The 57,671-nt window shown below is 40.5% G+C and carries 51 protein-coding genes, 3 tRNA genes, 1 other RNA gene and 1 pseudogene (1 of these 56 running past the window's edge); 49 read left to right on the plus strand and 7 right to left on the minus strand.

The window, feature by feature from the left end:
* Positions 1–176 precede the first annotated feature (176 nt).
* From HT709_RS12185 to deoD, 3 genes and pseudogenes are all read left to right on the plus strand, one after another.
* Positions 177–1,991: pseudogene (locus tag HT709_RS12185) on the plus strand (discoidin domain-containing protein); the annotation flags it as partial.
* Positions 1,983–2,903, plus strand: a complete 921-nt coding sequence (locus tag HT709_RS12190) for a thiol-activated cytolysin C-terminal domain-containing protein (RefSeq protein ID WP_283225753.1) — start codon at positions 1,983–1,985, stop codon at positions 2,901–2,903. The pseudogene HT709_RS12185 and the gene HT709_RS12190, both read left to right, overlap by 9 nt.
* A gap of 760 nt (positions 2,904–3,663) precedes the next feature.
* Complete coding sequence (deoD, locus tag HT709_RS06345; RefSeq protein WP_000022091.1) at positions 3,664–4,374, plus strand: purine-nucleoside phosphorylase; 711 nt, start codon at positions 3,664–3,666, stop codon at positions 4,372–4,374.
* Positions 4,375–4,468: 94 nt separating this feature from the next.
* Here deoD and HT709_RS06350 read toward each other — a convergent pair whose 3' ends face one another.
* The 3 genes from HT709_RS06350 to coaA all read right to left on the minus strand — a co-directional run bounded on the left by HT709_RS06350 (position 4,469) and on the right by coaA (position 6,258).
* Positions 4,469–4,981 carry a DNA topology modulation protein gene (locus tag HT709_RS06350; RefSeq protein ID WP_000684198.1) on the minus strand — a complete coding sequence of 171 codons (513 nt, stop codon included), beginning with the start codon at positions 4,979–4,981 and terminating at the stop codon, positions 4,469–4,471.
* Positions 4,982–5,033: 52 nt separating this feature from the next.
* The gene (gene rpsT, locus HT709_RS06355; RefSeq protein WP_001274000.1) at positions 5,034–5,270 is read right to left on the minus strand and encodes a 30S ribosomal protein S20; all 237 of its coding nucleotides are present in this window, start codon (positions 5,268–5,270) and stop codon (positions 5,034–5,036) included.
* A 67-nt stretch (positions 5,271–5,337) separates the two neighbouring features.
* Positions 5,338–6,258 carry a type I pantothenate kinase gene (gene coaA / locus HT709_RS06360; protein WP_000180513.1) on the minus strand — a complete coding sequence of 307 codons (921 nt, stop codon included), beginning with the start codon at positions 6,256–6,258 and terminating at the stop codon, positions 5,338–5,340.
* A gap of 199 nt (positions 6,259–6,457) precedes the next feature.
* Between coaA and HT709_RS06365 the strand changes: the two genes are divergently transcribed.
* The 9 genes from HT709_RS06365 to HT709_RS06405 all read left to right on the plus strand — a co-directional run bounded on the left by HT709_RS06365 (position 6,458) and on the right by HT709_RS06405 (position 14,806).
* On the plus strand, positions 6,458–6,862 hold the full coding sequence (locus HT709_RS06365; protein WP_000698105.1) for a hypothetical protein: 405 nt from the start codon (positions 6,458–6,460) through the stop codon (positions 6,860–6,862).
* A 191-nt stretch (positions 6,863–7,053) separates the two neighbouring features.
* Complete coding sequence (locus HT709_RS06370) at positions 7,054–7,644, plus strand: class I SAM-dependent methyltransferase (protein WP_138700239.1); 591 nt, start codon at positions 7,054–7,056, stop codon at positions 7,642–7,644.
* Positions 7,641–8,918 (plus strand): pyrimidine-nucleoside phosphorylase, encoded by a 1,278-nt coding sequence (locus HT709_RS06375; protein ID WP_023936656.1) that lies wholly within the window; start codon positions 7,641–7,643, stop codon positions 8,916–8,918. The genes HT709_RS06370 and HT709_RS06375 overlap by 4 nt, the downstream gene beginning before the upstream one ends.
* Positions 8,919–8,937: 19 nt before the next feature.
* Positions 8,938–9,600 carry a deoxyribose-phosphate aldolase gene (gene deoC / locus HT709_RS06380; protein WP_023936658.1) on the plus strand — a complete coding sequence of 221 codons (663 nt, stop codon included), beginning with the start codon at positions 8,938–8,940 and terminating at the stop codon, positions 9,598–9,600.
* The gene (locus HT709_RS06385) at positions 9,587–9,976 is read left to right on the plus strand and encodes a cytidine deaminase (protein WP_000246089.1); all 390 of its coding nucleotides are present in this window, start codon (positions 9,587–9,589) and stop codon (positions 9,974–9,976) included. The genes deoC and HT709_RS06385 overlap by 14 nt, the downstream gene beginning before the upstream one ends.
* An 89-nt stretch (positions 9,977–10,065) precedes the next feature.
* On the plus strand, positions 10,066–11,118 hold the full coding sequence (locus HT709_RS06390; protein ID WP_023936660.1) for a BMP family protein: 1,053 nt from the start codon (positions 10,066–10,068) through the stop codon (positions 11,116–11,118).
* Positions 11,119–11,260: 142 nt separating this feature from the next.
* Positions 11,261–12,796 (plus strand): ABC transporter ATP-binding protein, encoded by a 1,536-nt coding sequence (locus tag HT709_RS06395; RefSeq protein ID WP_023936662.1) that lies wholly within the window; start codon positions 11,261–11,263, stop codon positions 12,794–12,796.
* Positions 12,789–13,847, plus strand: a complete 1,059-nt coding sequence (locus tag HT709_RS06400; protein ID WP_054388252.1) for an ABC transporter permease — start codon at positions 12,789–12,791, stop codon at positions 13,845–13,847. Before HT709_RS06395 ends, HT709_RS06400 begins: the two co-directional genes overlap by 8 nt.
* A 2-nt stretch (positions 13,848–13,849) precedes the next feature.
* Positions 13,850–14,806: an ABC transporter permease gene (locus tag HT709_RS06405; RefSeq protein WP_054388253.1), complete on the plus strand. Its 957-nt coding sequence runs from the start codon at positions 13,850–13,852 to the stop codon at positions 14,804–14,806.
* 38 nt (positions 14,807–14,844) lie between these two features.
* On the opposite strand, the gene plsY is transcribed toward HT709_RS06405, so the two are convergent.
* Complete coding sequence (gene plsY / locus HT709_RS06410; protein ID WP_138699558.1) at positions 14,845–15,486, minus strand: glycerol-3-phosphate 1-O-acyltransferase PlsY; 642 nt, start codon at positions 15,484–15,486, stop codon at positions 14,845–14,847.
* A 135-nt stretch (positions 15,487–15,621) separates the two neighbouring features.
* Between plsY and parE the strand changes: the two genes are divergently transcribed.
* The 25 genes from parE (at position 15,622) to sufB (ending at position 41,548) form a co-directional block, all read left to right on the plus strand.
* Positions 15,622–17,565, plus strand: coding sequence for a DNA topoisomerase IV subunit B (gene parE, locus HT709_RS06415; protein ID WP_138700241.1), 1,944 nt, complete (start codon positions 15,622–15,624; stop codon positions 17,563–17,565).
* Positions 17,566–17,579: 14 nt separating this feature from the next.
* Positions 17,580–19,607 carry an N-6 DNA methylase gene (locus HT709_RS06420; protein ID WP_042758490.1) on the plus strand — a complete coding sequence of 676 codons (2,028 nt, stop codon included), beginning with the start codon at positions 17,580–17,582 and terminating at the stop codon, positions 19,605–19,607.
* A gap of 17 nt (positions 19,608–19,624) precedes the next feature.
* Positions 19,625–20,746, plus strand: a complete 1,122-nt coding sequence (locus tag HT709_RS11840) for a restriction endonuclease subunit S (RefSeq protein ID WP_166731820.1) — start codon at positions 19,625–19,627, stop codon at positions 20,744–20,746.
* 149 nt (positions 20,747–20,895) lie between these two features.
* Positions 20,896–21,237 (plus strand): hypothetical protein, encoded by a 342-nt coding sequence (locus HT709_RS06430; protein WP_000428283.1) that lies wholly within the window; start codon positions 20,896–20,898, stop codon positions 21,235–21,237.
* A gap of 12 nt (positions 21,238–21,249) precedes the next feature.
* Positions 21,250–21,852 carry a Fic family protein gene (locus tag HT709_RS06435; protein ID WP_050261457.1) on the plus strand — a complete coding sequence of 201 codons (603 nt, stop codon included), beginning with the start codon at positions 21,250–21,252 and terminating at the stop codon, positions 21,850–21,852.
* Between the two features lie 64 nt (positions 21,853–21,916).
* Positions 21,917–22,744, plus strand: coding sequence for an aminoglycoside 6-adenylyltransferase (locus HT709_RS06440; protein WP_138700243.1), 828 nt, complete (start codon positions 21,917–21,919; stop codon positions 22,742–22,744).
* Positions 22,745–22,773: 29 nt separating this feature from the next.
* Positions 22,774–23,334 (plus strand): GTP pyrophosphokinase, encoded by a 561-nt coding sequence (locus tag HT709_RS06445; RefSeq protein WP_138700244.1) that lies wholly within the window; start codon positions 22,774–22,776, stop codon positions 23,332–23,334.
* Positions 23,335–23,817: 483 nt separating this feature from the next.
* Positions 23,818–26,289: a DNA topoisomerase IV subunit A gene (parC, locus tag HT709_RS06450; RefSeq protein WP_138700245.1), complete on the plus strand. Its 2,472-nt coding sequence runs from the start codon at positions 23,818–23,820 to the stop codon at positions 26,287–26,289.
* A gap of 134 nt (positions 26,290–26,423) precedes the next feature.
* Positions 26,424–27,446, plus strand: coding sequence for a branched-chain amino acid aminotransferase (locus tag HT709_RS06455; protein ID WP_119919817.1), 1,023 nt, complete (start codon positions 26,424–26,426; stop codon positions 27,444–27,446).
* 22 nt (positions 27,447–27,468) lie between these two features.
* Positions 27,469–29,436 (plus strand): peptide ABC transporter substrate-binding protein, encoded by a 1,968-nt coding sequence (locus HT709_RS06460; RefSeq protein ID WP_119919818.1) that lies wholly within the window; start codon positions 27,469–27,471, stop codon positions 29,434–29,436.
* A 64-nt stretch (positions 29,437–29,500) separates the two neighbouring features.
* Positions 29,501–30,190: a DUF969 domain-containing protein gene (locus tag HT709_RS06465; RefSeq protein ID WP_000454773.1), complete on the plus strand. Its 690-nt coding sequence runs from the start codon at positions 29,501–29,503 to the stop codon at positions 30,188–30,190.
* Positions 30,187–31,110 carry a DUF979 domain-containing protein gene (locus HT709_RS06470; protein WP_138699985.1) on the plus strand — a complete coding sequence of 308 codons (924 nt, stop codon included), beginning with the start codon at positions 30,187–30,189 and terminating at the stop codon, positions 31,108–31,110. The genes HT709_RS06465 and HT709_RS06470 overlap by 4 nt, the downstream gene beginning before the upstream one ends.
* 14 nt (positions 31,111–31,124) lie before the next feature.
* Entirely contained in the window at positions 31,125–31,769 is a 645-nt protein-coding gene (gene pcp, locus HT709_RS06475) for a pyroglutamyl-peptidase I (RefSeq protein WP_172925614.1), read from the plus strand.
* A 167-nt stretch (positions 31,770–31,936) separates the two neighbouring features.
* Positions 31,937–32,167, plus strand: coding sequence for a DUF2969 domain-containing protein (locus HT709_RS06480; protein ID WP_000037111.1), 231 nt, complete (start codon positions 31,937–31,939; stop codon positions 32,165–32,167).
* A gap of 49 nt (positions 32,168–32,216) precedes the next feature.
* Positions 32,217–32,297 (plus strand) — tRNA-Tyr (locus HT709_RS06485).
* A 9-nt stretch (positions 32,298–32,306) separates the two neighbouring features.
* Positions 32,307–32,378, plus strand: a tRNA-Gln gene (locus HT709_RS06490).
* A 162-nt stretch (positions 32,379–32,540) separates the two neighbouring features.
* Positions 32,541–33,743 carry a 30S ribosomal protein S1 gene (rpsA, locus tag HT709_RS06495; protein WP_172925615.1) on the plus strand — a complete coding sequence of 401 codons (1,203 nt, stop codon included), beginning with the start codon at positions 32,541–32,543 and terminating at the stop codon, positions 33,741–33,743.
* An 86-nt stretch (positions 33,744–33,829) separates the two neighbouring features.
* Positions 33,830–34,327: a GAF domain-containing protein gene (locus HT709_RS06500; protein ID WP_000920156.1), complete on the plus strand. Its 498-nt coding sequence runs from the start codon at positions 33,830–33,832 to the stop codon at positions 34,325–34,327.
* On the plus strand, positions 34,327–35,982 hold the full coding sequence (dnaX, locus tag HT709_RS06505; RefSeq protein ID WP_000283809.1) for a DNA polymerase III subunit gamma/tau: 1,656 nt from the start codon (positions 34,327–34,329) through the stop codon (positions 35,980–35,982). The genes HT709_RS06500 and dnaX overlap by 1 nt, the downstream gene beginning before the upstream one ends.
* A gap of 27 nt (positions 35,983–36,009) precedes the next feature.
* A complete protein-coding gene (locus HT709_RS06510; protein ID WP_001041547.1) occupies positions 36,010–36,204 on the plus strand; it encodes a DUF3272 domain-containing protein in 195 nt (64 codons plus the stop codon).
* A gap of 149 nt (positions 36,205–36,353) precedes the next feature.
* Positions 36,354–37,124 carry a Fe-S cluster assembly ATPase SufC gene (gene sufC, locus HT709_RS06515; RefSeq protein WP_000114489.1) on the plus strand — a complete coding sequence of 257 codons (771 nt, stop codon included), beginning with the start codon at positions 36,354–36,356 and terminating at the stop codon, positions 37,122–37,124.
* Positions 37,125–37,151: 27 nt separating this feature from the next.
* Positions 37,152–38,414 carry a Fe-S cluster assembly protein SufD gene (sufD, locus tag HT709_RS06520; protein ID WP_119946954.1) on the plus strand — a complete coding sequence of 421 codons (1,263 nt, stop codon included), beginning with the start codon at positions 37,152–37,154 and terminating at the stop codon, positions 38,412–38,414.
* A 10-nt stretch (positions 38,415–38,424) separates the two neighbouring features.
* On the plus strand, positions 38,425–39,651 hold the full coding sequence (locus HT709_RS06525; protein WP_172925616.1) for a cysteine desulfurase: 1,227 nt from the start codon (positions 38,425–38,427) through the stop codon (positions 39,649–39,651).
* The gene (gene sufU, locus HT709_RS06530; RefSeq protein ID WP_119948105.1) at positions 39,638–40,078 is read left to right on the plus strand and encodes a Fe-S cluster assembly sulfur transfer protein SufU; all 441 of its coding nucleotides are present in this window, start codon (positions 39,638–39,640) and stop codon (positions 40,076–40,078) included. The genes HT709_RS06525 and sufU overlap by 14 nt, the downstream gene beginning before the upstream one ends.
* A gap of 57 nt (positions 40,079–40,135) precedes the next feature.
* Positions 40,136–41,548: a Fe-S cluster assembly protein SufB gene (sufB, locus tag HT709_RS06535; RefSeq protein WP_000797052.1), complete on the plus strand. Its 1,413-nt coding sequence runs from the start codon at positions 40,136–40,138 to the stop codon at positions 41,546–41,548.
* A 226-nt stretch (positions 41,549–41,774) separates the two neighbouring features.
* On the opposite strand, the gene pbp3 is transcribed toward sufB, so the two are convergent.
* Positions 41,775–43,016: a D-alanyl-D-alanine carboxypeptidase PBP3 gene (gene pbp3, locus HT709_RS06540; RefSeq protein ID WP_172925617.1), complete on the minus strand. Its 1,242-nt coding sequence runs from the start codon at positions 43,014–43,016 to the stop codon at positions 41,775–41,777.
* A 102-nt stretch (positions 43,017–43,118) separates the two neighbouring features.
* Here pbp3 and cozE point away from each other — a divergent pair, with 102 nt between their 5' ends.
* Both cozE and ssrA read left to right on the plus strand, forming a co-directional pair.
* Complete coding sequence (gene cozE, locus HT709_RS06545; RefSeq protein ID WP_050276847.1) at positions 43,119–44,228, plus strand: cell elongation protein CozE; 1,110 nt, start codon at positions 43,119–43,121, stop codon at positions 44,226–44,228.
* 531 nt (positions 44,229–44,759) lie between these two features.
* Positions 44,760–45,107, plus strand: a transfer-messenger RNA (tmRNA) gene (ssrA, locus tag HT709_RS06550).
* 187 nt (positions 45,108–45,294) lie between these two features.
* On the opposite strand, the gene HT709_RS06555 is transcribed toward ssrA, so the two are convergent.
* Positions 45,295–45,382, minus strand: a tRNA-Ser gene (locus HT709_RS06555).
* Between the two features lie 161 nt (positions 45,383–45,543).
* On the opposite strand from HT709_RS06555, the gene HT709_RS06560 reads away from it, so the two are divergent.
* From HT709_RS06560 to HT709_RS06580, 5 genes are all read left to right on the plus strand, one after another.
* The gene (locus HT709_RS06560; RefSeq protein WP_050242460.1) at positions 45,544–46,284 is read left to right on the plus strand and encodes a DeoR/GlpR family DNA-binding transcription regulator; all 741 of its coding nucleotides are present in this window, start codon (positions 45,544–45,546) and stop codon (positions 46,282–46,284) included.
* Complete coding sequence (pfkB, locus tag HT709_RS06565) at positions 46,281–47,246, plus strand: 1-phosphofructokinase (RefSeq protein WP_172925618.1); 966 nt, start codon at positions 46,281–46,283, stop codon at positions 47,244–47,246. Before HT709_RS06560 ends, pfkB begins: the two co-directional genes overlap by 4 nt.
* Positions 47,188–49,140: a fructose-specific PTS transporter subunit EIIC gene (locus HT709_RS06570; protein WP_138704278.1), complete on the plus strand. Its 1,953-nt coding sequence runs from the start codon at positions 47,188–47,190 to the stop codon at positions 49,138–49,140. Before pfkB ends, HT709_RS06570 begins: the two co-directional genes overlap by 59 nt.
* Positions 49,141–49,271: 131 nt before the next feature.
* Positions 49,272–49,940: a hypothetical protein gene (locus tag HT709_RS06575; protein WP_240153262.1), complete on the plus strand. Its 669-nt coding sequence runs from the start codon at positions 49,272–49,274 to the stop codon at positions 49,938–49,940.
* Positions 49,941–50,188: 248 nt separating this feature from the next.
* On the plus strand, positions 50,189–52,492 hold the full coding sequence (locus HT709_RS06580; RefSeq protein WP_078138006.1) for a DNA translocase FtsK: 2,304 nt from the start codon (positions 50,189–50,191) through the stop codon (positions 52,490–52,492).
* A 197-nt stretch (positions 52,493–52,689) separates the two neighbouring features.
* On the opposite strand, the gene HT709_RS06585 is transcribed toward HT709_RS06580, so the two are convergent.
* The gene (locus HT709_RS06585; RefSeq protein WP_000073923.1) at positions 52,690–53,121 is read right to left on the minus strand and encodes a DUF6556 family protein; all 432 of its coding nucleotides are present in this window, start codon (positions 53,119–53,121) and stop codon (positions 52,690–52,692) included.
* Positions 53,122–53,260: 139 nt separating this feature from the next.
* On the opposite strand from HT709_RS06585, the gene HT709_RS06590 reads away from it, so the two are divergent.
* The 5 genes from HT709_RS06590 to HT709_RS06610 form a co-directional block, all read left to right on the plus strand.
* On the plus strand, positions 53,261–54,403 hold the full coding sequence (locus HT709_RS06590) for a cysteine desulfurase family protein (RefSeq protein WP_000638947.1): 1,143 nt from the start codon (positions 53,261–53,263) through the stop codon (positions 54,401–54,403).
* A gap of 8 nt (positions 54,404–54,411) precedes the next feature.
* The gene (thiI, locus tag HT709_RS06595) at positions 54,412–55,626 is read left to right on the plus strand and encodes a tRNA uracil 4-sulfurtransferase ThiI (protein ID WP_001200054.1); all 1,215 of its coding nucleotides are present in this window, start codon (positions 54,412–54,414) and stop codon (positions 55,624–55,626) included.
* A 136-nt stretch (positions 55,627–55,762) separates the two neighbouring features.
* The gene (locus tag HT709_RS06600) at positions 55,763–56,587 is read left to right on the plus strand and encodes an alpha/beta hydrolase (protein WP_001016822.1); all 825 of its coding nucleotides are present in this window, start codon (positions 55,763–55,765) and stop codon (positions 56,585–56,587) included.
* 20 nt (positions 56,588–56,607) lie between these two features.
* Entirely contained in the window at positions 56,608–57,348 is a 741-nt protein-coding gene (locus HT709_RS06605) for an esterase family protein (RefSeq protein ID WP_000546809.1), read from the plus strand.
* Positions 57,349–57,360: 12 nt separating this feature from the next.
* Positions 57,361–57,671 carry the beginning of an ATP-grasp domain-containing protein gene (locus HT709_RS06610; protein WP_001108623.1) on the plus strand. 856 nt of this gene lie beyond the right edge of the window, so the window shows 311 of its 1,167 coding nt (coding positions 1–311); the start codon lies at positions 57,361–57,363; its stop codon lies off the right edge, out of view.

Below are 57,671 nucleotides of genomic sequence, written 5' to 3' on the forward strand. Positions count from 1 at the left end.
CAGTGACCATATCTACGGTAAGGCGACGCTGACGTGGTTTGAAGAGATTTTCGAAGAGTATTACTTTCTGAATTTCTCAGTCTTGTCCTATATAGGGGACAAGGAGATTTCGCTTGAGTCTGCTTACAAATAAACGAAAAGAAAGATAAAGAATAATGAAAATTGGTCAACGAATGATGCGCTTTGGCATAAAAAAATTAAGTATCGGAGTTGTATCTGTTGCAGTCGGCTTTGCATTTCTAGCTCCAGCTGGAATTTCAGCCAATGAACTACAGCAAGATGTAACATCTGAAGTGGCAACAAGAGTGCTAGATCCTAAGGAGGAATTGAGAGAGCCGGAAAATGCTACTCCAAAACTAGAAACTCCTCTTAGAGAGGAGTCAAGACTAGCTCCTCAAACGCTTCCGGAAGCAAGTGAAGTTCTTGAAAACAAAAGGGAAGAGTCAAAAGTAGAGATAACCGAGCCAGCTCAATACTTACCTATTCTTGCTCCTGTAGAAGAAACTAAAGAAGAAGCTGTGACAGAAAAACCAACAAATACTCGTTCTCTAACAGCAGAAGATTTGGTGAAGATTTCCAAAGGGGAATTGCATTTAGAAAATGATTTGATTGATGAATCTCTCTACGGTGAAAAAGTTCTTGATTTGGAAGGGGATGATGACCAAGATGGCATCAAAAACAAAGATGAACTTTATGTGTACAACAAAGATGGTAAGGATTATCTAGGATATAACAGTCATCCCTTGCTAGCAGACAGTGATGGGGATGGTTTGGCAGATGGAGAAGATGACAATAAGAAAGAATGGTATGTCACAGACCGTGATTCTCTTCTCTTTATGGAGTTAGCCTATCGAGACGATGATTATATTGAGAAAATTTTAGATCATAAGAATCCTTTCCCTAGTCTCTATCTTGACCGTCAAGAATACAAACTCATGCACAATGAATTGGCTTCTTTCTGGAAGATGAAAAAAGCCTATCATACAGATAGTGGCTTGGATGCTTTCTTATTTGAGACCAAGAGCGACCTTCCTTATCTCAAAGATGGAACGGTGCACATGTTGGCTATACGTGGAACAAGACGGAATGATGCAAAAGATTTAAGTGCAGATTTTGTTTTGTTAGGAGGAAATAAACCAGCGCAAGCGGATGATATCCGCAAGGTTGTTGGGGAATTAGCCAAGGATACAAGTATTACCAAGTTGTATATGACAGGCCATTCTCTTGGAGGCTACCTAGCTCAGATTGCAGCGGTTGAAGCTTACCAAAAATATCCTGATTTTTATAACCATGTATTGCGAAAAGTGACGACTTTCAGTGCGCCTAAAGTGATTACTTCCAGAGCGGTTTGGAATGCTGAGAATGATTTCTGGGATGTTGGTTTGGAAAGCCGTAAATTAGCTGTTAGTGGAAAAATTAAGCATTATGTGGTTGATAATGATAATGTTGTGACTCCCTTGATTCATAACGATCGTGATATTGTTACATTTACAGGTAATTCACGCTTTAAACACCGTTCTCGTGGCTATTTTGAAAGTCGAATGAATGATATTCCTAACTTTAATATTGGTAAACGAACTACCTTGGATAAACATGGTTATCGTGATCCAAAATTGGATAAAGTGCGATTCTTTAAGAAACAGGCTCTGCCCCAATCTTCTAGTCAACCAAGCGCGGAACCAATGGAAAATATTACCTTAGGGAAACAGGTTACTCAAAGTTCGACAGCTTTCGAAGGAGATGCTAGAAGAGCTGTGGATGGCAAAGTTGATGGTAACTATGGTCACAATTCTGTCACTCATACCAACTTCCAATCTAAGCCTTGGTGGCAAGTAGATTTGGCTAAAGAAGAAACCATTCGCCAAATCAATATTTACAACCGAACAGACACTGCCCAGGATAGATTGGCAAACTTTGATGTCATTCTGTTAGACAGTTCTGGTAAAGAAATTGAGAGAAAACGAATAACATCTCTTAAAGATGTGTCAGCACAAATTGCGATTAACCATAAAAAAGCGCGCTATGTTCGGATTGAGCTAGAAGGCTATAATGCCCTCAGTCTTGCAGAAGTCCAAGTATATCGTGCTGAGAATATCGCTTGGAAAAAACAAGCTAAGCAAAGTTCTACTGATTTTGGTGGAGATGCTAGTCGTGCCTTGGATGGCAATACCAATAGTAGTTATAGCCAGCAATCAATTACCCATACAAAATTTGAAAACCAGCCTTGGTGGGAAGTTGATTTAGGTCGTACAGAACAGGTAGGACTTGTTCGCCTTCATAACCGTGGGGATGGAGAGCTTTCTAAACGTCTGTCAGACTTTGATGTGATTTTATATGATGAAAAAGGGAAAGAAGTTGCTAGACAGTATGTTGCTAAACTTGACGGAACGAGCTTGGATGTTCAATTAAATGGGAAATTGGGACGCCGTGTTCGTGTGCAACTACGTAAGAACAATCAAGCCCTCAGTCTTGCAGAAGTAGAAGTTTTCCGCTTTATCGCTACGAATGGTGAGACGGCGACACAAGTTTCTAAGCCAGTTCAACCAATCAGTCAAACGCCTGTGAAAGACAAAACATTGACAATTCAACATAGTGGAGCTTATATTGCCCGCTACTCTATAACTTGGGAAGAAGTTACAGTAGACAAAGATGGAAACCAAGTTGTTCGTAGTCGTTCTTGGGAAGGAAACGGTCGCAACCAGACTGCAGGTTTTGTCCTCAACCTCCCAATCAAAGGAAACATGAGAAATCTGCGAATTAAGATTGAGAAAAAGACAGGTCTACTATGGAATAGATGGCAAACAATCTATGAAAACAGACCAATTTTAGCTCAACCCCACCGTAAAATTACCCATTGGGGAACAACATTAAATTCTAAGATTTCTGATGACGATGTCTTGTAAAAAATCCTACTATTCAAGAATGAGATGATTTAGTTTATAAGAAAGTACTACCTGAGCTTGAATAGAACTCAGGTAGCTATCTGTGAGAGAACAAAATTAAACAGAAAGGTATAGTGAGGTGTTCTAATTTGAACATGAGCGGAAAAACTTTTCTAAAAACTTAGAAAGGAAGGGGAGTTCGGGTTTGAATTGAATCCGATCTACTCTTCTCAATATTATCAAAATTAAGAAAGAAAGGAATTGAACCCATCATAAAAGCAGTGGGAAAAAGATAGTTGGTCTAGCGAGCATCGCTCACTGCGCCCCACTCCTATTTTCCCTTTGGCTTTTTAACGGGTTTGGTATCTTTCTCAATATAAAATATAAAAAAGACAGGTAGAGCGCGTGTTTTGATTTGAACACGAGCGGAAAACTTTTCTAAAAACTCAGAAGAGAAGGGGAGTTCGGGTTTGAATTGAAGCCGTTCTAATCTTCTCAATATCATCAAAATTAAGAAAGGAATTGACCCCACCCTAAAAGCAGTGGGAAAAAGATAGTTGGTCTAGCGAGCATCGCTCACTGCACTCAACTCCTATTTTCCCTTTGCTTTTTGACGGGTTTGGTATCTTTCTCAATATAAAATAAAGAAAGGTAGAGCGTGTGTTCTGATTTGAACACGAGCGGAAAACTTGGAAAATAGATAATCTGACTGAAAAATCAGGATTTCTCGTCAGATTCCTAATTTTCAGTCGTTTTCTTGTCGCTCTTTGTATCATAAATTATGTCTATCCATATTGCTGCTCAGCAGGGTGAAATTGCTGATAAAATTCTTCTTCCTGGGGATCCTCTTCGTGCTAAGTTTATTGCGGAGAATTTCCTTGAAGATGCTGTTTGTTTTAACGAAGTGCGTAACATGTTTGGTTACACTGGTACTTACAAGGGCCACCGTGTATCTGTTATGGGAACTGGGATGGGAATGCCATCTATTTCGATTTATGCGCGTGAGTTGATTGTTGACTACGGTGTGAAGAAATTGATTCGTGTGGGAACTGCGGGTTCTTTGAATGAAGATGTTCACGTCCGTGAATTGGTTTTGGCGCAGGCAGCTGCAACCAACTCTAACATCATCCGCAATGACTGGCCACAGTACGATTTCCCACAAATCGCTAGCTTTGATTTGCTAGATAAGGCTTACCATATCGCCAAAGAACTCGGTATGACCACCCACGTTGGGAACGTTTTGTCTTCTGATGTCTTTTATTCAAACTACTTTGAAAAGAACATCGAGCTTGGTAAATGGGGAGTCAAGGCTGTGGAAATGGAAGCAGCAGCTCTTTACTATCTGGCTGCTCAGCACCATGTTGATGCGCTTGCTATCATGACCATATCTGATAGTTTGGTCAATCCAGACGAAGACACAACTGCAGAAGAACGCCAAAATACCTTCACAGATATGATGAAGGTTGGTCTAGAAACCTTGATTGCTGAATAAAAGAGAACACAAAAGGAAGACTTTCTGGATGAAAATCTTCCTTTTTTAGTCATTCAGTTCATACTGTGACCTTAATGAAATGTTGCTCTATCGTCTATTTTTTAAGAGATTGCAAGAAATAATCAATCTCTGCTTGAGAATGGAGAATACGCATCTTTTCTGGGTAAGTATTGTTTAAATATTGGTATCTATCCTTAGCATTTTTTGTTCGACCATCCCAGAGAATCCAACGAATAAATTCCCAGTTGAATTGCTCGGGGCATCCCTTAGCCATACTTTCTCTGACTTTTCCCCGGTATTTAAGATAACGCTTAAAAGCTCGAAAGAGACAGGTAAATGGTGAAAAATTGAGAAAGATGATTTGGTCAGCTTCCTGCATTCTTTCCTCATAAAAACACCAAGAATAATTACCATCGATGACCCAAGCTTCATGCTTGGTGAGAAAATTTTTCATCTCGGTTAACATCCAATCACGGTCACTGTCTTGCCAACCAGGTTGAAATTGGAGTGTGTCCATATGAAGTTTTGGGATGGAGTAGTAGAGAGATAACTTTTCAGCTAGCGTTGACTTACCAGCACCAGAATATCCGATAATTGCAATTTTCATTTTCTACCTTTTCCTATTTGGAGACAAAAAAACAGCCTCTATGGACTGTTTCTTATTTAGCAAGTTTAGCTGAAAGACGAGCTTTATCGCGGCTTGCTTTGTTTTTGTGAATCAAACCTTTAGTTTCTGCTTTATCGATAGCTGAGCTAGCAGCACGGAAAAGTTCTTCAGATGGGTTTGCTTCGAAAGCTTTGATAGCAGTACGCATAGCTGATTTTTGAGCTGAGTTCTTTTCGTTTTGTTTAACGTTCAATTCAGCGCGTTTGATAGCTGATTTAATGTTTGCCAATGTTCTTACCTCCATATTTACTAACTATACCATTATATCTGAAAACTTACGTTTTGACAAGGGAAAATTACTTTTTTAAGTAAATTTCATCGATTTCATGGTTCTTGCTTTTATGAAGAATCACTTCCGCACGATTTCTGGTTGGTTCAATATAATTTTGTAGATTTGTGAGATTGATACTGGTCCAGACCTGATGGGCAAAGGACTCCACTTCCCCAATCGGCATCTGAGTAAAACGATAATAGTAGCTATCAGGGTCGTTTTGGGCTAGGCTCAGCATTTTCAAGAAACGGTCCAGATACCAACTCTCAATATCATCCACTCCAGCATCAACATAGATGGAAAAGTCGAAGAAGTCAGTGATATAGAGACGTTCGTTTTGTGGATTTTGAAAGACATTGATTCCTTCAACAATCACAAAATCAGCAGCTTTGACACTTTGCTTTTCCTCAGGTACGATGTCGTAGACTTCATGAGAATAGACAGGAATATCCACATCTTGTCCATTTTTGATGCAGTCCAAGAAGTTGAGAAGAGCTTCCATATCATAGCTTTCAGGAAATCCCTTACGATTTAAAATCCCTTGTTCAATCAAGGTCTGGTTGGGATAGAGAAAGCCGTCAGTTGTTACCAACTCAACCGTAGCATCTGTAAGTGTACGGGACAGTAGGATTTGAAGTAGGCGACTGGTTGTGGATTTTCCAACGGCAACACTCCCAGAAACCCCAATGATAAAAGGCTGGGATTTGCTTTCACGTTGAAGGAAAATCCCTTTTGAAAAGGCCAAATCATCCTTGGTACGCTTGTAAATCTGGATGAGATGGGCTAGGGGGAGATAGACATCGGTAACATCCTGCAAGCTAATCTGGTCATTAAAACTCTTGATGGATTCTAATTCCTCTTCTGTCAAAGGAGGTGTCGTCTTTCGATGTAAAGATTGCCAAGTCTGGCGACTGATTTTTTCAAAATGTAAAAATTCGTTGGTCATTTGTTTTCCCCTAGATATTTTGTCTATCATACCATAAAAAGTTAAAAAAATAAAGCGGTTTCTTGAATGTGGTAAGTCAATAGTATATAATATAAGTAGATAGAGGATGAACAATTTATTGATGAAGTAGGAGCTGCTTTCTACTGACTTATCAGCTATAAAGGGGGCTTTGGGGTTTATAACTTATAGGAGGTGTACTATGAAAATCTTGAAACGTTACCTATTGGAACTCTGTTTTATTTTAAGTTTTGCCTTACCTTTTATAAAAGGAGTCAATGCGGATAATGGTAGACGCTTTGTGGAAATCTATTACGGTTTTACTTTTTTGATGGAACATGCCATTGTAACAGCTGTCTTTATCTGTTCGCTTTTGATTGCTTTCTTCCTAAAAAAACGGTGGACGAAATGGCTTGCTGCTGGTAGTTATTTCTTTTTAGTTCTATGGATTGCGACAGAGGGTTATTTCGCTAGAAGATCGCTAGAAGATTTGATACGACTTTGGACAAGTTTGGAAATCCTGACACAAACTTATCAGTTGGGCTTTTATCTAAACATCCTGTTGGGAATTTTGTTGATAATAAAGTATTTGAAGGTTAAGCAATAGTCATAAAAATGAGCCTAATTACAGACAATAGACTATGAGATATCTGCTCCTACATGATTTGTCATTCGTTTCCAATAATTGAAAGAGATTGAAGAAAAGGTCTTCTTGGCTAGCTTTCTTCAGTCTTTTTCGTTTTATTATCAGTTTGTAAACGATTTACAATTTAAGTCAAATTATGGTAAAATAGTTTCATGAGTAAAATGTATTATGCAGAAAATCCTGACGCTACTCACGACATTCATGAGTTAAGAGTGGACTTATTGGGAGAAAAAATGACCTTTTTGACAGATGCGGGTGTTTTTAGCAAGAAAATGATTGACTTTGGAAGTCAACTCTTGCTCAAGTGTCTTGAGGTCAACCAAGGAGAAACTGTCCTTGATGTAGGCTGTGGTTACGGACCTTTGGGCTTGTCTTTAGCTAAGGCTTATGGCGTTCAGGTTACCATGGTCGATATCAATAATCGTGCCTTGGATTTGGCGCGACAAAATGCTGAACGAAATAAAGTAGAAGCGACGATTTTCCAGTCCAACATCTATGAACAAGTTGAAGGCACATTTGACCATGTCATTTCCAATCCTCCTATCCGTGCGGGCAAGCAAGTAGTTCATGAAATCATTGAGAAAAGTAAAGATTTCTTGGAAACTGGTGGGGATTTAACAATTGTTATCCAGAAAAAACAAGGGGCTCCAAGCGCCAAGTCAAAGATGGAGGAAGTGTTTGGCAATTGTGAAATCGTCAAAAAAGATAAGGGATACTATATCCTTAGAAGTGTGAAAGAATGAGAGCAGTTGATTTAATCCAAAAGAAACGAGACGGTCAAGAACTGACTTCGAGTGAAATCGAATGGCTAGTTGAAAGCTATGTGTTAGGAACTGTTCCTGACTATCAGATGTCTGCTTTTGCTATGGCTGTTTATTTTAAAGGAATGACGACTCGTGAAATTTCTGATTTGACTATGAAGATGGTCAAGACTGGGCAAGAGTTTGACCTATCTGCCATTGATGGTGTGAAAGTTGACAAGCATTCTACTGGTGGTGTCGGCGATAAGGTAACCTTGATTTTAGCTCCTCTTGTTGCTAGCTTCGGTGTGCCTGTAGCAAAAATGAGTGGTCGTGGTCTCGGCCATACTGGTGGAACAATTGATAAATTGGAGTCTATCAAGGGCTATCAAGTGGAACGTAGTCAAGAGGATTTCATTCGTCAGGTACAGGACATTGGTGTATCTGTCATTGGGCAATCAGACCAGCTTGTTAAAGCAGATAAGCTTCTCTATGCCCTTCGTGATGTGACCGCAACTGTCGACACGATTCCTTTGATTGCGAGTTCGGTGATGAGCAAGAAAATTGCGGCAGGGGCGGATGCTATTTTGCTAGATGTGACTGTCGGTGAGGGTGCCTTCATGAAGACGGTTGATGAGGCGCGTGAACTGGCTCAAACCATGGTGGATTTAGGGAAAGCAGTAGGCCGTAAAACAGTTGCAGTCATTACGGATATGAGTCAGCCCTTGGGACGAGCGATTGGAAATCGCCTGGAAATCCTTGAAGCATTGGAGATTTTACAAGGTCAAGGCCGTCAGGATATTACCCACTTCATATGTGAGTTGGCTCAAATTATGCTTGGTTTGGCAAATGTTAACAAGACAGTTGAAGAAGTTCGCCAACATCTTGAGAATGGTCAAGCACTGACTAAGTTTGAGGAGATGGTCCAAGCCCAAGGTGGAGACTTGGAAGACCTCTATCGTCCTGTAAATGTAGCCCATGTGGTGGAAATCCCTGCTCAGGAAACGGGTGTCATTTCAGCTCTTCCAGCAATGGAATTTGGACTTTATGCTATGAGACTGGGTGCTGGTCGTGCAGTTAAGTCTGATGCCTTGGACTATGAAACAGGAATTGTTTTTGAAAAGAAAGTTGGAGATTCCGTTCAAAAGGGAGAAATTGTTGCAAAAGTATACACAAATGGAAAAATTTCTCCTCAGCTAGTTACAGATTTTCAAAAATATGTTAAAATAAATGATAGGGTGCAAAGTTTACGAGAAATTATAGAAATCATCTCATAAACCGCAGGAGAATCCGAATATGAAATTAAATAAATATATCGATCATACGCTTTTAAAACAAGATGCAACAGAAAATCAAATTGATTGTTTGTTGTCTGAGGCTAGGGAGTATGATTTTGCCAGTGTTTGCGTCAATCCGACCTGGGTTGAACATGCTAAAAAAGGGCTTGAAGACTCAAATGTCAAGGTCTGTACAGTAGTAGGTTTCCCTTTGGGAGCAACAACTTCAGCTGTGAAAGCTTTTGAAACCAAAGAAGCTATTCAAAATGGTGCAGACGAGATTGATATGGTGATCAATGTTGGGGCTCTCAAAACAGGTAATCTTGATTTGGTTGAGTCAGATATTCGCGCAGTCGTGGAAGCAAGTGGTGACAAGTTAGTGAAAGTCATTATTGAAGCTTGCCTGCTGACCGACCAAGAAAAAGTTGTGGCTTGCCAATTAGCTCAAAAAGCTGGAGCTGATTTTGTTAAAACATCTACTGGCTTTTCAACTGGTGGTGCGACGGTGGCAGATGTTCAATTAATGCGTGAAACAGTTGGTCCTGAAATGGGGGTCAAGGCCGCTGGTGGAGCTCGTTCTTATGCAGATGCTCTTGCCTTTGTGGAAGCAGGGGCGACCCGTATCGGAACGTCAGCTGGGGTAGCCATTTTAAAAGGAGAATTGGCAGATGGCGACTACTGAGTTGATTGAACTGGCAATTGAAACCAGCAAACATGCCTATGTCCCCTATTCTCACTTTCCTATCGGAGCAGTTTTAGTAGCCAAAGACGGAAGTGTTTACACGGGAGTGAATATCGAAAATGCTAGCTATCCTTTGACCAATTGCGGTGAGAGAACAGCCATTTTTAAGGCTGTATCTGAAGGGCAAAGAGAATTTTCAGAATTGATTGTCTATGGTCAAACTGAAAAACCGATTTCACCATGTGGTGCTTGTCGCCAAGTAATGGTCGAATTTTTTGAACAAGATCTAAAAGTGACCTTAGTCGCAAAAGATAAATCGACGGTCGAGATGACGGTCGGGGAGTTACTTCCATATTCTTTTACAGACTTAAACTAGTCTGAGTCGCTCTCTGAGTGGCACGGTCCTTGTGGCCAACCAATCCATACTTGCAACATCGTTGCACATCTTATTTAGGAGGTTCAGTAATGAACAAGAAACAATGGCTAGGCCTTGGTCTAGTTGCAGTGGCAGCAGTTGGACTTGCTGCATGTGGTAACCGCTCTTCTCGTAAGGCAGCTTCATCTTCTGATGTGAAGACAAAAGCAGCAATCGTCACTGATACTGGTGGTGTTGATGATAAATCATTCAACCAATCAGCTTGGGAAGGTTTGCAGGCTTGGGGTAAAGAACACAATCTTGCAAAAGATAAAGGTTTCACTTACTTCCAATCAACAAGTGAAGCTGACTATGCTAACAACTTGCAACAAGCTGCTGGAAGCTACAACCTAATCTTCGGTGTTGGTTTTGCCCTTCACAATGCAGTTAAAGATGCAGCAGAAGAGCACACTGATTTGAACTATGTTTTGATTGATGATGTGATTAAAGATAAAAAGAATGTTGCTAGTGTAACATTTGCTGATAATGAGTCAGGTTACCTCGCTGGTGTGGCCGCAGCCAAAACAACTAAAACAAAACAAGTTGGTTTTGTAGGTGGTATGGAATCAGAAGTTATCTCTCGTTTTGAAGCAGGATTCAAGGCTGGTGTTGCGTCAGTAGACCCATCTATCAAAGTACAAGTTGACTATGCTGGTTCATTTGGTGATGCCGCTAAAGGTAAAACAATTGCAGCGGCACAATACGCAGCTGGTGCAGATATTGTTTACCAAGTAGCTGGTGGTACAGGTGCAGGTGTCTTTGCAGAAGCAAAATCACTCAACGAAAGCCGTCCTGAAAATGAAAAAGTTTGGGTTATCGGTGTTGACCGTGACCAAGAAGCAGAAGGTAAATACACTTCTAAAGATGGCAAAGAATCAAACTTTGTTCTTGTATCTACTTTGAAACAAGTTGGTACAACTGTAAAAGATATTGCTAACAAGGCAGAAAAAGGTGAATTCCCTGGCGGTCAAGTGATCGTTTACTCATTGAAAGATAAAGGGGTTGACTTGGCAGTAACAAACCTTTCAGAAGAAGGTAAAAAAGCTGTCGAAGATGCTAAAGCTAAAATCCTTGATGGAAGCGTAAAAGTTCCTGAAAAATAATGGATGGAAGTTATTTCTTAGGAAGCGGCCATCGGCCGCTTTTTAAGAGTTGAGACAAAGTCATTTTGTCTCAGTAAAGCTTGCTACTATACAAACTAGCAAGTTTTATTGAAATAAAATAAGACTCTGAAAGGAAGAGCACATGGCACACGAAAATGTCATTGAGATGCGTGATATTACCAAGGTGTTTGGTGAATTTGTTGCCAACGACAAAATCAACCTGAACCTACGAAAAGGTGAAATTCATGCACTTTTAGGAGAAAATGGGGCTGGTAAGTCCACGCTCATGAACATGTTAGCAGGGCTTCTTGAACCAACTAGTGGTGAAATCGCGGTCAACGGTCAAGTTGTCAACCTCGACTCCCCATCTAAAGCAGCTGGCTTGGGAATCGGAATGGTTCACCAGCACTTTATGTTGGTAGAGGCTTTCACGGTGGCTGAAAACATCATTTTAGGTAGTGAATTGACTAAAAATGGTGTGCTAGATATCGCTGGAGCTAGCAAAGAAATCAAGGCTCTTTCTGAACGTTATGGCTTAGCTGTGGACCCTTCTGCCAAGGTGGCGGACATCTCGGTTGGAGCCCAACAACGTGTAGAAATTTTAAAAACCCTTTATCGGGGAGCTGATATTCTTATTTTTGACGAACCAACGGCTGTTTTGACTCCATCAGAAATTGAGGAGTTGATGGCTATTATGAAAAATCTTGTCAAAGAAGGAAAATCAATTATCTTGATCACCCACAAGTTGGACGAGATTCGCGCAGTTTCTGACCGCGTTACAGTTATCCGTCGTGGGAAATCAATTGAAACCGTCGAAATTGCAGGGGCTACCAATGCTGATTTGGCAGAAATGATGGTGGGACGTTCTGTTTCCTTTAAAACGGAGAAACAAGCCTCTCAACCAAAAGAAGTGGTCTTGTCTATTACAGACTTGGTGGTCAATGAAAACCGCGGTGTCCCAGCTGTGAAAAATCTGTCCTTGGATGTTCGTGCTGGAGAGATTGTTGGAATTGCGGGGATTGATGGAAATGGTCAGTCTGAACTGATTCAAGCCATCACAGGTCTTCGCAAGGTTGAATCTGGTAGCATTGAGCTAAAAGGAGATTCAATTGTAGGCTTGCATCCACGACAAATTACAGAGCTAAGTGTTGGGCACGTTCCAGAAGACCGTCACCGTGATGGTTTGATTTTAGAGATGATGATTTCTGAAAATATTGCCCTTCAAACCTACTACAAAGAACCACATAGTAAAAATGGAATTTTGAACTATTCAAATATTACTTCTTATGCTAAAAAGCTAATGGAAGAATTTGATGTTCGTGCTGCCAGTGAATTTGTTCCTGCAGCTGCACTTTCAGGAGGAAATCAACAAAAAGCAATTATTGCTCGTGAAATTGATCGTGATCCTGATCTCCTTATCGTCAGCCAGCCAACTCGTGGGTTGGATGTCGGTGCCATTGAATATATCCACAAGCGCTTGATTGAAGAGCGTGATAATGGTAAGGCTGTTCTAGTTGTCAGCTTTGAATTGGATGAGATTTTAAACGTCTCAGACCGTATTGCCGTTATTCATGATGGTAAGATTCAAGGTATTGTGTCACCAGAAACAACCAATAAACAAGAACTTGGTGTCTTGATGGCTGGTGGAAACTTGGGAAAGGAGAAGAGTGATGTCTAAAAAATTACAACAAATTTCGGTTCCCTTGATCTCTGTCTTCCTTGGAATTTTACTTGGAGCCATTGTCATGTGGATCTTCGGCTATGATGCTATTTGGGGCTACGAAGAATTGTTCTATACAGCCTTTGGTAGCCTGCGTGGGATTGGAGAAATCTTCCGTGCAATGGGGCCTTTGGTCTTGATTGGTCTTGGATTTGCTGTTGCCAGTCGTGCAGGTTTCTTTAACGTTGGGCTTCCTGGTCAGGCTTTGGCAGGTTGGATTTTAAGTGGTTGGTTTGCCCTGTCGCATCCAGATATGCCCCGTCCCTTGATGATTCTAGCAACCATCGTGATTGCCTTGATTGCTGGTGGGATTGTCGGAGCGATTCCGGGTATTCTGAGAGCTTATCTAGGGACGTCAGAGGTTATCGTCACCATCATGATGAACTACATTGTCTTGTATGTAGGGAATGCCTTTATCCATGCCTTTCCTAAAGAATTCATGCAAAGTACAGATTCGACCATTCGTGTCGGGGCTAATGCAACCTATCAGACACCTTGGTTATCTGAATTGACTGGTAACTCACGGATGAATATTGGTATTTTCTTTGCTCTCATTGCCGTTGCAGTCATTTGGTTTATGCTCAAGAAAACAACCCTTGGTTTTGAAATTCGTGCGGTTGGTCTTAATCCACATGCTTCAGAATATGCTGGTATTTCTGCAAAAAGAACGATTATCCTCTCAATGATTATTTCAGGTGCCTTGGCTGGTCTTGGTGGAGCTGTTGAAGGACTTGGAACCTTCCAGAATGTCTATGTTCAGGGGGCGTCATTGGCTGTTGGATTTAACGGGATGGCGGTTAGTCTGCTTGCGGCCAACTCACCAATTGGTATTCTCTTTGCAGCCTTTTTATTTGGTGTTCTCCAAGTTGGAGCTCCTGGTATGAATGCGGCACAGGTACCATCTGAGCTTGTCAGCATTGTAACAGCGTCTATTATCTTCTTTGTCAGTGTTCATTACCTTATCGAACGCTTTGTCAAACCAAAAAAACAAGTTAAAGGAGGTAAGTAAAGATGTCTATTACAACCTTGCTCACCCTCTTGGTGTCTTCTATGCTGATTTACTCAGCACCCCTCATCTTTACAAGTATTGGCGGTGTTTTCTCTGAACGTGGTGGTGTGGTAAACGTCGGCCTTGAAGGAATTATGGTTATGGGTGCCTTTTCTGGAGTTGTCTTTAACCTTGAATTTGCAGAACAATTTGGAGCAGCAACTCCATGGCTATCTTTGCTAGTTGCAGGATTGGTTGGAGGCCTTTTCTCTATCATCCACGCAGCAGCGACGGTTCATTTCCGTGCAGACCATGTTGTCAGCGGTACGGTATTGAACTTGATGGCGCCTGCCTTGGCTGTTTTCTTGGTGAAAGTTCTTTATAACAAAGGACAAACCGACAACCTAAGTCAGACTTTTGGACGCTTTGATTTCCCAGTCTTGGCAAATATCCCAGTGATTGGTGATATCTTCTTCAAGTCAACTAGTCTTCTTGGTTATCTGGCCATTGCCTTCTCATTCCTTGCTTGGTTTATCCTCTTCAAGACTCGATTTGGTCTTCGTCTCCGCTCTGTCGGTGAACATCCTCAAGCATCGGATACCTTGGGAATCAATGTCTACAAGATGAGATATTTAGGGGTTATTATTTCAGGTTTCCTAGGTGGAATTGGCGGAGCGATTTATGCTCAATCAATCTCAGTTAACTTCTCAGTGACAACTATTGTTGGACCTGGATTTATCGCCCTTGCTGCGATGATTTTCGGAAAATGGAATCCAATCGGAGCCATGCTTTCTAGTCTTTTCTTTGGACTTTCACAAAGTTTGGCTGTTATCGGTTCTCAATTGCCATTCCTACAAGGAGTGCCTGCGGTTTACCTTCAAATCGCACCTTATGTTTTGACCATTCTTGTCTTGGCAGCCTTCTTTGGAAAAGCAGTTGCACCAAAAGCAGATGGTATCAACTATATCAAATCAAAGTAAGCATACAAAAAAACGTCAGTTCTGTTTAAACTGGCGTTTTATTTTTTAGGATGTTGATGGGTTAAGTTTAATCCCCAAGGAACAAGATTTTCAGTCTTATTCTGGATACGTGTGATATTATCCTTATGCCGAATGATAATCAAACTAGCCAGTGCTAGGATAATAGTGATGAATAGAGGATCATAATTGCTCAGGATAAAACCAAAAAGTGGAAAGAGTAGAACTCCGATGACAGCCGCGATAGATGCTGTGACACTAGATAGCGAAATCATACTACCAAGATAGAGGGTTCCAAAGAAAACAACTGCAAGGTAGAGACAGAAGACAGGTGCAAATCCGAAAATCACACCAGCACTGGTTGCAACAGCCTTGCCACCCTTAAATCCTGCAAAGATAGGGAAGGTATGTCCAATGACAGCCAAAAGTCCAAAGATAAGAGGCGAAACACCTTGCAGATGAAACATAATCGGAAGCAGTGTTGCTAGGGTTCCTTTGAAAAAGTCAATCACAAAGGTTGCCATTCCCGCTTTCTTTCCTAAAATGCGGAAAGTATTGGTCGTTCCTGTGTTACCAGAACCATGTTCACGCAGATTGATTTGAAAGAATACTTGTCCAATCCAGAGACCAGACGGAATCGAACCCAGCAGATAGGCTAGGATTAATAAAACTATTGTAATCATACTCCTATTATATCATGAAATGGAAAAGAAAGGCAGAGAATCTCTTCTGAAATTGTCACAGCGGAGAAAGAAAAGTTTTGCAAAATCCTTGGAAAACCTGTAGAATAGTAAAGATGAACGAATAGGAGGTTCCTTGTGTCAAAAAAGGAAATCAATATTAACAATTATAATGATGATGCCATTCAGGTGCTAGAAGGGTTGGATGCGGTCCGAAAACGTCCAGGGATGTATATCGGATCGACCGATGGTGCTGGTCTCCACCACCTCGTCTGGGAAATCGTCGACAATGCTGTCGATGAGGCCTTGTCTGGATTTGGTGACCGTATTGATGTCACCATCAATAAAGATGGCAGTTTAACGGTTCAAGACCACGGACGTGGGATGCCGACAGGTATGCATGCTATGGGAATTCCAACTGTTGAGGTTATCTTTACCATCCTTCATGCCGGAGGAAAATTCGGTCAAGGTGGTTATAAGACATCAGGTGGACTTCACGGGGTGGGTTCTTCCGTTGTTAATGCCCTATCTAGTTGGCTGGAGGTTGAAATCACCCGTGATGGTGCAATCTACAAGCAACGTTTTGAAAATGGTGGCAAACCTGTCACGACCTTGAAGAAAATTGGTACAGCACCAAAGTCTAAGACAGGTACCAAGGTTACCTTCATGCCAGATGCCGGTATCTTTTCTACGACAGATTTCAAGTACAATACCATTTCAGAACGTCTCAATGAGTCAGCCTTTCTCTTGAAAAATGTGACCTTGTCCTTGACGGACAAGCGAACAGATGAAGCGATTGAGTTCCACTATGAGAACGGGGTACAGGACTTTGTTTCTTATCTAAACGAAGACAAGGAAACCTTGACACCGGTTCTGTACTTTGAGGGGGAAGATAATGGTTTCCAAGTGGAAGTAGCTCTTCAGTACAATGATGGATTTTCAGATAACATCTTGTCCTTTGTCAATAACGTTCGTACCAAGGACGGCGGAACGCATGAGACAGGACTCAAATCTGCTATCACTAAGGTTATGAATGACTATGCGCGTAAGACGGGGCTTCTCAAGGAAAAAGATAAAAACCTTGAAGGGTCAGATTACCGTGAAGGGTTAGCAGCTGTTCTTTCTATCTTGGTTCCTGAAGAACACCTCCAGTTTGAAGGTCAGACCAAGGACAAGCTAGGAAGCCCTCTTGCCCGTCCGGTTGTGGATGGCATTGTGGCGGATAAGTTGACCTTCTTCCTCATGGAAAATGGAGAATTGGCTTCTAACCTCATTCGCAAGGCTATTAAGGCCCGTGATGCTCGTGAAGCGGCTCGTAAGGCGCGTGATGAGAGCCGAAATGGCAAGAAAAATAAAAAAGACAAGGGCTTATTATCTGGGAAATTGACCCCAGCTCAGTCCAAGAATCCTGCAAAAAATGAACTCTATCTAGTCGAGGGTGACTCTGCCGGTGGTTCTGCCAAACAAGGCCGTGACCGCAAGTTTCAGGCAATCTTGCCCCTTCGTGGTAAGGTTATCAATACAGCTAAAGCCAAGATGGCGGATATTCTCAAAAATGAGGAAATCAACACTATGATTTATACCATCGGTGCTGGTGTGGGGGCTGACTTCTCTATTGAAGATGCCAACTATGACAAGATCATTATCATGACCGATGCGGATACAGACGGTGCCCATATCCAGACCTTGCTCTTGACATTTTTCTACCGTTACATGCGTCCGTTAGTTGAGGCAGGCCATGTCTATATTGCCCTCCCACCTCTTTACAAGATGTCCAAAGGCAAAGGCAAGAAAGAAGAAGTAGCCTACGTATGGACAGACGGAGAACTAGAAGAACTCCGCAAACAGTTCGGTAAAGGTGCTACCCTCCAACGCTACAAAGGTCTTGGTGAGATGAATGCAGACCAACTCTGGGAAACAACCATGAACCCAGAAACTCGTACCCTCATCCGTGTCACCATCGAAGACCTAGCCCGCGCCGAACGTCGCGTCAATGTTCTCATGGGAGACAAGGTCGAACCACGCCGTAAATGGATTGAGGATAATGTCAAGTTTACGCTGGAAGAAGCGACAGTGTTTTAATGAAAGAAAATAATATGTTAGTAAACTGGAAATTAGAGTCGGATGTGAATGACTATGTGAAAAAGCAGTTTGAAAATCTTGGTTTGAAAAAATTGCAGGATTATAATGAAGAATCTGCTATGAGTGCTTATCTCAAAGAGGCGCTTAAGGGAGCGGCTAAGACGCAAACTAAGACTAATTTTGGAAAACCAGATTTTCATATTGAAAAATACAAACAAGTTCCTATCTTGATTGAAAACAAACTCAAATTATCTAAGCTAGTTGCTCAAACAAAGGACGGTATTAAGTTTGATGATAAATCAATTAGTGATTTTGCGGTGAATGGGGTTTTGCATTATGCGAGGGCAGTTATTGATAGTGGTAAATATCATGAAGCCGTCGCAGTTGGTGTTGCAGGTGATAACGAAGAAAATGTGACTATCAAAGTTTATTATGTCTTTGGTTCTGCTCCTAATGCCTATAAAGAGCTATCAAAGGTAACGACTTTTGATTTTTTGGAAAATGAGTCCACCTTTGAGATATTCTACAAAGATGCTGTTTTGAGCGAAGAAGAAAAACACCAAATTCTGATTGATAGTCAAGCGACCTTGCAAGGCTATGCTAAAAAGCTCAATAAATTGATGCACAACCATAATATCACAGCTCCTCAACGGGTGCTTTATGTGTCTGGTATGCTATTATCTATGCAGGATATCGTAGATTGTAAGGGCAAAAAGGTTGATGAGGGCTTAATACCTGACGATTTAAAAGGTGTGCAGTCTGAAACCAAGCGTGATGGTAAGAAAGTTGTTGATCAAATCAAGGCTTTCCTAGATGAACGTGAAATCAATGAAGATAAGAAAACTCTCATGTTGGCTTCTTTTGGAGAAATTTCCAAAGATAGCCAGCGTGACGAGTTGATTACCAATGACAAAGAAGTAGCACAACTTCTCCCTCAAAAGGAAAATTCTGTTACCAAGCAAATCTTCACTTTTATCTATGAGAATATTTTCAAGTCCATTGATGGTTTGGGTGGACATATCGATATTATGGGGGAGATGTACTCCGAATTTCTAAAGTATGCTTTGGGAGATGGAAAAGAAATTGGTATTGTTCTGACCCCTCCTTATGTTACCAAAATGATGGCGCAAATTCTGGGGATAACAAGTGAGAGCAAGGTTATGGATTTGGCGACTGGTTCAGCTGGTTTCCTCATTTCAGCGATGGAGTTGATGATAGATCATGCAAATATCAGTTTTGGGAAGGGGACTTCTCGAGCCAACGAGGAGATTGCGAAGCTCAAGAAAGATAACCTGCTAGGAATAGAACTTAATGCAGAGATGTATACCTTAGCGACAACCAATATGATTCTTCGTGGAGATGGATCTAGTCGAATTGAAAAAGGTTCTGCATTCAATCGTCCTGAGAGTCTGTTTACGGATTTTAAAGCTAATCGTGTCTTGCTGAATCCCCCTTTCTCTTATGAAGAAAATGGTCTTCCTTTTATAGCCTATGGTTTGGATAAGATGGAGCGTGGTGGCCTAGGTGCCATTATCATTCAAGATAGTGCTGGTTCTGGTAAGGCAACAAAGACAGCTAAAGCTATTTTGAAAAAGCATACCCTACTTGCTTCTATCAAAATGCCTGTTGACCTTTTTGTTCCCATGGCAGGAGTCCAGACTTCTATCTACATTTTTAAGGCTCATGAGGCACACGATTACGACCAGACGGTTAAATTTATTGACTTTAGAAATGACGGTTTTAAACGTGCTAAGCGAGGTATTTCAGAGGTTGATAATCCTATCCAGCGTTACCAAGATGTGATTAAAATTTATAAGGCTGGAAAGAGAGCGGAAGTGAGTAAAGAACTTTGGGATTTAGATGCTATCTTTATTGAGGACTTTATCACTGACAAGGGTAATGATTGGAATTTCGAACAGCACCAGATCATTGATACAAAACCAACCTTGGATGATTTTAAAAAGACTGTTACTGACTACTTAGCTTGGGAAGTGGAACAACTCCTGAAAAACAAGGGGGAAGATAGCTCAAAAAAAGCCTAAGCCCTCGCCTTCAAAAATTGGAAGAGGAATTTGAAGCAAGTGGGGGCGAGTGGAGAGAGTATCGGATAGGAGATTTATTTGGTAATATTGTTCAGGGTTCCCGTCTAACGAAAGCAGATCAGATAGATGGCCTTTTACCATTTGTGATGGCAGGAGTGACTAATACGGGTGTCGTTAGACATATTGGGAATAAGATGACTATTTTTCCAAAAAATTCTCTGACTATTGATATTTTTGGAAATGTTTTTTATCGAAATTATGAATTTAGCGCATCAGATGATGTGGGTGTCTACTGGAATGACGAAGAGTATAGTGAACACTCCATGTTATTTTTATCATCTTCAATTCAAAAATCTTTAGTTGGTAAATTTGATTTTGGAAATAAGCTACGCTCTTCTAAATCTCATGACCTCCTAGTTAAACTTCCAACTCTCAATAACAAATTAGCATTTTCATACATGGAAAGCTACATCAAAGCGCTCGAGTCTGAACGCATCGAGACGCTCGAGTCTTATCTAACTGTAACAAATCTTAGGGATTATCATCTTACAAAAAATGATGAAAAAGTACTTGACAAGTTTGCAAAACTTTCCGATACTAAGAGTAGAGTAGAGGAGTCGGAGGTATTCCAACTTTCTCAGGTCTTTAACTTATCCAGTAGTAAAAAGAAATTCAATGCAAATATGATTGAGTTTGGAGGAAAGTTTCCTTATGTAGCTCGTGGAGATAGTAACAATGGGATTCGAGGTTATATTACAGAGAGTGAAGAATTTCTCAATCCTGCCAACACAATTAGTTTTGGTCAAGATACGGCAACGATGTTTTATCAAAAAGAACCCTATTTCACAGGAGATAAAATTAAGGTATTGCGCACTAAAGAAGTAGAATTGGATAGGTATAAAGCTCTTTATTTAATTACTTCATTAAGAAAGAGTTTCTCTACATTTAGTTGGGGAAGTAGCTCTTTTAATGAAAAAGTATTAAAAGAGACAGATGTTAAGCTTCCTATCAAAAATAATCAAATCGACTATACATTTATGTCTGACTTTGTTCGAGCAGTGGAGAAATTAGTTATCAAGGATTTAGTCATCTGGGCTGACAAAAAAATTGCTGCGACTAAGGAAGTAGTAGCAAGATAGTTCAGTATATCTGTCCTTTTTAGGGAGTAGCTGTCCTAATTTTTAGGCAGTTTTTCCCTAAAAAGGACAAGTTGAGTTTTGATAATAGCTATTTATTTACACCTTACAAAAAGTTTACATTGAAAAAAGTAAGAAGGAGGATCCAGTAAATGGAGAATAAGAAACCTAAAGGAGCTGCAAAGATTAGATTGTTCAAAATAAGTCATGCAGAGTATGGGAAAGTACTTGATGTGTTGGATGCGAAAACATCTATTTTGGATGTAAGAAATATGATTTGTAATAGAGAGCCTGATTATGAGTATTTTATTCCAAAAGTGATATTTTCATTGGACAAAGAGGCTAAGGAAAATGGTTTCTATTTTAGCGGACTCAACGGAGATTTTGCTTACTTACCAAGGGTTACTACAGACATTGTAGAGTTTAAGTTGCCAGATGAACTGAAAGAACATATTGCTAAAGGGCACCCTGTTTTCTATACAAAATGGCGTTAATAAGGGGAAGATATGGTATTGGAAAATAAACTAGGCATTACAAACTCAGCCCAGCTGGCAGATGCAGAAGAAAAACTGACAAAAAAACAAGCCGCCCTGCTTTTTCAGACAGGAGACTTGTTCAAGATGGAAGTTGGGACATTTGCAGGGCTGTCAGCTATTCACCACTATCTTTTTTCAGGTATCTATGATTTCGCTGGAAAAATCCGTGATGTCAATATTGCAAAGGATAACTTTCAATTTGCCCCCCGTATTTTTTTAGAGCAATCCTTGCAGTATATTGACAAACTTCCTCATGATAATTTTGATCAAGTAGTTGATAAGTATGCGGATATGAATATTGCCCATCCTTTCCGTGAGGGGAATGGACGCGCAATGCGGATTTGGCTAGATTGTATGCTTCGTCAGAAACTGGGCAAAGTGGTAGACTGGAATGCTATAGATAAGGATGAATACCTGAATGCCATGAAGCGTAGTGCAGTATCGACTGGAGAACTCAAGTATTTGCTCCTCAATAACTTGACGGATGACCTTACTCAGACCAGTTTCTTTAAGAGAGTAGATGCTTCATACTACTACGAAGGATACAGTCTTTACAAGACAGGGGAATTATAGTATAAAAACTATCCAGTAAGAAGAATCAGACGCTTGGTAACCTATAAAATGAGAAGGTGCTGACATGAGAATTGAAACAGAAATGCTAGATCTGATTTTACAAACTGCCAAAACTTTACAAGTTAAAGCTATCGCCATGTCTGGTTCACGGACTGATACAAAAGCCTCAAAAGATGAATTGCAAGACTATGACGTGGTCTATATTGTGGATGATTTGGATAATCTGACGAGTGACCTTTCTTGGTTGGCCTATTTCGGAGAACGAATTATAGAGCAAGAGGTTGTTCTTGACCATCGTCGTCTTTATCTCATGCTCTTTGAAGATGGTAATCGTATTGATTTGACTCTCTGCCCCAAAAACCACATCCAAGAGTGGGTGGATAGTGAGGCAGGATTCACTGTTTTAGAAGATCCAGAACATTTATTTGAACCCTATTCTCAAAATCTAGAGCGTTACTGGACAAGCCCAGCTACTGAAACGAATTTTGTAAAATCCTGCAATGAATTTTGGTGGGTATCGGCCTACGTGGTTAAAGGAATCTGTCGTAAGCAAGTCATCTACGCGACTTACCATCTCTACGGTATTTGCCAACAAGCACTCTTGAAGGTAATGGCTTGGCAAGTGGTAAGTGATAGGGGAAAAGTTGACATCGGTAAGAACTACAAGTATCTCTTTAACTATTTACCTGCTGAGAAAGAAAAGAAGTTCTTAAATTTACTTGATTTCTCCAGTTTAGACAAAATCACTCATTCTTTGTTTGCCACGATGCAACTTTTCCACAAAGAAGCTCAATCTCTTGCTCAAAAGCTGGGCTTTTACTACGATAAGGAAGTGGCGGAGAAGATGATTGAGTATGCTGAAGAAAGAGTGAAGAAGTTTGGGAATAACTAGAAAAATGAAAAAGCGAGAGGAGAAGACTCATGATTGAAAAAGTGGAACGCCTCATTACAGAGATTAATCGTATTCATCGAGAATATTCTAAAGATTATTTTGAAACGGGTAAGGTGGAAAAAATCAATCTCAAGCATACCTTTTCAAAAGTTCCGACGAAAGCGATTTTGGCCTACCGTCTGAATTTACATGAGTCAATTAATGACTATCTGATGAAAGCGGATGTCCAAGATATTGCCTATGTTTATCGTGTCAAAACTTCTGAGTCTATTTTAGATAAAATTACACGTTTTTCCGAGCGTCAAGAGGGCTATCCTGTGAATTCCATTCTTAATGATATTTTTGGTGCTCGTATGATTTTAAGTTCCAAAGAGATAGCTCAAGTCATGGATAAATTAGATGATTGGCAAGAGCTGTACGGATTAAAAAACTGGTATTTACGTGATAAAGATGGCTATGTTGGCATTCATATCTATTTTAAAAATAAAAGTAATTTTTACTACCCATGGGAACTCCAACTTTGGGATAAGAAAGATGTAGATAGCAATATCACCAGTCATATCAAGTATAAACGAGGATTTGTGGAGTAGACATTTCAAGTGGAAATGACGATACAGGAATTGGATGAAATTCACTTACTCTATATTTTTTCTTTTTCCATAGTATTTACTCTACATTCTTCGAAAGGAGTTGAACACGCCCTAAATACTGTGTGAAAACTCCTTATTACTCACTGAAGCAACAAATTTTAAACACATTAAACTACAGAAAGGGTCGTTTGGTTATTTGTAGTAACTGAACACGGGACTAATTTTATTCGGAAAAAAGTCAAATCGTCTTGACTTCATCGAGCCTTACATCGATTTTCTATTTTTCTACAGACATTTTTGGTAATCCAAATCGTCCCTTTATATCTTAACTGAACATCTTTTCTGTAAAAACCTACTCTATATTCTTTGAAAGGAGTTGAACACGCCCTAAATGATGCGTGAAAAAGATAAATTCTCTGGTGAGCTTGCTTACTTCAAGAATCTTCTATTTTCACTTGATATTTTACGGGCTCTGTATCCTATATGAGTAACATTCAAAATATGTCCCTGGAGGACATCATGGGAGAGCGCTTTGGTCGCTACTCCAAGTACATTATTCAAGACCGGGCTTTGCCAGATATTCGTGATGGGTTGAAGCCGGTTCAGCGCCGTATTCTTTATTCTATGAATAAGGATAGCAATACTTTTGACAAGAGCTACCGTAAGTCGGCCAAGTCAGTCGGGAACATCATGGGGAATTTCCACCCACACGGGGATTCTTCTATCTATGATGCCATGGTTCGTATGTCACAGGACTGGAAAAACCGTGAGATTTTGGTCGAAATGCACGGTAACAACGGCTCAATGGACGGAGATCCACCTGCGGCTATGCGTTATACTGAGGCGCGTTTGTCTGAGATTGCTGGCTACCTTCTTCAAGACATCGAGAAAAAGACCGTTCCTTTTGCTTGGAACTTTGACGATACCGAGAAAGAACCAACTGTCCTGCCAGCTGCCTTTCCAAACCTCTTGGTAAATGGATCTACTGGTATTTCAGCTGGTTATGCCACAGACATTCCTCCCCATAATTTGGCTGAGGTTATTGATGCGGCGGTTTACATGATTGATCATCCAACTGCCAAGGTGGACAAACTCATGGAATTCTTGCCTGGACCAGACTTCCCGACTGGAGGGATTATCCAGGGTCGTGATGAAATCAAGAAGGCCTATGAAACTGGGAAAGGGCGCGTGGTTGTTCGTTCCAAGACTGAGATTGAAAAGCTAAAAGGTGGTAAGGAACAAATCGTTATCACTGAGATTCCTTATGAAATCAACAAGGCCAATCTGGTCAAGAAAATCGATGATGTTCGTGTCAATAATAAGGTGGCTGGGATTGCTGAGGTTCGTGATGAGTCTGACCGTGACGGTCTTCGTATCGCGATTGAGCTCAAAAAAGACGCCAATACGGAGCTTGTTCTCAATTATTTTTTTAAGTACACTGACCTACAAATCAACTACAACTTCAACATGGTGGCGATTGATAATTTTACACCTCGTCAGGTTGGGATTGTTCCAATCCTGTCTAGCTACATCGCCCACCGTCGTGAAGTGATTTTGGCGCGTTCCCGCTTTGACAAGGAAAAGGCTGAGAAACGTCTCCATATCGTCGAAGGTTTGATTCGCGTGATTTCGATTTTGGATGAAGTCATTGCCCTTATCCGTGCTTCTGAGAATAAGGCTGACGCCAAGGAAAACCTCAAAATCAGCTATGATTTTACAGAAGAACAGGCTGAGGCTATCGTAACCTTGCAACTGTACCGTTTGACCAATACCGATGTGGTTGTCTTACAGGAAGAAGAAGCAGAACTTCGTGAAAAGATTGCTATGCTTGCGGCGATTATCAGTGATGAACGTACCATGTACAATCTCATGAAGAAAGAACTCCGTGAGGTCAAAAAGAAATTTGCGACTCCACGTTTGAGTACTTTAGAAGACACTGCGAAAGCAATCGAGATTGATACAGCTAGTTTGATTGCTGAGGAGGATACCTATGTCAGCGTGACCAAGGCAGGTTATATCAAGCGTACCAGCCCACGTTCCTTTGCGGCTTCAACGCTGGAAGAAATTGGCAAACGTGATGATGACCGTTTGATTTTTATTCAATCTGCCAAGACCACCCAGCATCTTTTGATGTTCACGACCTTTGGAAATGTCATTTATCGACCAATCCATGAATTAGCAGATATTCGTTGGAAGGACATCGGAGAGCATCTGAGCCAGACCATTACAAACTTTGAAACGAATGAAGAAATCCTTTATGTGGAAGTCGTGGATCAGTTTGATGATGCGACAACTTATTTTGCAGCGACTCGTCTCGGTCAAATCAAGCGTGTAGAACGAAAAGAATTCACTCCGTGGCGGACCTACAAGTCTAAGTCAGTTAAGTATGCTAAGCTCAAAGACGAGACAGACCAGATTGTAGCAGTGGCTCCGATTAAACTGGATGATGTTGTCTTGATTAGTCAAAACGGTTATGCCCTGCGTTTCAATATCGAAGAGGTTCCGGTTGTCGGTGCCAAGGCTGCAGGTGTCAAAGCTATAAACCTGAAAGCAGATGATGCGCTTCAAGCTGCCTTTATCTGCAATATGTCTTCTTTCTACCTTTTGACCCAGCGTGGAAGTTTAAAACGTGTTTCTATTGACGAAATTCCAGCAACTAGCCGTGCCAAACGAGGTTTACAAGTCTTGCGTGAGTTGAAAAACAAACCGCACCGTGTCTTCTTGGCAGGAGCGGTTGCAGAGCAAGGTTTCGTTGGTGACCTCTTCAGTATAGAAGTGGACGGGAACGATCAAATTCTGCTTGTCCAATCCAATAAAGGAACAATCTATCAAAGTCGATTACAAGACTTGAACTTGTCAGAACGAACAAGTAACGGTAGCTTCATCTCTGACACGATTTCAGATGAAGAAGTTTTTGATGCTTATCTTCAGGAAGTATTTACTGAAGATAAATAAGTGAAATGAAGAATCAGTTCTAAGAGCTGTTTCTTTTTATTGAAGAAATTTTCTGAAAATTACAAAATATACTTGCTATTTTAGAAAAATAGTGTAGAATATAAGAAATAGGTTTTTAGAATAAGGAGTGGAATATGACAGTAACGATTGATTGGGAAAACCTTGGTTTCTCCTATATGAAATTACCTTATCGCTATATTGCTCATTTTAAAAATGGACAATGGAATCAAGGAGAGCTTACAGAGGATGCAACTTTGCATATTTCAGAGTCTTCTCCAAGTCTTCACTATGGTCAACAAGCATTTGAAGGTTTGAAAGCTTATCGTACTAAGGATGGCAGTATTCAACTGTTCCGTCCTGATGAAAATGCCAAACGCCTGCAACGGACATGTGACCGTCTCTTGATGCCACAAGTTCCAACAGACATGTTTGTAGAAGCTTGTAAAGCAGTTGTCCGCGCCAATGAAGAATACGTACCACCATACGGAACAGGTGGAACCCTCTATCTTCGCCCTCTTTTGATTGGTATCGGAGATATTATCGGGGTAAAACCGGCAGAAGAGTACATTTTCACCATCTTTGCTATGCCAGTTGGAAATTACTTTAAGGGTGGTTTGGTCCCAACCAACTTCTTGATTCAGGATGAATACGACCGTGCAGCTCCAAATGGTACAGGTGCGGCTAAGGTTGGTGGAAACTATGCTGCCAGTCTCTTGCCAGGGAAATTGGCTAAAACACGCCATTTCTCAGATGTTATCTATCTGGACCCATCAACTCATACAAAGATTGAAGAAGTCGGATCAGCTAACTTCTTTGGAATTACAGCTGATAATGAATTTGTAACACCATTGAGTCCATCTATCTTGCCATCTATTACCAAGTATTCCTTGCTTTATTTGGCAGAACACCGCTTGGGCTTAACTCCTATTGAAGGAGATGTCCCAATTGATAACCTGGATTGTTTTGTAGAGGCTGGTGCCTGTGGTACAGCAGCGGTTATTTCTCCAATTGGAGGTATTCAACACGGTAATGATTTCCATGTTTTCTATAGTGAAACAGAAGTTGGCCCTGTGACTCGTAAACTCTATGATGAATTGACTGGTATTCAGTTTGGTGATATTCCAGCGCCAGAAGGTTGGATTGTAAAAGTAGATTAAAAATATATTAAAGGATATTTTTATGAAATCGAAAAAGTGGATTTTAACAACAGGACTTATCCTAAGCACAACAGCTCTTTTAGCAGCCTGTGGAAAAGCTGATAAAGAAGCAGATGCTCCGACAACATTTTCTTATGTCTATGCAGTGGATCCAGCATCCTTGGACTACAGCATAGCAACGCGTACATCCACAACAGATATTATCGGGAATGTCGTTGATGGTTTGATGGAAAATGATAAATATGGTAATGTTATTCCTTCTTTGGCTGAGGATTGGTCTGTCTCAAAAGATGGATTGACTTATACCTATAAACTTCGTAAAGGAGTGAAATGGTACACATCAGAAGGCGAAGAATACGCAGAAGTAACAGCCCATGACTTTGTGACAGGACTAAAACACGTGGCTGATGGTAAGTCAGACGGTGTCTCTCTCATCCAAAATTCAATCAAAGGCTTGGACGCCTATATGACTGGTGAAACCAATGATTTCTCTACAGTTGGTGTTAAAGCTTTGGATGACTACACAGTTGAGTATACATTGAATGCGCCAGAAAGTTTCTGGAATTCAAAAGTTACAACAGCGACGATGTTGCCTGTAAATGAAGAGTTTTTAAAGGCATCTGGAAAGAATTACGGAGAGGTTAGCCCAGCAGGGATTCTCTACAATGGACCTTATTTCTTAAAAACATTGACTTCTAAATCTTTGATTGAATATGAAAAAAATCCAAATTACTGGGATAAAGAAAATGTTAAAATTGAGAAGATTAAATTGACCTACTACGATGGTTCAGATCAGGAGTCTTTGATCCGTAGCTTCTCCTCTGGTGCTTATACGACAGCCCGTCTCTTCCCAAGCAGCTCAAACTTTGCTTCAACTTTGGAACAATACGGAGATAAAATCACTTATAGCCCACAGGACTCAAGTAGTTATTACTTTACTTTTAACGTAAATCGTCAGTCATACAATAAAACTGCGAAAACAAGCGAAGAGCAAAAGACTTCTACAAAAGAAGCGATGCTCAATAAGGATTTCCGTCAGGCTATCAACTTTGCCTTCAACCGTCATTCGTATGCTGCCCAGCTAAACGGTGAAGATGGTGCGGACAAGATTATTCGTAACAGCCTTGTTCCATATAACTTCGTACAAGCAGGTGGTAAGAACTTTGGTCAAATCGCCCAAGCAGAGTTGGTGAACTATGGTGACCAATGGAAAGGTGTTGAGCTAGTTGACGGTAAGGATTCTATCTACAACCCTGACAAGGCTAAAGTTGCTTTCGAAAAAGCTAAGAAAGACTTGGAATCTAAAGGGGTAACCTTCCCAATTCACTTGGATGTCCCAGTTGAACAAACAGATACTATCGCCGTTCAACAAAGCAACTCTTTCAAACAGTCTATTGAATCAACTCTTGGTGCTGAAAATGTTGTCATCGATGTGCTTCAAATGACAGATAATGAAAAAGAAACGATTACATCACAAGCGCGTGTTCCTTCTCAAAAAGACTATGATTTGAACAGTACAGGATGGGCTCCAAGCTATCAAGATCCAGCGTCTTACTTGAATATTATGGATCCAAAATCTGGTTCTGCCATGAAACACCTTGGTATTACGAAAGGAAAAGATAAGGATGTTGTCGCTAAACTTGGTTTGGATCAATATAAGAAGTTGTTAGAAGATGCTGTTTCTGAGACCACTGACCTAGAGAAGAGATATGAAAAATATGCCAAAGCTCAAGCTTGGTTGACAGATAGTTCATTATTGATGCCAACAGCTTCATCTGGTGGTTCTCCAGTTGTAAGTAACGTAGTACCATTCTCAAAACCATACTCACAAGTTGGTATTAAGGGGGATCCATATATCTTTAAAGGAATGAAATTGCAAAAAGATATTGTTACAACAAAAGAATATGACGAAGCTCTTAAAAAATGGCAAAAAGAAAAATTGGAATCCAATAGCAAATACCAAAAAGAACTAGAAAAGCATATTAAATAAGGAATGGTATTGCTCTTGATAAAATTTAAAAAATACTGTCATTTTGAATATAAAGGAGTTTGATATGGAGTGGATTAAGCTAATAGGAATAGCAATCATTGTTGTGGGTTTTATTTTAAAGTTTGATACAATTGCAACAGTAGTCTTAGCTGGTTTGGTTACAGCTTTAGTTTCAGGTGTTTCTCTTGTTGAATTTTTGGAGATTTTGGGAAAAGAATTTAGCAATCAGCGAGTGCTCACGATTTTTATGGTTACCTTGCCTCTTGTGGGGCTGTCAGAAACCTTTGGACTCAAGCAACGATCAATTGATTTGATTCGAAAGATTAAAGGTCTGACAGTTGGAAACTTCTATACAGTTTATTTCTTTATTCGAGAGTTAGCTGGTTTCTTTTCAATTCGTCTAGGAGGACACCCTCAGTTTGTCAGACCTTTGGTTCAACCTATGGGAGAAGCAGCAGCAGAGTCTCAATTAGGTAGAAAGTTAACAGAGGTTGAAGATGAGACAATAAAAGCGCGTGCAGCTGCGAATGAAAATTTTGGAAATTTCTTTGCTCAAAATACGTTTGTAGGTGCTGGGGGAGTCCTCTTGATAGGGGGAACATTAGATCAGTTAGGCTATGAAAGCAATTATGCAGGGATTGCTTCTGCATCTATTATTGTTGCTGTTATAACACTTATTGTAGTGGGGATTTATAATTATTTATTTGATAAAAAATTGACATCAGAAAAGACTAGGGGAGGAGAACAAAAATGACAGAGTTGGCAAAGCAACTATTAGAGTTGACCTATATTGTGATTGGTTGTCAATTTCTCCATACAGCCTATTGTAGTTATAAAGATAAAACAAACCCAGTTCGACTTGGGACATCTGCATTTTGGACTCTATTGGCTATTACGTTTATAGGTGGTTCCTATATGCCAAATATGAGTATTGGTATTATTGTAATCCTATTATCGCTGTTAACATTGTTTAAGCAAGTCCGTATCGGAACCTTGCCATCCTTAGATGAAATGAAAGCCAATATTGAATCTAACAGATTGAAAAATAAAATTTTTATTCCAGTTATGCTGATGGCAATACTTGCGTTGGTCTTAGCGCAAATGATTCCAGAATTTAGCAAGATTTCGATTAGCCTTGCCGCCTTATTTGCTACAATTTCTGTTCTTGTGATTACCAATAGTCACCCTAAGAGTTTGTTATCAGAAAATAATCGAATGACTCAGCAAGTTTCAACAAGTGGGATTGTTCCCCAATTATTAGGGGCTTTGGGGGCTATTTTTACTGTAGCAGGTGTTGGTGATGTTATCTCTCATCTGATTAGCGGTATTGTTCCTTCAGATAGTCGCTTTATAGGAGTTTTGGCCTATGTTCTTGGAATGGTTCTATTCACAATGATTATGGGAAATGCTTTTGCAGCATTCACCGTTATTACAGCAGGTGTTGGAGTTCCCTTTGTATTTGCTCTAGGAGCTAATCCAATTGTGGCTGGTGCTCTTGCCATGACAGCAGGTTATTGTGGGACCTTATTGACCCCAATGGCTGCTAATTTTAACGCTCTACCAGCAGCATTGATGGATATGAAAGATCAGAATGGCGTTATAAAGGCTCAAGCAGGTGTTGCTCTAGTAATGATTGTTATTCACATATTCTTAATGTACTTTCTCGCATTTTAGTAAAGGAAAATAAAATGAAAATATTGGTTACAGGTTTTAATCCTTTTGGAGGTGAAAAGATTAATCCAGCTTTGGAGGCTGTAAAATTATTACCATCTGAGATTAATGGGGCCGAAGTTCGCTGGGTAGAAATTCCAACGGTTTTTTATAAGTCGTCAGAAGTTTTAGAGGCAGAAATATTACGATATCAACCAGATGCTGTACTTTGTATTGGACAAGCAGGCGGCAGGACCGGCTTAACACCTGAACGAGTGGCTATTAATCAAGATGATGCTCGCATACCTGATAACGAAGGCAATCAACCAATTGATACACCGATTCGTATTGATGGAGCATCGGCCTATTTTAGTAGTTTACCTGTCAAAGCGATGGTACAAGCTATTAAAAAACAGGGACTTCCAGCAGTTGTGTCCAATAGTGCAGGAACCTTTGTTTGCAATCATTTGATGTACCAAGCTCTTTATTTAGTGGATAAAAAATTCCCTAATATGAGAGCAGGTTTCATGCATATTCCATATATGATGGAACAAGTAGTAAATAAGCCGAATACTGCAGGAATGAGTCTATGCGATATTGTAAGAGGCATAGAGGTAGCTATTGAAGCTATTGTAGACTACAAAGATAAGGATTTGCAGTTAGTAGGTGGTGAGACTCACTGATAACCTAAAAAGGATAGTCAATTATGCTTGTTTACTAACTATTAGCTATGCTAAATCGATTGAGGTTGTTTACATAAAACTCTATATCAGACAAGCCTGATATAGAGTTTTTTCTTGCTAGTTTTAGGATTTTCTTGTACAATAGAAAAAGTGAAGAGAGGTATGAAATGAGTAAGAAAGATAAAAAAATCGAAATTCAAGTAGCAGATGCCAAAGTTAATGTAGGAAAAGACAGTTTTGAAGGCTATACCTTGATCATTGGTAAAAAAGTTATCGGAGAAATTGCCGAATTAGAGGGACAATTTGCCATCATAAAGAATGGGAATGTCGATAGTTTTTATAAAAAATTGGAAAAAGCTGTGGAAATTTTGATTGAAAATTATAATTTAGCAAAATAAGTCTTGTTTTTTTGAAATTTTCATGATATAATAGTCCATGTTGATTGTAGGAGAGATAGCGAAGAGGCTAAACGCGGCGGACTGTAAATCCGCTCCTTCGGGTTCGGGGGTTCGAATCCCTCTCTCTCCATTTCATCAATGGGGTATAGCCAAGCGGTAAGGCAAGGGACTTTGACTCCCTCATGCGTTGGTTCGAATCCAGCTACCCCAGTTCTTAGGTAATAATCAAGATAAAAAGCAAAATATCTTAGGGTATTTTATTTTTATAATTGAAAGACGTGAACGATATGAACATGTCCTTGCGAGTGCTTAGGAAAAAAATTATAAGTATGTCAAGTTTAAGAAAAAACTTGATTGTTGGAGGATTTTTTAGATGAACGAATTTGAAGATTTGCTAAATAGCGTTAGCCAAGTTGAGACTGGTGATGTTGTTAGTGCTGAAGTATTGACAGTTGATGCGACTCAAGCTAACGTTGCAATCTCTGGAACTGGTGTTGAAGGTGTCTTGACTCTTCGCGAATTGACAAACGATCGCGATGCAGATATCAATGACTTTGTTAAAGTAGGAGAAGTATTGGATGTTCTTGTACTTCGTCAAGTAGTTGGTAAAGATACTGATACAGTTACATACCTTGTATCTAAAAAACGCCTTGAAGCTCGCAAAGCATGGGACAAACTTGTTGGTCGCGAAGAAGAAGTTGTTACTGTTAAAGGAACTCGTGCCGTTAAAGGTGGACTTTCAGTAGAATTTGAAGGTGTTCGTGGATTTATCCCAGCTTCAATGTTGGATACTCGTTTCGTACGTAACACTGAGCGTTTTGTAGGTCAAGAATTTGACGCTAAAATCAAAGAAGTTGATGCTAAAGAAAACCGCTTCATCCTTTCACGTCGTGAAGTTGTTGAAGCAGCTACAGCAGCAGCTCGCGCTGAAGTATTTGGTAAATTTGCTGTTGGTGATGTTGTAACTGGTAAAGTTGCTCGTATCACAAGTTTCGGTGCTTTCATCGACCTTGGTGGTGTTGACGGATTGGTTCACTTGACTGAATTGTCACATGAACGTAACGTTTCACCAAAATCAGTTGTAACTGTTGGTGAAGAAATTGAAGTGAAAATCCTTGATCTTAACGAAGAAGAAGGACGTGTATCACTTTCACTTAAAGCAACAGTACCAGGACCATGGGATGGTGTTGAGCAAAAATTGGCTAAAGGTGATGTAGTAGAAGGAACAGTTAAACGTTTGACTGACTTCGGTACATTTGTTGAAGTATTGCCAGGTATCGATGGACTTGTTCACGTATCACAAATTTCACACAAACGTATTGAAAATCCAAAAGAAGCTCTTAAAGTTGGTCAAGAAGTTCAAGTTAAAGTTCTTGAAGTTAACGCAGATGCAGAGCGTGTATCACTTTCTATTAAAGCTCTTGAAGAACGTCCAGCTCAAGAAGAAGGACAAAAAGAAGAAAAACGTGCTGCTCGTCCACGTCGTCCAAGACGTCAAGAGAAGCGTGATTTCGAACTTCCAGAAACACAAACAGGATTTTCAATGGCTGATTTGTTTGGTGATATCGAACTTTAATCAAATTGAAAATTCACAAAATCCTTTGTTTACTAAACAAGGGATTTTTTCTTTTGTCTCTGCTCCTTTTTTGATATAATAGTTCTATGTTAAAATCAGAAAAACAATCACGTTATCAAATGTTAAATGAAGAATTGTCCTTCCTATTGGAAGGCGAAACCAATGTTTTGGCTAATCTTTCCAACGCCAGTGCTCTCATAAAATCACGTTTTCCTAATACCGTATTTGCAGGTTTTTATTTGTTCGATGGAAAGGAATTGGTTTTAGGTCCCTTCCAAGGAGGTGTTTCCTGTATCCGTATTGCACTAGGCAAGGGCGTATGTGGTGAAGCTGCTGAGTTGCAGGAAACAGTCCTGGTTGGTGATGTAAGGACCTATCCCAACTATATTTCTTGTGATAGTCTAGCTAAAAGTGAAATTGTGGTGCCGATGATAAAGAATGGCCAACTACTTGGAGTTCTGGATCTGGATTCTTCAGAGATTGAGGATTACGATGCAATGGATCGAGATTATTTGGAACAATTTGTCGCTATTTTGCTTGAAAAGACAGCATGGGACTTTACAATGTTTGGGGAAAAATCTTAATGTATCAAGCACTTTATCGAAAATATAGAAGTCAAAACTTCTCCCAGTTGGTTGGTCAAGAAGTTGTGGCTAAGACTCTTAAACAAGCAGTAGAACAAGAGAAAATAAGTCATGCCTATCTTTTTTCTGGTCCACGTGGAACGGGAAAAACCAGTGTAGCTAAGATTTTTGCCAAAGCTATGAACTGTCCCAATCAAGTGGGTGGTGAACCTTGTAATAACTGCTATATTTGTCAGGCAGTGACGGACGGTAGTTTAGAAGATGTCATTGAAATGGATGCAGCCTCTAATAATGGGGTGGATGAAATTCGCGAAATTCGTGATAAATCTACCTATGCGCCTAGCCTTGCTCGTTATAAGGTTTACATCATAGATGAGGTTCACATGCTGTCTACAGGGGCTTTTAATGCCCTTCTAAAGACGTTGGAAGAGCCAACACAGAATGTGGTCTTTATTTTGGCTACTACTGAATTGCACAAGATTCCTGCCACTATTCTATCCCGTGTCCAACGTTTTGAATTTAAATCGATTAAAACACAGGATATTAAGGAACATATCCGCTATATCTTAGAAAAAGAAAATATCAGTTCTGAGCCAGAGGCTGTGGAAATCATTGCCAGACGGGCTGAAGGTGGAATGCGAGACGCCTTGTCTATTTTGGATCAAGCCCTGAGTTTGACACAGGGAAATGAGCTGACGACTGCCATCTCTGAAGAAATTACTGGCACTATTAGCCTATCAGCCTTAGATGATTATGTGGCTGCCTTGTCCCAGCAGGATGTTCCCAAAGCATTAGCTTGCTTAAATCTTCTCTTTGACAATGGTAAGAGCATGACTCGTTTTGTGACCGATCTTTTGCACTATTTAAGAGACTTGTTAATTGTTCAAACAGGGGGAGAAAATACTCATCATAGTCCAGTCTTTGTAGAAAATTTGGCACTTCCTCAAGAAAATCTGTTTGAAATGATTCGCTTAGCGACAGTGAGTTTAGCAGATATTAAGTCTAGTTTGCAGCCCAAGATTTATGCTGAGATGATGACTATTCGTTTAGCGGAGATTAATCCTGAACTAGCTCTTTCTGGTGCAGTTGAACATGAAATTTCTGCACTGAGACAGGAAGTGACACGTCTCAAACAAGAACTCGCCAATGTGGGAACTGTGCCCAAGCCAACTAGTCCAACTCCTAGTCGCCCAGCAACAGGCAAGACAGTCTATCGTGTGGATCGCAATAAAGTTCAATCTATCTTACAAGAGGCTGTCGAAAATCCTGATTTAGCACGTCAAAATCTGATTCGCTTGCAGAATGCCTGGGGAGAGGTGATTGAAAGTCTTGGAGGTCCTGATAAGGCTCTACTAGTTGGTTCTCAACCGGTTGCAGCCAATGAACACCATGCCATTCTTGCTTTTGAATCTAACTTCAATGCTGGTCAAACCATGAAACGAGACAATCTCAACACTATGTTTGGCAACATTCTCAGTCAGGCAGCAGGTTTTTCACCTGAGATTTTAGCCATTTCCATGGAGGAATGGAAAGAAGTTCGCGCAGCCTTTTCAGCTAAAGCCAAATCTTCTCAAACTGAAAAAGAAGCAGAAGAAAGTCTGATTCCAGAAGGATTTGAATTTTTGGCTGATAAAGTGAAGGTAGAGGAAGACTAAAGAAAGATTTCATGATACAATAAGTTTATGAATAAACAACAATTTATTATTATGGCGCTGTTTACAGCTGCTGAGACCTATTTTTTCAATGAAGCTTGGATGACTGGTCGCTATATTATGGCAGCCTTTTGGGCAATTTTACTCTTCAGAAATTTCCGAGTCAGTTATGTGATGGGCAAAATCGTTGATGTCATCGATCAGCATTTTAATAGGAAAGACTAGCCCTCAGCTTCCAGACAAAATCAAAGCCTTTTAGGCTTTTTTTTGTTATACTAGAAAAGTATATTTATAGACCTTTTACTCTATTTCTGGGGAAATCAGACGTTTTTCTAGTAAGTACTGTAAAAGTCTTGAAAAAGAAAGGAACTATCATGTCAGTATTAGAGATCAAAGATCTTCACGTTGAGATTGAAGGAAAAGAAATTTTAAAAGGGGTTAACCTGACCCTGAAAACAGGAGAAATCGCCGCTATCATGGGACCAAATGGTACTGGTAAATCGACTCTTTCTGCCGCTATCATGGGAAATCCAAACTATGAAGTAACCAAAGGTGAAGTTTTGTTTGATGGCGTAAACATCCTTGAGTTGGAAGTAGATGAGCGTGCGCGTATGGGACTTTTCCTTGCTATGCAATACCCATCTGAAATTCCTGGAATTACCAATGCTGAGTTTCTTCGTGCCGCTATGAATGCTGGTAAAGAAGATGATGAAAAGATTTCAGTTCGTGAGTTTATCACTAAGTTGGACGAGAAAATGGAATTGCTCAACATGAAAGAAGAAATGGCTGAACGTTATCTCAATGAAGGTTTCTCTGGTGGTGAGAAAAAACGTAATGAAATTCTTCAACTTTTGATGTTGGAACCAACTTTTGCCCTTTTGGATGAGATTGACTCTGGTCTTGATATTGACGCTCTTAAAGTTGTTTCTAAAGGTGTGAATGCCATGCGTGGTGAAGGTTTTGGTGCTATGATCATCACTCACTACCAACGTCTTTTGAACTATATCACACCAGACGTGGTACACGTGATGATGGAAGGGCGTGTTGTCCTTTCTGGTGGTCCAGAATTGGCTGCGCGTTTGGAACGTGAAGGATACGCAAAACTAGCTGAAGAACTTGGCTACGACTACAAGGAAGAATTGTAATTTCCTCGTATCTTTTAGGAGAAGTAAATGACTAGAGAAAATATTAAACTTTTTTCAGAAATGCACGCTGAACCAAGCTGGTTGGCTGACCTCCGTCAAAAAGCTTTTGATAAGATTGAGACTTTGGAATTACCAGTTATTGAGCGTGTCAAATTCCACCGTTGGAATCTGGGGGATGGGACGATTACAGAAAGCGAGCCATCAGCAAATGTTCCAGATTTCACTGCACTAGATAACCACTTGAAGTTGGTGCAAGTAGGAACGCAAACTGTTTTTGAGCAAATTCCAGTTGAGTTGGCTGAACAGGGTATCATCTTTACAGACTTCCACTCAGCTTTAGAAGAAATTCCAGAGCTTGTTGAGGAATTCTTCATGTCATCTGTCAAGTATGACGATGATAAGTTGGCAGCCTACCATACAGCTTATTTCAATAGTGGTGCTGTTCTCTATATTCCTGATAACGTGGAAATTGCTGAACCAATCGAAGGGATTTTCTATCAAGACAGCGATAGCGATGTGCCGTTTAACAAGCATATTATGATTATCGCTGGTAAAAATTCTAAGATTAGTTATCTGGAGCGTTTAGAGTCACGCGGTGAAGGAAGTGCCAAAGCAACTGCTAATATCACAGTAGAAGTCATTGCACGTTCTGGTGCTCAAGTGAAGTTTGCGGCGATCGACCGTCTAGGTGAAAACGTTACTGCCTATATTAGCCGTCGTGGTAAATTAGGCAACGATGCAAGTATTGACTGGGCAATCGGTGTCATGAACGAAGGAAACGTCGTTGCTGACTTTGATAGTGACTTGCTTGGTAACGGTAGCCATGCGGATCTTAAAGTGGTAGCTCTTTCAAGTGGCCGTCAGGTGCAAGGAATTGACACTCGCGTAACAAACTATGGCTGCAACTCAATCGGAAATATCCTCCAACATGGGGTTATCCTTGAAAAAGCAACTTTGACTTTCAATGGTATCGGCCACATCATTAAGGGTGCTAAGGGAGCAGATGCCCAACAAGAGAGCCGTGTGCTCATGCTTTCAGACCAAGCGCGTTCAGATGCCAATCCAATTCTTTTGATTGATGAAAATGACGTAACTGCAGGACACGCAGCCTCTATTGGTCAGGTAGATCCAGAAGACATGTACTACCTCATGAGCCGAGGCTTGGACAAGGCAACTGCAGAACGCTTGGTTGTCCGTGGTTTCCTTGGATCTGTTATCGTGGAGATTCCAGTCAAGGAAGTTCGTGATGAAATGATTGCGACTATCGAAGAAAAATTGTCAAAACGCTAAGGGGTAGCCTATGTTAGATGTAGAAGCGATTCGCAAGGATTTTCCAATTTTAGACCAGATTGTCAACGATGAACCGTTGGTCTATCTGGACAATGCTGCGACGACACAAAAACCACTAGCAGTACTGGAAACAATCAACCGCTACTATGAGAACGACAATGCCAATGTTCACCGTGGTGTTCATACCTTGGCAGAAAGGGCGACAGCTTCTTATGAGGCGGCTCGTGAAACCATTCGTAAGTTTATCAATGCAGACTCTACAAAGGAAGTTCTCTTTACCAGAGGAACGACAACCAGTCTGAATTGGGTAGCGCGTTATGCTGAGGAAGTCTTGACTGAGGGAGACCAGGTCTTGATTTCCGTCATGGAACACCATTCCAATATCATTCCATGGCAGGAAGCCTGCCGTAAGACTGGGGCAGAGCTTGTCTATGTCTATCTTAAGGACGGTGCCTTGGATATGGAGGATTTGCGAGTTAAATTGACTGATAAGGTTAAGTTTGTCTCCCTTGCTCATGCTTCAAATGTTCTTGGTGTCGTCAATCCAATTAAGGAAATTACTCAAATGGCCCACCAAGTTGGTGCCATCATGGTGGTGGATGGTGCTCAATCTACGCCTCATATGCAGATCGATGTCCAGGACTTGGATGTGGACTTCTTTGCCTTTTCAGGTCACAAGATGGCTGGTCCGACTGGTATCGGTGTTCTGTACGGAAAAGAGAAGTATTTAGAACAAATGTCACCCCTTGAATTTGGCGGCGAGATGATTGATTTTGTCTACGAGCAATCTGCTAGTTGGAAGGAATTACCTTGGAAATTCGAGGCTGGAACTCCTAACATGGCAGGTGCTATCGGACTGGCAGCAGCAGTGGATTATCTGGAAAAGATTGGTATGGATGCCATTGAAGCCCATGAACAGGAACTGATTGCATATATCTATCCAAAACTGCAGGCGATTGAAGGATTGACCATTTACGGTTCGCAGGACTTGGCTCAACGTTCAGGTGTCATTGCCTTTAACCTAGGCGACCTTCATCCGCACGACCTAGCGACTGCTTTGGATTATGAGGGAGTAGCCGTTCGTGCGGGCCATCATTGTGCGCAACCCTTGCTTCAGTATTTAGAAGTCCCAGCAACAGCTCGTGCAAGTTTTTATATCTACAATACCAAGGCAGATTGCGACAAGCTAGTCGATGCCTTACAAAAGACAAAGGAGTTTTTCAATGGCACTTTCTAAACTAGATAGCCTCTATATGGCAGTGGTAGCGGATCATTCGAAAAATCCACATCACCAAGGGAAGTTAGAAGACGTTGAACAAATCAGTCTCAACAATCCGACCTGTGGGGATGTTATCAACCTCTCTGTCAAGTTTGACTCAGAGGACTGTTTGGAAGATATTGCTTTTCTAAACTCAGGTTGTACCATCTCAACTGCCTCTGCTAGTATGATGACAGATGCCGTTTTAGGAAAAACCAAACAAGAAATTTTAGAACTTGCGACTATTTTTTCTGAAATGGTTCAAGGGCAAAAAGATGAACGCCAAGACCAACTAGGCGATGCAGCTTTCTTGTCAGGTGTTGCCAAATTCCCGCAACGAATTAAGTGTGCAACCCTAGCTTGGAATGCCCTTAAGAAAACAATTGAAAATCAAGAAAACAAATAAGACAAGTTTCTTTTGTCTTATGAATCAGTAGAAATGAAGAATGAAAGAAAGGATATTATGGCTGAAGAAAGAGTAGAACCAAAACCAATTGATCTTGGTGAATATAAATTTGGTTTCCATGATGATGTAGAGCCTGTCCTATCGACAGGAAAAGGATTGAATGAGGATGTCATTCGTGAACTATCAGCTGCCAAGGGAGAACCTGAGTGGATGTTAGAATTCCGTTTGAAGTCTTATGAAACCTTCAAAAAAATGCCCATGCAAACTTGGGGAGCAGACTTATCAGAGATTGATTTTGATGACTTAATCTACTACCAAAAACCATCTGATAAACCAGCTCGTTCCTGGGATGAGGTTCCTGAAAAAATTAAAGAAACCTTTGAACGTATTGGGATTCCAGAAGCTGAACGTGCTTATCTTGCTGGAGCTTCTGCCCAGTATGAGTCCGAAGTAGTTTACCATAACATGAAGGAAGAATTTGAGAAGTTAGGTATTATCTTTACAGATACGGATTCTGCTCTCAAGGAATACCCAGATTTGTTTAAACAATACTTTGCTAAGTTGGTACCACCAACAGATAATAAGTTGGCTGCCCTCAATTCGGCAGTATGGTCAGGTGGAACCTTTATCTATGTACCAAAAGGGGTCAAAGTGGATATTCCACTTCAAACTTACTTCCGTATCAACAACGAAAATACAGGTCAGTTTGAACGTACCTTGATTATCGTTGATGAGGGAGCAAGTGTCCACTACGTTGAAGGTTGTACAGCGCCAACATATTCAAGTAACAGCTTGCATGCTGCCATTGTAGAAATCTTTTCCTTAAAAGGAGCTTATATGCGTTATACAACCATTCAAAACTGGTCTGACAACGTCTATAACTTGGTAACGAAACGTGCCAAAGCCTTGAAAGATGCGACTGTTGAGTGGATTGATGGAAACTTGGGTGCCAAAACAACCATGAAATACCCATCTGTTTGCCTAGATGGAGAAGGGGCGCGTGGTACTATGCTTTCTATTGCCTTTGCTAATGCAGGGCAACACCAGGACACTGGTGCCAAGATGATTCACAATGCTCCACATACCAGTTCGTCTATCGTGTCTAAATCCATCGCTAAAGGCGGAGGAAAGGTTGACTACCGTGGTCAAGTAACCTTTAACAAGAACTCTAAGAAATCTGTTTCTCACATTGAATGTGATACCATTATCATGGATGACTTGTCGGCATCAGATACTATTCCATTTAATGAAATCCACAACTCGCAAGTTGCTTTGGAACACGAAGCTAAGGTTTCTAAGATTTCAGAAGAACAATTGTATTACCTCATGAGTCGTGGATTGTCAGAATCAGAAGCGACAGAAATGATTGTTATGGGATTTGTGGAGCCCTTCACAAAAGAGCTTCCAATGGAGTATGCTGTTGAGCTGAACCGTTTGATTAGCTATGAGATGGAAGGGTCAGTTGGGTAAAATTTGATTTTAGATCTACTCAAAATCAAGGACTTTGATACTATTCGAAAATCAAAGTGTAAACCACGTCAGCTTTATCTACAACCTCAAAGCGGTGCTTTGAGCAACCTACGGCTAGCTTCCTAGTTTACTCTTTGATTTTCATTGAGCATTAGATCTACTCAAAATCAAGAACTTTGAAGATGAATTTGTAATAAAAAAAATCGCGGTTTAAATCGCGATTTTTTTATAATTTCTCGTTAACAAAGCGGACAAACTGATTCCACCAAACTTTTAAGAAGAAGGCTTTTTCAATTTTCTTGTCTGCAACCATTTCGAAACTAGGGCGCTCTGTGGTGATGTAACCTTGACCGATCAAGTCCTTGTCTTCGTAAGTTAAATGGCCAACCACTGTTCCAGCTTCAAGTGGTGCTGGGATTGCTTTGGAATCAGGTGTGAATTGAACAGATTGGGAAGATTGATTCCCAACACGTTCAATTAGATAGATATCCTCTGGGGCCACTGCAGTGACCGTATCTTCTTTTCCATCTTGTACAGGGGTTTTGCTATCTTGATAGGCATCGCCTTGCTGAACGATTTTGCGAAGTGTAAATGTAGAAGAAATATAATCCATTAGTGAAGATGTAGCTGTAAACCGAGCGTAAGGATTATTGTCTTGATGGTCTGCATTTAAAACAACTGTGATGACTCTCATGCCTTTTTCGACAGTAGTACCAACAAAAGACTCTCCAGCCTTATCTGTTGTTCCTGTTTTCAGTCCATCAAAACCACCACGGTAAGCAGGCATACCTTCTAACATGTAGTTGGTTGAAGTGATTGTTATCCCATCAAAAGTAGAAGAAGGTTTTTTGGTGATTTCCAAAACTTGTGGGTATTTTTTGATGAGGTTGCGGGCAACGATAGCGACATCATAAGCACTGAGCTTGTTTTCATCATCTTTTTTTGAGCCCGGGTAAATATTATCTCCTAGAGTCTCGTTGTTCAGACCAGTTGTATTGACAACAGTGGCATCTTTGATTCCCCATTCCAAGAGTTTTGCTCGCATCATATCAACGAAGTTTTTTTCAGAGCCAGCAATTTTCTCAGCTAGGGCAATAGCGGCACTGTTGGCACTAGATACCAGAGTTGCTTCAAGCAACTCTTCGACAGTATAATTACGGGCCTCCATAGGAACATTACTGGCTTCAGAATTTGTCGTCAATTGATAAGGATAATCAGAAATATCTACTGGGGTGGATAGTGTGATACTTCCATTTTCCAGAGCTTCATAGACTAGATAAACAGTAATCAATTTTGTTATGGAAGCAATTTCGACAGGTTGCGTTGCATCCTTCTCATAGAGAATTTTACCAGTATTTGCCTCAACAGCAATCGCATGTTTAGCGGCAATGGTAAAATCTTGAGCAACAGCAGTAGAAGGACCTCCTAAAAGGGAGACAGTTAATAAAGTTAAAAATATTTTTTTCATAGTAGTCTTATTCTATCATAAAGAAAAAAAATATTCTTGCTTTAATAATTCATCCGTTAAGCTTTTTGAAAATATGGTAAAATAGAGTGAGGGAGGTAACTCATGTTTCGTAGAAATAAATTATTTTTTTGGACCACAGAAATTTTACTCTTAACAATCATATTTTACCTATGGAGACAGATGGGGTCTTTGATTAACCCTTTTGTTAGCGTGCTTAATACAATTATGATTCCATTTTTATTAGGGGGGTTTCTTTATTATTTGACAAACCCTATTGTTACTTTCTTAAATAAAGTCTGTAAACTCAATCGTTTGCTTGGTATTTTAATTACCTTGTGTGCTTTGGTCTGGGGAATGGTCGTAGGTGTTGTCTATCTTTTACCTATTTTGATTAATCAGTTATCTAGTTTGATTATATCTAGTCAAACTATTTATAGTCGAGTACAAGACTTAATCATAGACTTATCTAATTATCCTGCGCTCCAGAATTTGGATGTAGAAGCTACAATTCAGCAGTTAAACTTATCCTATGTTGATATTCTTCAAAATATCCTAAATAGCGTATCAAATAGTGTGGGGAGCGTCTTGTCAGCTCTTATCAGTACTGTTTTGATTTTGATTATGACTCCAGTTTTTTTGGTTTATTTCTTACTAGATGGACATAAATTCTTGCCCATGCTTGAAAGAACGATTCTAAAGAGGGATCGCTTGCATATTGCAGGCCTCTTAAAGAATTTGAATGCGACGATTGCTCGCTATATTAGTGGAGTTTCGATTGACGCAATCATTATAGGTTGTTTGGCTTATATTGGCTATAGTATTATTGGTTTAAAATATGCTTTAGTTTTTGCTATTTTTTCTGGTGTAGCCAATTTAATTCCTTATGTGGGGCCAAGTATTGGTTTGATTCCTATGATTATTGCAAATATATTCACTGATCCCCATAGAATGCTGATTGCAGTGATTTATATGCTTGTTGTTCAGCAGGTAGATGGCAATATCTTATATCCTCGAATCGTAGGAAGTGTTATGAAGGTTCATCCAATCACGATTTTAGTTTTACTTTTGTTGTCAAGCAATATCTATGGTGTAGTTGGAATGATTGTCGCAGTGCCAACCTATTCTATCTTAAAAGAAATTTCTAAGTTCTTATCCCGTTTGTATGAAAATCATAAAATAATGAAAGAACGAGAAAGAGAATTAGCTAAGTAAAAGTCAGGAGAACCCTGATTTTTCTTTACTAGAAGTGGCCTTTAGATTAGAAGATTGAAAATAAGTTAAAGTCCTAAACTAATTTTCACAGCTAAAAATAGTAGAAGTTAATCTGGTAAAAATCGAAAAAACCAGTGGAATTCCGTGTCAGGGTAAGTTCCACTGGTTTTCATAGTCTATTAAAGTTCGAATGAAACCTATTTATTTTAGCACAACAAGTGAAACGTAGTCCGAATAATATAAGGATTGATTTTATAGTTTTTAAACTCAAATGAATTGAAACAAAGAGAGTAGGAAAATTCTCATCTGAAAGTATTTTAGAATAATTCTCTTCGTGAATTTCTTCAAAACAGATAGCTTTATCTTAGGTATGTGTTAATTGGATTTCGTAAGTTCTATTCACAATCGTAAAGTTATGTACTGAGATAGTCTCCCAGTTTGCTAAATTTCTTGAATAGTATCTTTTTTAGTTAATTGATTTCCTTTTTGCATTTTTGAGTTAGATAAGGTATAATGGTTTTATTGTCTTTTGGGGTCGTTACGGATTCGACAGGCATTATGAGGCATATTTTGCGACTCGTGTGGCGACGTAAACGCTCAGTTAAATATAACTGCAAAAAATAACACTTCTTACGCTCTAGCTGCCTAAAAACCAGCAGGCGTGACCCGATTTGGATTGCTCGTGTTCAATGACAGGTCTTATTATTAGCGAGATACGATCAAGTCTTGTCTAGCGGCTTGATAAGAGATTGATAGACTCGCAGTTTCTAGGCTTGAGTTATGTGTCGAGGGACTGTTAACATAATACATAACCTATGGTTGTAGACAAATATGTTGGCAGGTGTTTGGACGTGGGTTCGACTCCCACCGGCTCCATTATTCCTTTGCATTCTTTTGCATTCCTTGGTAAAACGTTGTTAAATCAACGTTTTTTGTTTTTGTCTTTGGTATTCCTTGGTATTCTTTTGCTAAAAAGTCAGCCCCTAAAACAGACTCTATTTGTAAAAAAGGGATACAAAAAAGGATACAACATTTGTTGCATCCTAGAAATAATTTTTCTTTTCCACGGAAGACATGGGATTCGAACCCACGCACGCTGTTACACGCCTACCGCGTTTCCAACACGGCCTCTTAAGCCTCTTGAGTAATCTTCCAATACTTACTCAAATAGTCTACCATAAAGGCTCTTATCTTGCAATAAAAATTCTGAAAATAAGAAAAATGATAGAATTTGAAAGAAAATGATAAAAAATGCTTGACTTTAAAAGAAAGTGTGATAGAATGAATAGTGTAAACGATAACAGGAGGTGATTCGGTGTTAAAAACAGAGCGGAAGCAACTGATTTTAGAGGAGTTACATCAACATCATGTAGTTTCTCTAGAAAAATTAGTTAGTTTGCTAGAGACCTCAGAATCAACGGTTCGAAGAGACTTGGATGAATTGGAAGCAGAAAACAAGCTTCGTCGCGTGCATGGTGGAGCAGAATTGCCTCATTCCTTGCAGGAAGAAGAAACCATTCAAGAAAAATCTGTCAAAAACCTTCAAGAGAAGAAGTTGTTGGCTCAGAAAGCAGCCTCTCTCATCAAGGAACAAGATGTCATCTTTATCGATGCTGGAACAACGACAGCCTTTTTGATTCATGAATTGGTCAATAAGAATGTTACAGTCGTGACCAACTCCATTCACCATGCTGCTCAGTTGGTTGAAAAGCAGATTCCAACGGTCATGGTTGGAGGAAGTGTCAAGATGGCGACAGATGCTAGCATCGGGGGCGTTGCTCTTAACCAGATTAACCAATTGCACTTTGACCGTGCCTTTATCGGGATGAATGGTGTGGACGATGGCTATTATACGACTCCTGATATGGAGGAGGGAGCTGTGAAGCGTGCTATTTTAGAGAATGCCAAACAGACCTATGTCTTGGTGGATTCGTCTAAGATTGGACAAACTTGCTTTGCCAAGGTAGCTCCACTCAAACGAGCTATTGTTATCACAAGTCAAGGGCATGAGCTCTTGCAGGCTATTAAGGAGAAAACGGAGGTAATAGAAGTATGATTTATACAGTCACACTCAATCCATCCATTGACTATATCGTTCGTTTGGACCAAGTTCAAGTCGGTAGTGTCAATCGTATGGACAGTGATGATAAGTTTGCTGGTGGGAAAGGAATCAATGTCAGTCGTGTCTTGAAACGCTTGGGTATTCCAAATACAGCGACGGGATTTATCGGAGGTTTTACTGGTAAATTTATCACAGATACTTTGGCAGAGGAAAAAATTGAAACACGCTTTGTCCAATTGGCAGAAGATACGCGTATCAATGTCAAGATTAAAGCAGACCAAGAAACAGAAATCAACGGAACCGGTCCAAATGTTGACGCAGCTCAGCTAGAAGAATTGAAAGCTATTTTATCTAGTCTGACAGCAGATGATACAGTTGTCTTTGCTGGTTCAAGTGCTAAAAATCTAGGCAATGTCATCTATAAGGATTTGATTTCCTTGACGCGCCAGACTGGTGCGCAAGTGGTCTGTGACTTTGAAGGACAGACCTTAATTGATAGTTTGGACTACCAACCTCTTCTTGTAAAACCAAACAATCATGAACTTGGAGCGATTTTTGGGGTTAAACTCGAAAGTTTAGATGAAATTGAGAAATACGCTCGTGAGTTACTGGCTAAAGGTGCTCAAAATGTTATTATCTCTATGGCTGGGGACGGTGCCCTTCTTGTCACATCTGAGGGAGCTTACTTCGCTAAACCAATCAAGGGAACAGTCAAAAATTCAGTCGGAGCTGGTGATTCTATGGTTGCCGGATTCACAGGTGAATTTGTCAAATCAAAAGACGCAGTAGAATCCTTCAAATGGGGAGTGGCTTGCGGAACAGCAACTACTTTCTCGGATGACTTGGCAACGGCAGAATTTATTAAAGAAACATATGAAAAAGTTGAGGTAGAAAACGATGAAAATTCAAGACTTATTGAGAAAAGATGTCATGTTGCTGGATTTGCAGGCAACTGAAAAAACAGCTGTCATCGACGAGATGATTAAAAATTTGACAGACCACGGTTATGTAACAGATTTTGAAACTTTTAAAGAAGGCATTTTGGCGCGTGAAGCCTTGACTTCTACTGGTTTGGGTGACGGTATCGCAATGCCTCACAGCAAAAACGCTGCTGTCAAAGAAGCGACAGTTCTATTTGCTAAGTCAAATAAGGGTGTTGATTATGAGAGCTTGGACGGACAACCAACAGACCTCTTCTTCATGATTGCGGCTCCAGAAGGTGCCAATGACACTCACTTGGCAGCCTTGGCAGAATTGTCTCAATACTTGATGAAAGACGGTTTTGCTGACAAACTTCGTCAAGCAACATCAGCTGATCAAGTCATCGAACTTTTTGACAAAGCTTCAGAAAAAACTGAGGAACCTGTTCAAGTACCTGCCAATAACTCTGGTGACTTTATCGTGGCTGTTACAGCTTGTACGACAGGTATTGCCCACACTTACATGGCCCAAGAAGCCCTTCAAAAAGTGGCTGCTGAAATGGGGGTTGGTATCAAGGTCGAAACCAACGGTGCCAGCGGTGTTGGGAACCAACTAACATCAGAGGACATCCGTAAGGCTAAAGCTGTTATCATCGCAGCAGACAAGGCAGTTGAAATGGATCGTTTCGATGGCAAACCATTGATCAATCGTCCAGTTGCTGACGGTATCCGTAAAACAGAAGAGCTGATTAACTTGGCTCTTTCTGGGGATGCTGAAATCTACCGTGCCGCTAATGGTGCCAAAGCCGCAACAGCCTCTAACGAAAAACAAAGCCTTGGTGGTGCCTTCTACAAACACTTGATGAGTGGTGTATCTCAAATGTTGCCATTCGTTATTGGTGGTGGTATCATGATTGCCCTTGCCTTCTTGATTGACGGTGCTTTGGGCGTTCCAAATGAAAACCTTGGTAATCTTGGTTCCTACCATGAACTAGCTTCTATGTTCATGAAAATTGGTGGAGCTGCCTTTGGTTTGATGCTTCCAGTCTTTGCAGGTTATGTTGCCTATTCTATTGCTGAAAAACCAGGTTTGGTAGCTGGTTTCGTGGCTGGTGCTATTGCCAAAGAAGGGTTTGCCTTTGGTAAGATCCCTTATGCCGCAGGTGGTGAAGCAACTTCAACTCTTGCAGGTGTATCATCTGGTTTCCTAGGTGCCCTTGTGGGAGGATTTATCGCAGGTGCATTGGTTCTTGCTATCAAGAAATACGTTAAAGTTCCTCGTTCACTTGAAGGTGCTAAATCAATCCTTCTCTTGCCACTTCTTGGAACGATCTTGACTGGATTTGTCATGCTAGCTGTGAATATCCCGATGGCGGCAATCAACACTGCTATGAATGACTTCCTAGGCGGTCTTGGAGGCGGTTCAGCTGTCCTTCTTGGTATCGTCCTTGGTGGAATGATGGCTGTTGACATGGGTGGACCAGTTAACAAAGCGGCTTATGTCTTTGGTACAGGTACGCTTGCAGCGACTGTTTCTTCAGGTGGTTCTGTAGCCATGGCAGCAGTTATGGCTGGAGGAATGGTGCCACCACTTGCAATCTTTGTCGCAACGCTTCTTTTCAAAGATAAATTTACCAAGGAAGAACGCAACTCTGGTTTGACGAATATCATCATGGGCTTGTCATTTATCACTGAGGGAGCGATTCCGTTTGGTGCAGCTGACCCAGCTCGTGCGATTCCAAGTTTCATTCTTGGTTCAGCAGTAGCAGGAGGTCTCGTTGGTCTTACTGGTATCAAACTCATGGCGCCACACGGAGGAATCTTCGTTATTGCCCTTACTTCAAATGCCCTCCTTTACCTCGTTGCTGTCTTGGTAGGAGCAATCGTAAGTGGTGTGGTTTATGGTTACCTACGCAAACCACAAGCATAAAAATTAGATAGAAAATAAAAAGATTGGACCGTTTGGTGCAGCCTTTTTTAAAGAATTTGACAAACAAGTTTTTGAATGATATTCTAAAATAAAACTCATAGAAATGAAAAAACATAATGAGAGTATTTTAAATGAATATAATTGAATTTATTCTGGATTTGGATTGGAAGAAGATAGTAGAATCAATTTTATCAGCTCTATTAGCTTCTGGAATAATCGGTGGTTTTGGTTACTTAGTGACGAAAAAAATTACAAGAGATTTTCGTATTGCAGAAGAAATGAAATCGTATGGATTTAAAGGTGTAGTGGCAAAGAAAAAGCATTCGACTAGAGAGATTAAAAAGTTATGTAAAAATACTAAAAGATTGGATTTACTTTTTATATCAGGTATTGATTTTTTTTCGGAAAATAGAACTGTATTAGAGAATGCTATGAATAATGGAATGAAAATTCGTTTTTTGTGTTCTCAGATCTATACCAATTTTTTATCAGATTTAGAGAAACTTGAGGATAAAGAAGGGTTGCGAAAGTCTGACACAAATATTAGTATCGAAATTGAAGATGTGACTAAAAAATATAGTAAATATGTAGAAAGTGGACAAATGGAAATTCGCTATTATTCAACACAATATCGTTTGCCGTTTATGTTGGTTTATAAAAAAAAGAAAAATATGAAGATGACAAAGGCTTTTTTAAGAGTTACTCTGCCTCCATATAATTGGGAGACCAATTTTGTGTTGATAGGTGAACGTAAAACTACTAAAAAGATGACTTTTTTAAAACTAATAATGATGAAATAGATTTCATTTCTATGATGGAAAAACATTTCGATTGTGTTTGGGAAGTTGCGGATAGGGAAATAGATAGAAAACAAGAAATAAAAAATACAAATTTCGAAGTGAAATCTTAAAAATCTAAACTTTGAGACTTTGCTTATTTAAATATAATAACAATTACTTTGAATATAATCATGATAAAGAAGATTGGACCGTTTGGTGCAGTCTTTTTCTCTTTTCGAAATGCCTGTGAAATATGGTATAATAGAAAAATGGCAAACAAGAATACAAGTAAAACAAGACGGAGACCGTCTAAAGCAGAACTCGAGAGAAAAGAAGCGATCCAACGAATGTTGATTTCGTTGGGAATCGCGATTTTATTGATTTTCGCAGCCTTCAAATTAGGGGCTGCAGGTATAACCCTTTACAATTTAATTCGCTTGCTGGTGGGGAGCCTAGCTTATCTAGCAATATTTGGCCTCTTGTTCTATCTCTTCTTTTTCAAGTGGATACGAAAACAGGAAGGACTCTTATCTGGCTTTTTCATCATATTTGCAGGCTTGCTCCTGATTTTTGAGGCCTACTTGGTTTGGAAATATGGTTTGGATAAGTCCGTTCTAAAAGGAACCATGGCTCAGGTTGTGACGGATTTGACTGGTTTTCGAACGACCAGTTTTGCTGGTGGAGGCTTGATTGGTGTCGCTCTTTATATTCCAACCGCCTTTCTCTTTTCAAATATCGGCACTTACTTTATTGGTTCTATCTTGATTTTAGTGGGTGCCCTCCTAGTCAGTCCTTGGTCTGTTTATGATATTGCTGAATTTTTCAGTCGAGGATTTGCCAAATGGTGGGAAGGGCATGAGCGTCGAAAAGAGGAACGCTTTGTCAAACAAGAAGAAAAAGCTCGCCAAAAGGATGAGAAAGAGGCTAGATTAGAACAAGAAGAGACCGAAAAAGCCTTACTCGATTTGCCTCCTGTTGATATGGAAACGGGTGAAATTCTGACAGCAGATGTTGTACTTGACGTTCCACCTATACCTGAAGAAGACTGGGTGGAACCAGAAATCATCCTGCCTCAAGCCGAACTTGAATTCCCTGAGCAGGAAGATGGCTCTGATGACGAAGATGTTCAGGTCGATTTTTCAGCCAGGGAGGCTCTTGAATACAAACTTCCAAGCTTACAACTCTTTGCCCCAGATAAACCAAAGGACCAGTCTAAAGAGAAGAAAATCGTCCGAGAAAACATCAAAATCCTAGAAGAAACCTTTGCTAGCTTTGGTATCAAGGTAACGGTTGAACGGGCTGAAATTGGGCCATCAGTGACCAAGTATGAAGTCAAGCCTGCAGTGGGTGTAAGGGTCAACCGCATTTCCAATCTAGCAGATGACCTCGCTCTAGCCTTGGCGGCCAAGGATGTCCGAATCGAAGCACCTATCCCAGGGAAATCTTTAGTGGGAATTGAGGTACCTAACTCTGAGATTGCGACAGTTTCTTTCCGCGAACTATGGGAACAATCTCAAACGAAAGCAGAAAATCTCTTGGAAATTCCTCTAGGAAAGGCGGTTAATGGCACCGCAAGAGCTTTTGACCTTTCTAAAATGCCCCACTTGCTCGTCGCAGGTTCAACGGGTTCAGGGAAGTCAGTAGCAGTTAACGGCATTATTGCTAGCATTCTGATGAAAGCAAGACCCGACCAGGTCAAGTTTATGATGGTGGATCCCAAGATGGTTGAGTTGTCTGTTTACAATGATATTCCCCACCTCTTGATTCCAGTCGTGACCAATCCACGCAAGGCCAGCAAGGCCCTGCAAAAGGTTGTGGATGAGATGGAAAACCGCTATGAACTCTTTGCCAAGGTGGGAGTTCGTAATATTGCAGGCTTTAATGCCAAGGTAGAAGAGTTTAATGCTCAGTCTGAGTACAAGCAGATTCCACTACCACTTATTGTTGTGATTGTGGATGAGTTGGCTGACCTCATGATGGTAGCAAGCAAGGAAGTGGAAGATGCTATCATCCGTCTAGGACAGAAGGCGCGGGCTGCAGGTATCCACATGATTCTTGCAACCCAGCGTCCATCCGTTGATGTCATCTCTGGTCTGATCAAGGCTAATGTCCCATCTCGTGTAGCATTTGCGGTTTCATCAGGAACAGACTCCCGTACGATTTTGGATGAAAATGGAGCAGAAAAACTTCTTGGTCGAGGAGACATGCTCTTTAAACCGATTGATGAAAATCATCCAGTTCGTCTCCAAGGCTCCTTTATCTCGGATGACGATGTTGAGCGCATTGTGAACTTCATCAAGGCTCAGGCAGATGCGGACTACGATGATAGTTTTGAACCAGGTGAGGTTTCTGAAAACGACGGTGAATTTTCAGATGGTGAATCTGGTGGTGACCCGCTCTTTGAAGAAGCCAAGGCTTTGGTAATCGAAACTCAGAAAGCCAGTGCATCTATGATTCAGCGTCGTTTGTCAGTTGGATTTAACCGTGCGACCCGTCTCATGGAAGAGCTTGAGATGGCAGGTGTCATCGGTCCAGCTGAAGGTACCAAGCCAAGAAAAGTATTGGAACAATAAAAAAATAGCTTCTTTCCAAGTTTGGAGGGAGCTATTTTATTGGCTATTGATTACTTTTATACTCTTCGAAAATCTCTTCAAACCACGTCAGCTTCGCCTTACCGTATATATGTGACTGACTTCGTCAGTCTTATCTACAACCTCAAAACAGTGTTTTGAGCAGCTTACGGCTAGCTTCCTAGTTTGTTCTTTGATTTTCATTGAGTATTATTTTCTGAAGTTGGAGTATTGGACTGTTTTTCATTATCAGCGGCAGGTTTACTTGGAGTAGGAGCAGGAGTAGAAGAATCCTGAGTTGCTGTTTTCTGCTCTTCTTTTTTCTCTTCCTTGCCGCTAGATTTTGGCGTTTCCTCTTGTTGTTTTTTTTCTTGACTAGTATTATTTTCCTTATTGGGACTAGTATTTTCCTGAGGGGATTCCTTTTGAATTTCTTTGACAATGGTTGTCGTCGGTGTTGTCGTCGGTTCTTTTTTGGTATTTTTATTATTATCCAAGGCATTCATAATCGTGATAGTCGCAGTAATCAAGCCGAGGATACTAGCGATAGTAGTAATGGTTTTTTGAAAAACAGTAAAGCCTTTTTTGATATGTTCTGTTTTTGGTTTTGAAGTTCTACGATAGTTAGACATACATTCTCTCCTTTGATTAAAATTTATTATATCGCATTTCTTTAAAAAAAATCTTAAAAAAAGAGGAATTGCCCTTTCTTGTCGCAGGCTCCGTTTCATGATACAATAGAAGGAGTGATTTTAGAAAGCGTGAGAAAACATGATTTACTTTGATAATTCGGCGACGACCAAGCCTTATCCTGAAGCCCTTGAAACCTATATGCAGGTGACTTCAAAAATTTTAGGAAATCCATCTAGTCTCCATCGTTTGGGAGACCAGGCAACACGAATCTTAGATGCTTCTCGCCAACAGATTGCAGATTTAATCGGTAAGAAAAGTGATGAAATCTTCTTTACATCTGGTGGGACAGAAGGAGATAACTGGGTCATCAAGGGAGTAGCATTTGAAAAAGCCCAGTTTGGCAAGCACATCATCGTATCAGCCATTGAACATCCGGCAGTTAAGGAATCGGCTCTCTGGCTGAAAAGTCAAGGATTTGAAGTGGATTTTGCTCCAGTTGATGAGAAAGGATTTGTGGACGTCGAGGCCCTAGCAGTTTTGATACGACCTGATACAATCCTCGTTTCCATCATGGCTGTGAACAATGAAATAGGCTCTATCCAACCTATTGAGGCTATTTCAAAACTATTGGCAGACAAGCCAACTATTACTTTCCACGTTGATGCGGTTCAGGCACTTGCTAAGATTACAACTGAAAAATATCTGACAGAACGAGTGGATTTCGCGACTTTCTCTGGTCACAAGTTCCACGGAGTTCGTGGTGTTGGTTTTGTCTATATCAAGTCTGGTAAGAAAATTACGCCACTGTTGACTGGTGGAGGTCAGGAGCGTGATTACCGTTCGACAACTGAAAATGTGGCAGGGATTGCAGCGACAGCCAAGGCTCTCCGTTTATCTATGGAAAAGCTAGATACCTTTAGGAGCAAGACTGGGCAGATGAAGGCAGTGATTCGTCAAGCCCTTCTGGACTATCCAGATATTTTTGTCTTTTCAGATGAGGAAGACTTTGCCCCTCATATCCTGACTTTTGGAATCAAGGGTGTTCGTGGTGAAGTCATCGTTCACGCTTTTGAAGACTATGATATTTTTATCTCAACGACCTCTGCTTGTTCGTCCAAGGCTGGGAAACCTGCAGGAACTCTGATTGCCATAGGAGTAGATAAAGATAAGGCCCAGTCAGCTGTGCGTCTTAGCCTAGACCTTGAAAATGATATGAGTCAGGTCGATCAGTTTTTGACCAAGCTAAAATTAATTTACAACCAAACTAGAAAAGTAAGATAGGAGCATTTATGCAGTATTCAGAAATTATGATTCGCTACGGTGAGCTGTCAACCAAAGGCAAAAACCGTATGCGTTTCATCAATAAACTTCGCAATAATATTTCAGACGTTTTGTCTATCTATCCCCAAGTTAAGGTAAGGGCAGATCGTGACCGTGCCCATGCTTACCTCAATGGAGCTGATTACACAGCAGTAGCAGAATCACTCAAGCAAGTCTTCGGGATTCAAAATTTTTCTCCAGTATATAAGGTTGAAAAATCTGTAGAAGTTTTGAAGTCTTCTGTCCAAGAGATTATGCAGGACATCTACAAGGAAGGCATGACCTTTAAAATCTCTAGCAAGCGTAGCGACCACAACTTTGAACTTGACAGTCGTGAACTCAATCAAACGCTTGGAGGAGCTGTTTTCGAAGCAATTCCAAACGTACAAGCTCAAATGAAAAGTCCTGATATCAATCTCCAAGTGGAGATTCGAGAAGAGGCAGCCTACCTTTCTTATGAAACCATTCGTGGGGCTGGTGGTTTGCCAGTTGGAACTTCAGGTAAAGGGATGCTTATGTTGTCGGGAGGGATTGATTCACCTGTAGCTGGTTATCTAGCGCTTAAGCGTGGGGTAGATATTGAGGCAGTTCACTTTGCCAGCCCACCTTACACCAGTCCTGGAGCCCTTAAAAAAGCCCAAGATTTGACTCGTAAATTGACTAAGTTTGGGGGCAATATCCAGTTTATCGAAGTTCCTTTTACAGAGATTCAAGAGGAAATCAAGGCTAAAGCGCCAGAAGCTTACTTGATGACTCTAACTCGTCGCTTTATGATGCGGATTACCGATCGTATTCGTGAGGTACGAAATGGTTTGGTTATCATCAATGGGGAAAGTCTAGGTCAAGTAGCCAGTCAAACCCTCGAAAGCATGCAGGCTATTAACGCTGTGACCAACACTCCCATCATTCGTCCTGTGGTTACCATGGACAAGTTGGAAATCATCGATATTGCACAAGAAATTGATACCTTTGACATTTCAATCCAGCCTTTTGAAGACTGTTGTACCATTTTTGCACCAGATCGTCCAAAAACAAATCCTAAGATTAAGAATGCAGAGCAGTATGAAGCACGTATGGATGTTGAAGATTTGGTTGAGCGAGCAGTTGCTGGAATCATGATTACTGAGATTACACCTCAAGCTGAAAAAGATGAAGTTGATGACTTGATTGACAATCTGCTCTAATCAGAAAATCCAAAAGAATTTAGAAAATTAAATGAAAAAGTTAGTTTTTAATTCCAAAAATGGAAGCAAAATTAACTTTTTTTCTATAATTGTGATATAATAAAATAAAATTTTGAATATAGAGAGTTTTCTGACAATGAATCATTCCTACTTTTATTTAAAAATGAAAGAACACAAACTCAAGGTTCCTTATACAGGCAAGGAGCGCCGTGTGCGTGTTCTTCTACCTAAAGATTATGAGAAAGATACAGACCGTTCCTATCCTGTTGTTTACTTTCATGACGGGCAAAATGTTTTTTATAGCAAAGAGTCTTTCATTGGACACTCATGGAAGATTATCCCAGCCATCAAACGAAATCCCGATATCAGTCGCATGATTGTAGTTGCTATTGACAATGATGGCATGGGGCGGATGAATGAGTATGCAGCTTGGAAGTTCCAAGAATCTCCTATCCCAGGGCAGCAGTTTGGCGGTAAGGGTGTGGAGTATGCCGAGTTTGTCATGGAGGTGGTCAAGCCTTTTATCGATGAAACTTATCGTACAAAAGCAGACTGCCAGCATACAGCCATGATTGGATCCTCACTAGGAGGGAATATTACCCAGTTTATCGGTTTGGAATACCAAGACCAAATTGGTTGCCTGGGCGTCTTTTCATCTGCAAACTGGCTCCACCAAGAAGCCTTTAACCGCTATATCGAGCGCCAGAAACTATCGCCTGACCAGCGCATCTTCATCTATGTGGGAACGGAAGAAGCAGATGATACAGACAAGACCCTGATGGCTGGTAATATCAAACAAGCCTATATCGACTCGTCGCTTCGCTATTACCATGATTTGATAGCAGGTGGGGTACACTTAGATAATCTGGTCTTAAAAGTTCAGTCTGGTGCCATCCATAGTGAAATCCCTTGGTCGGAGAATTTACCAGACTCTCTGAGATTTTTTGCAGAGAAATGGTAAGTTAGAAAAGGAGAAAGCCAATGCATATTGAAAACCTTAGCCACTGGAGTGGTCACCTTAACCGTGAAATGTACCTCAATCGTTATGGATATGCTGGAATTCCAGTTGTGGTCTTTGCTTCATCAGGTGGCAGTCACAATGAATACTATGATTTTGGCATGATTGACGCCTGTGCTTCCTTTATCGAGGAAGGCCGTGTCCAGTTCTTTACCCTATCCAGTGTGGACAGTGAGAGCTGGTTGGCTACTTGGAAAAATGGTCACGACCAAGCGGAAATGCACCGTGCCTACGAACGTTATGTGATTGAGGAGGCCATTCCTTTTATCAAGCATAAGACAGGTTGGTTTGATGGCATGATGACGACAGGTTGCTCTATGGGAGCCTATCATGCACTCAATTTCTTCCTCCAGCATCCAGATGTCTTTACCAAAGTGATTGCTCTCAGTGGTGTTTACGATGCACGTTTCTTTGTCGGCGATTACTACAACGATGATGCTATTTACCAAAACTCGCCAGTAGATTATATCTGGAACCAGAACGACGGCTGGTTTATTGACCGTTATCGTCAGGCAGAGATTGTGTTGTGTACGGGTCTTGGTGCCTGGGAACAAGATGGCTTGCCATCCTTTTACAAGCTCAAAGAAGCCTTTGACCAGAAACAAATTCCAGCCTGGTTTGCTGAATGGGGACACGATGTCGCCCACGACTGGGAATGGTGGCGCAAACAAATGCCTTATTTCCTCGGTCATCTCTATTTATAAAAGGAGTTACCTATGAATTACCTTGTTATTTCTCCCTATTATCCACAAAACTTTCAACAGTTTACCATTGAACTAGCTAATAAAGGCATCACTGTCTTGGGAATTGGCCAAGAACCATACGAGCAATTGGATGAGCCTTTACGCAATAGCCTGACCGAATATTTCCGTGTTGACAATCTTGAGAACATAGACGAAGTCAAACGAGCAGTTGCTTTTCTCTTTTATAAACATGGCCCGCTTGATCGCATCGAGTCTCATAATGAATACTGGCTTGAGCTGGACGCAGCACTCAGAGAGCAATTTAATGTTTTTGGTGCCAAACC

The organism is Streptococcus sp. 1343 (assembly GCF_013277355.1).
Taxonomy (GTDB): Bacteria; Bacillota; Bacilli; order Lactobacillales; family Streptococcaceae; genus Streptococcus; species Streptococcus pseudopneumoniae.

Coding starts and splice junctions, on each gene's coding strand:
- cozE (WP_050276847.1), top strand. CDS start 43,119: ATGTTTCGTAGAAATAAATTATTTTTTTGGACCACAGAAATTTTACTC.
- HT709_RS06480 (WP_000037111.1), top strand. CDS start 31,937: ATGAGTAAGAAAGATAAAAAAATCGAAATTCAAGTAGCAGATGCCAAA.
- HT709_RS06445 (WP_138700244.1), top strand. CDS start 22,774: ATGATTGAAAAAGTGGAACGCCTCATTACAGAGATTAATCGTATTCAT.
- parC (WP_138700245.1), top strand. CDS start 23,818: ATGAGTAACATTCAAAATATGTCCCTGGAGGACATCATGGGAGAGCGC.
- HT709_RS06370 (WP_138700239.1), top strand. CDS start 7,054: ATGAGTAAAATGTATTATGCAGAAAATCCTGACGCTACTCACGACATT.
- coaA (WP_000180513.1), bottom strand. CDS start 6,258: ATGACCAACGAATTTTTACATTTTGAAAAAATCAGTCGCCAGACTTGG.
- HT709_RS06365 (WP_000698105.1), top strand. CDS start 6,458: ATGAAAATCTTGAAACGTTACCTATTGGAACTCTGTTTTATTTTAAGT.
- HT709_RS06465 (WP_000454773.1), top strand. CDS start 29,501: ATGGAGTGGATTAAGCTAATAGGAATAGCAATCATTGTTGTGGGTTTT.
- pcp (WP_172925614.1), top strand. CDS start 31,125: ATGAAAATATTGGTTACAGGTTTTAATCCTTTTGGAGGTGAAAAGATT.
- pfkB (WP_172925618.1), top strand. CDS start 46,281: ATGATTTATACAGTCACACTCAATCCATCCATTGACTATATCGTTCGT.
- HT709_RS06390 (WP_023936660.1), top strand. CDS start 10,066: ATGAACAAGAAACAATGGCTAGGCCTTGGTCTAGTTGCAGTGGCAGCA.
- HT709_RS06400 (WP_054388252.1), top strand. CDS start 12,789: ATGTCTAAAAAATTACAACAAATTTCGGTTCCCTTGATCTCTGTCTTC.
- HT709_RS06580 (WP_078138006.1), top strand. CDS start 50,189: ATGGCAAACAAGAATACAAGTAAAACAAGACGGAGACCGTCTAAAGCA.
- HT709_RS06570 (WP_138704278.1), top strand. CDS start 47,188: ATGAAAATTCAAGACTTATTGAGAAAAGATGTCATGTTGCTGGATTTG.
- HT709_RS06585 (WP_000073923.1), bottom strand. CDS start 53,121: ATGTCTAACTATCGTAGAACTTCAAAACCAAAAACAGAACATATCAAA.
- HT709_RS06405 (WP_054388253.1), top strand. CDS start 13,850: ATGTCTATTACAACCTTGCTCACCCTCTTGGTGTCTTCTATGCTGATT.
- plsY (WP_138699558.1), bottom strand. CDS start 15,486: ATGATTACAATAGTTTTATTAATCCTAGCCTATCTGCTGGGTTCGATT.
- HT709_RS06395 (WP_023936662.1), top strand. CDS start 11,261: ATGGCACACGAAAATGTCATTGAGATGCGTGATATTACCAAGGTGTTT.
- sufU (WP_119948105.1), top strand. CDS start 39,638: ATGGCACTTTCTAAACTAGATAGCCTCTATATGGCAGTGGTAGCGGAT.
- deoD (WP_000022091.1), top strand. CDS start 3,664: ATGTCTATCCATATTGCTGCTCAGCAGGGTGAAATTGCTGATAAAATT.
- rpsA (WP_172925615.1), top strand. CDS start 32,541: ATGAACGAATTTGAAGATTTGCTAAATAGCGTTAGCCAAGTTGAGACT.
- sufB (WP_000797052.1), top strand. CDS start 40,136: ATGGCTGAAGAAAGAGTAGAACCAAAACCAATTGATCTTGGTGAATAT.
- HT709_RS06470 (WP_138699985.1), top strand. CDS start 30,187: ATGACAGAGTTGGCAAAGCAACTATTAGAGTTGACCTATATTGTGATT.
- HT709_RS06600 (WP_001016822.1), top strand. CDS start 55,763: ATGAATCATTCCTACTTTTATTTAAAAATGAAAGAACACAAACTCAAG.
- HT709_RS06435 (WP_050261457.1), top strand. CDS start 21,250: ATGGTATTGGAAAATAAACTAGGCATTACAAACTCAGCCCAGCTGGCA.
- dnaX (WP_000283809.1), top strand. CDS start 34,327: ATGTATCAAGCACTTTATCGAAAATATAGAAGTCAAAACTTCTCCCAG.
- HT709_RS06420 (WP_042758490.1), top strand. CDS start 17,580: ATGTTAGTAAACTGGAAATTAGAGTCGGATGTGAATGACTATGTGAAA.
- HT709_RS06440 (WP_138700243.1), top strand. CDS start 21,917: ATGAGAATTGAAACAGAAATGCTAGATCTGATTTTACAAACTGCCAAA.
- HT709_RS06460 (WP_119919818.1), top strand. CDS start 27,469: ATGAAATCGAAAAAGTGGATTTTAACAACAGGACTTATCCTAAGCACA.
- HT709_RS06455 (WP_119919817.1), top strand. CDS start 26,424: ATGACAGTAACGATTGATTGGGAAAACCTTGGTTTCTCCTATATGAAA.
- HT709_RS06500 (WP_000920156.1), top strand. CDS start 33,830: ATGTTAAAATCAGAAAAACAATCACGTTATCAAATGTTAAATGAAGAA.
- HT709_RS06605 (WP_000546809.1), top strand. CDS start 56,608: ATGCATATTGAAAACCTTAGCCACTGGAGTGGTCACCTTAACCGTGAA.
- HT709_RS06375 (WP_023936656.1), top strand. CDS start 7,641: ATGAGAGCAGTTGATTTAATCCAAAAGAAACGAGACGGTCAAGAACTG.
- deoC (WP_023936658.1), top strand. CDS start 8,938: ATGAAATTAAATAAATATATCGATCATACGCTTTTAAAACAAGATGCA.
- thiI (WP_001200054.1), top strand. CDS start 54,412: ATGCAGTATTCAGAAATTATGATTCGCTACGGTGAGCTGTCAACCAAA.
- HT709_RS06525 (WP_172925616.1), top strand. CDS start 38,425: ATGTTAGATGTAGAAGCGATTCGCAAGGATTTTCCAATTTTAGACCAG.
- pbp3 (WP_172925617.1), bottom strand. CDS start 43,016: ATGAAAAAAATATTTTTAACTTTATTAACTGTCTCCCTTTTAGGAGGT.
- HT709_RS06430 (WP_000428283.1), top strand. CDS start 20,896: ATGGAGAATAAGAAACCTAAAGGAGCTGCAAAGATTAGATTGTTCAAA.
- sufD (WP_119946954.1), top strand. CDS start 37,152: ATGACTAGAGAAAATATTAAACTTTTTTCAGAAATGCACGCTGAACCA.
- HT709_RS06350 (WP_000684198.1), bottom strand. CDS start 4,981: ATGAAAATTGCAATTATCGGATATTCTGGTGCTGGTAAGTCAACGCTA.
- sufC (WP_000114489.1), top strand. CDS start 36,354: ATGTCAGTATTAGAGATCAAAGATCTTCACGTTGAGATTGAAGGAAAA.
- HT709_RS06385 (WP_000246089.1), top strand. CDS start 9,587: ATGGCGACTACTGAGTTGATTGAACTGGCAATTGAAACCAGCAAACAT.
- HT709_RS06575 (WP_240153262.1), top strand. CDS start 49,272: ATGAATATAATTGAATTTATTCTGGATTTGGATTGGAAGAAGATAGTA.
- HT709_RS06510 (WP_001041547.1), top strand. CDS start 36,010: ATGAATAAACAACAATTTATTATTATGGCGCTGTTTACAGCTGCTGAG.
- HT709_RS06590 (WP_000638947.1), top strand. CDS start 53,261: ATGATTTACTTTGATAATTCGGCGACGACCAAGCCTTATCCTGAAGCC.